Source organism: bacterium (assembly GCA_040755755.1).
Classification (GTDB): domain Bacteria; phylum SZUA-182; class SZUA-182; order DTGQ01; family DTGQ01; genus DTGQ01.
The window spans coordinates 57,672-115,342 of record JBFLZW010000013.1; the positions used below are offsets into that span (position 1 = coordinate 57,672).

Below are 57,671 nucleotides of genomic sequence, written 5' to 3' on the forward strand. Positions count from 1 at the left end.
CAGCCCGATCATGACCATTACTCCTCCCGCGCCGGGGACAACCGCACCGACAACTACACCCACCGTAAGTCCTTTCCTGATGCCGACTCTGCCTACCTTTGGTGGATTAGGCACATCAGCCGCTACCTTCATGCCGGTTGTACCCATTGGTTTCCCGACTGCTCCAAGCTGGTCAACTACAGGCACCACCCTGATGCCGACTGTGCCGACATTCGGCGGGTTCGGCTATTATGGCAAACCACCTGTTTCTCCCGTCGTTGGCGGAGGATTAGCTGGCTGGTTTGGGAAGGCTACTATCGGGCCTACCACAACACCAGGGCTCATGACCTTCGTTCCTCCCACTCCATCTACACCGGGAATTATGCCTTTCCTCCCAACAACTCCAATCGGCCTGATGACTGCTTTCTCCACCCCTGCGGTTATGCCCTTCAGCCTGACTGGTTTTGCCGCGGTTATGCCTATCGTTCCACCTCTTCCTGTTGTCCCGACCGCTGTTGCGCCTACTGCTGTTGTTCCGGTCCTTCCTCCACCGACCGTTGTTGCGCCTACTGCTGTTGTTCCGGTCCTTCCTCCACCGACCGCTGTTGCGCCTACTGCTGTTGCTCCGGTCCTTCCTCCACCGACCGTTGTTGCGCCTACTGCTGTTGCTCCGGTCCTTCCTCCACCGACCGTTGTTGCGCCTACTGCTGTTGCTCCGGTCCTTCCTCCACCGACCGTTGTTGCGCCGACCGTTATCGCTCCGACAGTAGCTGCTCCAACTGTTATCTAGTAATATGATGCCTTCCAAGGAGACAGGAAGGCCAAACGACCTTATAACGTGCCCTCAATTCGGGCTTCAGGGAAAAAGTGATTTCGCTAGAGCAGTGAAAAATAAAGCGATTGAATGGCCGAAAGGTATTTTTTTATTATATTTGTAAGTCAAGCTTACTCAATCCCCTCTCTATGACTTACCTGATATGCTCCTGGTCACCGGCTCAGGGAAACCAGGAGCATTTCTTGTATCTGCTCCGGTCAGTATCCCTATCCATTCAACTCTCCGTTTGCTGAGGTCTTAGGATCAACCTGTTTTTTTCGCCGGAACGATTTCAGGAGATTTTTTATTGTTATCGGGCTTGTTTTGATGTCGAAAAGAATCCTCTTGCGAAAGATGGAAACCGGACTGATGAATTTTATAAATTCCGAAAGATCCATATCCTCTTTAATGGTAAGTTTCCTCAGGTTAAATGGATTGTTACGCCGGTTGTTGGTACCAACATGGTTCCCAAGGACTGCCTTATAGCCTGCATTCTGAGCCAGTGTTTGTGTCCTTTTATCGAGAAAGTCATTGGCCGGGATGGCCAGGTATTCAACTTTTCCATCGATGATATCCTCAATCAACCTTTTCGATTCACAGATTTCCCTCATAAGTTCCTCTTCGGAGAGTTTTGAGAAAGGACGCACGGACAGCCCATGAGAGCCGATCAGGATGTTACCCTGAGACATTTCGCTTAACTGCCGGTTGGTGAGAGGCAGGTCAATTCCCCTGAGCGGTGCAAAGACTTCCGATTTGGGGTCTGGAGTAACCAGCATGGCGGCTGGGAAATCATACTTTCTGATAATTGGATAGAGGTGAAGATAATTACTCAGATATGCATTGTCCAGAATAATCAGGAGCGGTTTGGAGGGCAATTTTTGCTTTTTCTCCTGGCAGGCAAGCAGATCATGGATGGAGATAGCCTGGTAGCCGTGATTGAAGAGGTAGCCTATCTGTTCCTCGAAACGGATACTGAAGCTCAGGTAGATTACTCCGGACTTTGATATCCCCCGGGTCAGGAGCGAAGAAGGGCGCTGATAACACAAAGTAAGGATTCGATCTTTCCTGAATTCCTCCCGAAATGTGTCCAGGAGGTAGAGAAAGATAAGAAGCACAGAGATAGAACCCACTATCAGAAGTATTTTGCTGCAGATCTCCGACATAGAACTTTTCCTTTTCAGCTTTCACCTGGACTTTTCAAAACAGTCGAGAACGAATTCTACCCTAAAAATCGAAAACTGACAATGATGATCCTTGAAAAAAATTCCGTGCACAACTGCCTGATAAAAAAATAACCGGAAGGAGAGGGATAAATCAACCGAAAACAGTAAAAGAGGGCACGGCATTTTTATCTTAACTCGGGTCTGAAGAAAAATTTCAATAACTAAGGGGGATATGGCCTCCGTGAAAAGGATAGGGATAGCTTTCCATGAGGAGAAAGCGATTCGTGATGCTCCTCTTTTTCCTCCATTTCCTTTCATTTCCGTTGCACTCTCCGGGAGAGAAGGGGGCAATGGCTCAAGAGCCCTTCAATCAGCAGGACGCCGGTTTGCGCCCCCAAAGTGAAGAGACCATTCGCAAGGCTTTTGATTTGGCCGGACAGATTCACTATAGTCATTTCCTCTCGGGTAAGAACGAAGATGCCGGGATATCCCTATTGGAGCACCATTATCCGGAAGATAGAAGTGATCCGACTGACCAGATACAAATGTGGATTTGGGGAAGCCGGGAATTGGGGAAATCTCACTTATCCTGGAAGATCAAGAGCTTTGCTCAAACAAATAGTTCAGAGACGGAGAAGAAAAGCGAGGTTGAGGAAGCCTGCATCACCTGGCCATTGCATTCCGAGCTTCGCTTGTCTGCGGGTCAAAAGGTTTTCTCCTGGGGAAAAGCCCGTGCATGGAATCCTCAGGCTTTTATCGATTCTCCTCACGACCCTCTCGATTCCGACCCCTCTCATGACGGACTGGTCTTTGGCGGCTTCGAGTATGGACAAAAATACCCTCCGGGGCCTGATCCTCTCCAGGAATTAACCTTTACTACCCTGATTTTTCCTGTCCAGGAAAGGGTCAACGAAGAATTCGGCCAGCCGAAGAACTGGAACCTGGCAGGAAAGCTTTCCCTCCTGTTCTGGAATACGGAGATTGATTTTGTAACCCTGAAAGGGAAAAGCCGTCCGGAGCGTTATGGCTTCAGTTTTTCCCGGCAACTCCGTCCCCGTTGGGAATTCTATGGGGATTTTGGCATGATCCCGAACAATGAGAAAATCTTTCTCGACCAGTCCGGAGATCTGTGGGAAATCAGCTTTCCGGCCATCTACTCTCTGTGGGGGCTTCAGTATGAGGGGGGAACTGTCCGCTGGACTGGAGAATACTACCGCAACAAAGCAGGATTTACCCCGGAGGAGATGCGCAGCTACTATCAGTACCTGCACAGGATAACCGACAGCCAAACGAAGGGAGGTAATAACGAGGCTCTGGCAAGGCGACTGATGACCCTGACCCGGAAATACTACCATCGCCCTGACCTGATGCAGGTATATGCCTATACCGAGATACTGAAAAGAGGGTTCTTGTGGATTAAGCATCTCACCTCTTCCCTGGCCGGAGTCTGGAACCTTCAGGACCAAAGCTATTGCCTTTGCCCGCAGTTCCGGTACGATTCACCGCTCAACCTGAGTGTCGGATTGCAAGGTACATTCGCGGGAGGAAAGCCGTTTACCGAATTTGGGGAGAAGGCCATCCGCTGGTCTGTTGAGGCATCACTGACATACTCTTTTGACCTTCTCATCTATTATCGCTCCAGTCCGAACAGCCCCGGTCGATATCTCAGGGAGCGGGACCGATACCCAAGGGAAGCGGGCCAGTCATTACGAAAGCCGGACCACTATCCGGATGAGCCGGGCGCATCATCAAATGCACCGGCGGATCATAATCCGAGGGAGCACGACTACGGCTCCCCCGGACCCTTGGAACCGGACCAAAACTCTGCCGGTTCTCTGAGATAAGGAAGGAGGCTTGATTAGATGGTTCTCAACACCGCCAGATAAGCATTGACCAATCCGTAGCCATAGTACTGGTCCCAGCCCACAGTTCCCAGGTCAGTGGCGCTCGTTTCCAGGGTATTGACCACCTGGAGAGGAGTGAGAGGAAGCGTGCTTTTACTGATGATCAGGGCAGCAACTCCGGAGACCAGGGCAGCGGCAGGAGATGTCCCCTCCATAAAATAATAATAAAAGGTCGTATAGTTAGGAGAGGCAAAGGTCTGCTGCAGGATGCCATCGCCAAAGCCATCGAGGTTCTGATCAACGGACAGGTCCCCGCCGGGAGAACAGACATCGACATAGATGCCGTAATTGGAATACAGAGGTCTGGTGTAGTCATAGCGGATGGAGCTTACCGACACACACTCCGCGTAGGAGGCAGGATATTCCGGGACACTGGAGCCTGCATTACCTGCTGAGCAGATAATGGTCACACCGGCGTTATAGGCATATGTTACCGCGGCGTGTTCGGTTGCGCTTGTACCCGGTCCTCCGAGGCTCATATTGATGATTCGTGCTCCATTGTTGGCGGCAAAATAGATGCCGTCCGCTTCGGCGCTGATTGCCGTAGAGCCAAGGTTATCCATAACTTTAACCGGCATGATGGTCGAATTGAAGGCCACCCCGGCCACTCCCAGAAGATTATTGGTAGTCTGAGCAATGCATCCGGCCATGTGAGTTCCATGTCCATAGTCGTCATCTGGAAAAGCATCGAGATTGACAAAATCATAGCCGGGAGCAAAAAGTGTTCCGGCAAGATCGGGTGCCTTGGCATAGACTCCCGCCGTTTGATAAGCCACGCCGGAGTCGAGGAGTGCCACCATCGCCCCGATACCGGTGCTGAAATCCCAGGCAAAGCTGCAATTCAGCCTGGGCAGATGCCACTGATAGGTATAGTAAGGGTCATTGGGAATAAGGTGAGCATAGCGATAGAAGTTGGGACTGCAATAGAGGACCGAAGGCTCCAGGGAAAGCTGCAGAGCCATCTCCAGTACGGGAACAAAACTTGGTATAGCCAGGAGCTTGAAGCCTGCATAGGGGCTGGTGTATATCTCCTGGCACTGATGGACAGCATAGACCCTGCCCATTTCAGCCGCAGGAGTGCCGGGCCGGAAAGTGACCAAAATCTGTCCGGGTACATAGCTTGGCTGTCCGGGAATATACGAGTTAAGTGATGCTAGAATGGCCGGGGGTCCCATCCGAAGCTGACCGGTATCCACCCCCGTAGGCCCCCCGATCGGGAGAGCCGGAAGCGGAGTAAAAGCGACCGAAGCCGCACTACGCCCCGCAGCAGCCGTAGGGGCAGGCCAGAAGGGATCGACAATGCTCTCCAGGGTCCAGGGTGAGGATGGAAGATAAAATGGCACAGTTGAGCTTCCAGGCAAAGGTGACTGAGCAGGGGACAGAGGGAATCGCGAGTAAGCGGGCAGGGGAGGTGCCATAAGTGTAGATATCCAGGGCAAACTATACTCCTGGAGAAGGAGCCCTGATGAATCAGGCCATACCGAAACAGAATAGGCAATATCGGCCAATAAAAGAAAACTTATTGTTAAAAAAATACCTGCTACCATAACCCTCAACAAAAGACATCGCTTAAAAAGTTTCATTTTTCTCATCTCACACCTCTTATGGAATAAACTGATCTTATGCATTAGCTCTGAAATTCGGTACTGTTTCTCAATCGTAATCACTCACTCCTCCTCCCACCCTTTTCCCCCGCCGGAGAGAGAGGGGAAGTGTGAAGGAGCTATGAATGACTACCCCAATCAGGTAAACAAACTCGGTTGATATTTTATTGTCAGGGAAGATATAAAATGTAAATATACTTGAATTACAACCAGTTACAACCGATACAGGATGTGCATTGAATATGAGTATAGTACTGCTTCTTCAGCTACGGCGGCTTTTCACCCGCCGGGTTGCCCGGTGATCCTTATAAAGTTTAACATGGTAGGGGTAAAAAAAGCAAATTCTTGAAAACTAAATTTTAGGGATCGGTGGAAAGGTTTTATTGGCCCTGCCCGGCTCAGGCTTCGTCGGAGGGCTAATCCTGTGCCTGCCCTCTCAGTCGTGCCCAGGTAATGCCCAGATATTCGTAAAATACCCGTTCCGCTTTCCGAAGGTTTCCGGCCTTTGGAAAAAACGTCCCGACACTGAGCATTTGCGCATCCTTTGCCAGGTGTCCTGCAGGTGCCGGAACAGGATTCATTCCAAGCCTTTTAAACATCGCCATCGACCGTGGCATATGCGAGGCCGAGGTCACGAGAATAAACCGGTCCTGGCGGACAATCGGCTTTATCAGCATGGCCTCATCCCAGGTATCTTTCGATTGAGATTCAAGGATAATATCCCGCTCAGATACCCCAAGCTCCTGAGCTACATCTGCCAAAACCTGAGCGTGGGAAACCGGATCAAATAACTGTCCGCCGGATAGAATAAGCTTGCTGCCAGCATGCTTTCGATATATCCGGATCCCCTCGACCAGACGAACCAGAGCATCTTCGTCAAGCTGGCTGGTTATGGGGATATTCGGGTCCGAGTAGTGCCCAGAACCAAGAACAACGATAAACTTTATCGGCTGTCCGCTTCCCGATGGGGATGAGGATCCAAGCTTGTACGGCTCGTACTTCCTTTCGAGGGGCTTGAGCAAACGGTTTGATACTCCACCGAAGCTTAAGACCAGCATAAGGAGCAGGCCGATAGTTACCAATATCTTCCCGGCCCGCTGTCTTCTGGTAAACCAGAGGAGAAACAAGCCGATGAGGGAAAGCTCAAGAATCAGGAACACCGGGAATAATAACTGGGAGATGATTTTTTTGAGGATGAAGAGTATGTGCATGGTTTTTAATTTTTAATCAGACCTTGAGGAGAATTTCTTGGATTATCTGGATATTCAGCTTCGAAATCATAAAAATATCAGTATACCAGAGATAACAAATATTTTTCAAGTGATATCGGCGGGGAGCAGAGACCGACATTCTCATAATGTAATCTGGTAAAAAGGAAAAGCCTGTGCAGGCTTATATTCCCTGCACAGGCTTTCCAGGGTAATCAGAAGAGAGTTCCTATCTTTGTCCGATAGGAGCAAATTACCAAAATCGCTTATAATGCAGCAGCGGTAGCAGCGGGGGCTGTTGTTGCCGTACTTGCAGGCGGAGTAACAGTTGTTGTTGTCCCGCCGAGTAAGCTGTTCAGTCCGGATAAGCCAGCGAGGCTGCCCATCATCGAATAGGGATTCATCATCATGCCGCCAAGACCAAGCCCACCGTAACCCAGGCCGCCTAAACCGCTCAAACCACTCAGACCGCTTAAACTACCAAGTCCAGACAGACCGCTGAGGCCGCCGTACAGGCCACCATACAGGCCGTACACACCACCCAGGCCGCCTAAGCCGCCGTACATACCACCCATCATCATATAGGGGCTGACCAGGCCAGATCCAAGCCCGCTCAAGCCGCCGTACAGACCAGCGGTACCAGTCAACCCACCGAGGCCGCCTAAGCCAGCCAGTCCGCTCAACATATAAGAGTTTGTCAGTCCGGTTCCAAGACCGCCTAAACCACCGTACATTCCACCATACAGGCCATACATACCGCCCAGGCCGCCTAATCCGCCATACAGGCCGCTCAAGCTGCTCAAGCCGCTGAGGCTGCCTAATAATCCACCGTACAGGCCTCCATACATCCCGCCATACATACTCCCCAAGCCGCCATATAGACCTGCATAGCCTCCCAGGCCTGAATAACCACCCAGGCCGGCATAACCTCCGTATGAATACCCAGGATATCCGCTCATTAATGTGCTGTACTGTGCATAGCCAGGACCGGAAGAAATCAGGATAAGTCCAAAAGCGATAACTGCTGACAAAACCATAGATTTTACACTACCTTTACAAACCATGTTCTTTAACCTCACCTGTTACTGTAACATTAGCATTCGAAATAGTAAAATAGAGAGAAATACCATTACCGCAAAGCCTGTTTGTCCCCATTCGCCAACTCAGCACTCTCCACAAGTCGAGTCTTCATTGGCTTACGTAAAACACCACCTTCCGTCTTCCCTTTAGCATTTCGCCAGGGATAATCTACCTTTGTAAGGCTTACTGCAAGGACTGTCTACTGCATCTTGGAAAAGAAATAATAAATAAATAAATAAGAGTACAGGCAACCTTAATCGACAACTTTTCTGGAATAACAAGGCTCCTTATATTGAGGATATGTATATATGGACGGATACTTTGATTGGCGATAAGAATGGAACCCCAAAGCGGCCCCCCACGTTCCCGGAGCAATTATTTTACTCAAGTTTTAATACAAGACGAAGGATCATCCGTTCGACTTACGGAAAAAAATTAATTTCCCGGCGACTAATCCCTGCTTCCGGGGAAATTATCTTCGGCCCGTGACCGACGGACCCCGGCGAGGTCTCCGATAATGAAAGAGAGGGATATCGAAAATGGAGGAAGCACCCCTGCATTGAAAAAGGAGCTTTGACCGACACATGAACGATCGTTCCCTTCAGTACTATCTGGTAGTACGGCCCCTGTCCGAAGATCCTGCTCAGGTGGAACCGCACCTTGATTCCCTGACTGCTGCGACCGGGCTGGATCGGATGACTTTACGGCAGAAGCTGATCGGGGCTGCGCTGCGGGTCCTGAAGGTTCATCATGAGCAGGCTGCTTTGGAGGAAATGTCCCTGAAGCTGAAATCGTGCGGTCTTTCCTCCGCCGTGATCGGCAAGCACGAGATGGGTGAGGTAAAAAAATATCTTCGCGCCTCGAGCCTCGAAATCAAACAAAAATCCATCACCTTTCTCTCACCCCGCTCTGAAGAGATTCTCTCTCTTGACAGCTCCCGGAATTGCCTCATTGTTCTGGCCACCATGAATTTCAAGCGGCTTCAGGGGAAACGCCTGGTCAGACTGGCCATGAACGCAGGAGGCCCGATTCCTGTGCCGGAGATACTGTCCTATATCTTCCGCAATAACCCTGTCATGGACATCTATGTTGACGGGTTCGATGCACCGATACGAATTGACAGCACGAAATTTAATTTCAGTTGCCTGGGCGAGAACAACAAGTACGCAACCGTTCATAACTTTCCCTCAATCATCAAGGAGATCGGACGGATTTCGCCTTCGGTGATTCTTGATTCCGGTTTTGGAGAAAGCGAGCTGCCCATCCTGAACTGGCTGGAGCAGGCTGACGAGGCACAGTTCAGGGAGAAATTTGCCCTGTATTCCAGCTTTGTCTATCTGGCCTACCAGCGGGGGCTTTTCACCTTACCGGAGACCGTGAAGGGAACCCGGCAAGATGCTGATTCCATAATCAGGGAGATGAACGGGGTCATCTGGGCGGGACCTTTGATGCTGCTCAAAAGCCTTGATCAGCAGCAGCCTGCAACCAGTGAAGAGCCTTCCAGCCGGAAAGAAACCGGCATTCTTCCTGCTCCCCCGGATGGAATCAGGGTTTCTCGCCCCGCGCTGAGTCTGGTTTCCCTGCCCGGTCTGCTCAATTTCCTCCGGATTGACTGGCGATGGGTCAAAACTCTTGGTCCACCCGTTCTGATCTACCCCTTGAGCATGGCTATAATACTCTCCTTCGGCCTGGCTTATGCACTGAAAAGACCGGAACCTGTCTCTCTGGGACTGCTTTCTCTGGGACTTATCCTGTTTATCCATTCCTTTGTCCTTTTGCAGCGAAAGAAAATCATAGAAAACTGCCCAACCAGCAAGATACGCTCAATGCCCATGGGGCAGGTTGAAATCAAGGGGCATGCCCGGCAAAAATATTATCTGAAATCTCCTCATACCCTGACTGACTGCGTTTATTACTCGTATAAAGTCTATGAGAAGGTGCGAAGGAAGGACGAATACCGGTGTGTATTGAAAGAGAGCGCCGACAGCGGTCTTGTTCCCTTTTATCTGGAGGACGAGACGGGAAAGGCTCTTGTCCTTCCCGGTGAGGCCATTATCCATGCCGGGACTTCCCAGACCATGCTGGGGGACCCCCTGGTGAAGATCTTCGGGGCAAGTCCTTCTTGTTCCGGCACCGAGCGGGAAATCGTTGAGACCGTTATTCCTGTCGGTCAGCCTCTCTACGTGATCGGCTTTGCCCGGCGACTGAAGGTAAGCAGTCAGGAAAAGAAAAAGATGCTGATCGAAAAAATCCGCTCTCTGAAGGCGGACCAGGGCCGCCTGAAGCAGTACGACCTTGACCGTGATGGCACGCTGAGTCAGGAAGAGTGGGATGCGGCCAGAAAGAAGATGGAAGAGGACGTGCTGCTGGAAGGACTGAGCGATCAGGAAAGCACGAATGATACCGTAGCTGTCGGCGAAAATCCCCTCGGCGGTCTTTTCTATATTTCGGACAGGGGGGAAGAGCGGATCATCAGATCCATGGCCTGGAAGATACCCCTTGCCTTTTCCCTGGGTATGGCAGGCACGGTCGGCGGGGTCCTTTACCTGATGAAGTTTGTCCAGAATAAAGCTCTGCTGCTGGTCCTGAAAGGGTTCTTCCGCCTGTGAGCAGTGAGGGGAGTAAAGTGGTCAGTGGCCAGTGGTCAGTGGTCAGTTATTAATAAAGACAGTCTGCTGGATTCTACCTCATTTTCCATCCATTAAGGGGGGCTGGATATGGTCAGTACGATAGTCATTGTTGTCTCTCTGCTTCTCATTGCAGCCTTGGTTTTTTACTTTGTGAGCGTATATAACGGCCTGGTTATCGTTAAAAACAACGTTGACAAATCCTGGAGCAATATCGATGTCCTCCTGAAACAAAGGCATGATGAGCTTCCCAAACTGGTCTCGGTCTGCGAGCGGTACATGAAGCATGAGGCAGATACCCTGGAAAAGGTTATTCAGGCCCGTTCGATGATGGCCAGCGCCCGGACCATGGATGATCGGGGGAAAGCCGAGAGCATGCTCACCGGAGCGCTCAAATCGCTCTTTGCCGTCTCCGAAAGTTACCCTGAGCTTAAGGCTGACAAGAGATTCGGCCAGCTCCAGAGCAGGATAACGGAGCTTGAAAACGAAATCGCCGACCGAAGGGAATTCTTCAATGATAGCGTCAATGTCTATAACATCTGCCTGGAGAAGATCCCTGATGTCTTTGTGGCCAGACTTCTGAACTACCAGCCCAGAGACCTGTGGCAGATAAACCCGCAGGACCGGGAGGACGTGAAGGTTGTCTTTTCGTATTGAGGGGAGAGGCAGATTACCCCTCTCTTCGAGTAACAGTTATTTGGTCCATAATCTTAGCTCCAGAAGGAAGTTCACTAAGCCCCGGCCAGTCCCCAGCTCTTGCAGATGCGCTCAAATAATCACTAAACGCTTCACTGGCTTGTCTGTCAGCAATGACTGCATAAATATGGCTCTTCCGTTACTCCTTTGTGCCTCCCTAATACTTGGAGTTCACCTATGGGGAAACCGCTATATATGTGATAGACATCACACCATGGTGACAGGGTAGAGCAACAGTATGGTGGGGCTAAAATGCCTCATCACTGCCATGGGGGAAAAATCAACCAGTCTATCTACTTGGGTAGTTACGGTTTTTCTTTTTGCTTTTGCCTCTCTTGCGTTCTTTTTACAGTGTATGCTATAATAATTACAGGCATATTTTATATTTTATTGATAGAGAATCAAGGCGAAAAGCTGAAATTGGGTATGGTAGAATTCTTAACAAATCCTGTTTTTAAATATGGCATCCTTCCCATAGGGAGTGCGATGTTGGGTATAGCTGTTAAATATGCCAGTAGAAACGACCAATACGCCAAGTTCAGGAAAGAGGATATCGCAGTAGGACTTGACCTGACCCTTACTGCTTGTCTTATGTTTGTCGTTCTTACCACAGATCGTGCAGCGAAATTACTCATTGCAAATCGCGGTTTAGCCGATTTATTAAACAGGCACCCTCTCGATACTGTGGTTGCTGCTGAATTACAGGCAAAATCTCAGTTATTATCCAGTCAGATTGCCAGTTCAGGTTGGGTGATAGCTCTTATGTTTTTAGGTCTTGGCGGATTATCTACAACAGTCAGGAAATGGGGCTGGAATTCGGAAACAGAAATGAATCCCATCATGGGAATTGCCATCCCTTTAATTTTTGGAATAGCAGCAATAATTGGAGTAATGGCTGGGGCAGCTCAATGAAGATTAAATTTAATTCGATGCTGGATTTAATATCGATTGGAGGGGGGGTAGTTTCTTTTGTAGGGTTATTAACGACAATTATCATACGGTTTAAGATGTCAGATAAGGCATTAATTTCAGCAGTCTCTGCTGGAGTATCTGTCTTATTGGCTTTTTTGAGTGGCCTCTATAGTCAACAGTTAAGTAGGGGATTATCTAAATTATCACATATCAAGCGGGTATTCTTATCCTACCCCAGTGATTTTGAAGTATACGCCACGAGAGTTGCTCAAGCTCTGCGTCACAATGGGGCAAAGGTTTGGATTGCCGAGGAGCGTATAAAGCCCGGAGAAAAAATAGAAGAAAAGATTTCTCAAGCTATTGATGATGCAGACAATGTTGTCGTTTTCCTGAGTAAGGGAATATCTCCCAATATGCTCCATGAAATCAATATTGCAAGGGCAAAAAGAAAAAGGATTATTCCTGTACTGCTTGAATCAGTTGAAATTCCGGCTGATATACAAGGTTTGCGATACATAGATCTGCGTGAAAATAAAGAAGATAACCTTCAAGAGCTCGTAAGGGCAGCTAGTTAATAATTCTCGTCGCTCTCATTTATTAGACACCATCCCTATGGTAAGATAGGGCTGATCAAATATGTTAGCCATTATGTCAGCCATCGGATTCATGCTCTGTCATTCCCGCCTACGCTGGAATGACGGGATTGGAGCTTTTGAGAAGTATTTGGTGGGGCAAGAGCCTGGAAGTACCTAAGAGATTTGGTGGACACAAGCCCCACCCTACGTTCAGGGTCACGAAGAGCAATAGCTCAACACCTCTGGGTTTGTATCCCACCGAACACCCTGAATGTAGGGTAGGGCTTGTACCTGCCTGACACCATACACTACCATACCCTGTAGCCCCACCAGATACCTCGAAGTGTCTTACGTCTTTTCCCTGTTTTCCTGGTGCCAGAAAGTATGGTGACTGATAAATGGGAGCGATTCTTGTCAATCATTTTTATTGTACCTTACTCCCGCCCTTCCCCTCCTCACACCCCCAATTGCTGCTGGATCACAGCGGTCAGTTGGCTGGCGAGTCTTTCGGTGGTCTGGGTATCCGGGCCTTCGACCATGACCCGGACCATGAGTTGTGTTCCGGAATAGCGGACTAGAATCCTGCCCTGGTTTCCCAATTCCTCCTTGGCCCTGGTGATTACCTGCTGGATTTGCGGGACCTGGCTTAAATCCACCCTGGCCCGCACCGGTACACCGGTCAGAACCTGGGGGTAGCGCCGCATGATTTTCCCCAGTGCCGACAGCGGCCCTGGCTGTTCGCGGAGCACCTGGAGGAGCCGTAAGGCGACAAAAATTCCATCACCGGTAGTATGCTCACCATCCAGAAAGATAATATGCCCGGAGTCCTCTCCGCCGATGATTGCCCCGCAATTTTGCATCTCCTCCAGCACATACCGGTCTCCGACCTGGGTTTGACGGACCTGAAGGCCCAATTGTTCAGCCGCCCTGAAAAATCCCAGGTTGCTCATGACCGTAGTTACCACCATATTAGAGGGGAGGATTCCTTTTTCTTTGAGATACCGGCCCAGAATCAGGAGCAGATTGTCTCCGCTGAGAATCGATCCCTGCTCATCCACACAGATCAGCCGGTCACCGTCACCGTCGAAGGAAAAGCCTGCATCGGACCGCTGCTCCCTGACCTGTTGAGCCAGCACCGCAGGGTGCATGGCTCCGCACTCGTGATTGATATTTATTCCATCGGGCTGAAAATGACTGGGATTCACCTCAGCTCCAAGTTCCTGGAAGAGGAAGGGAGCGATGAGGCTTGTGGCCCCATTGGCGCAATCCAGGGAAATCCGCATTCCGGACAGGTCGAGGTCGATGAATGAGCACTTCAAAAAATCGAGGTATTGCTGAGCAGCATCTCCCACTTCCAGAATGCGCCCGATCTCCCGTCCGGTCGGATGGGGAAATTCCTCATCCTCATTGTGGATTCTTTGTTCCATCTCCAGTTCCTGCTGATCAGTCAATTTGAAACCATCCGGACCGAATATCTTGATGCCATTGTCTTCCATGGGATTGTGGGAGGCGGAAATGACCACTCCGGCAGCAGCCTTGAGTTTTCTGGTCAGGTAGGCGATACCGGGTGTTGGCAATATTCCGACGCGATAGCAGGATCGTCCGCATGAGCTGATTCCGGCCATAAGGGCAGCCTCCAGCATATCGCCGGAACGGCGGGAATCTTTTCCCACGACGATCCCCTTTCGTTCCGGGTCCAGAGTGACCGCAATTGCCTGACCAACCCGTAAAACAGTCGAGGGGATCATGGGAGAGATATTAGCCACTCCCCGAATTCCATCAGTGCCAAATAGTTTCCTCATCTCGCATTTTCCTCACTCAGGTTCCAGGTAATCAAAGATCAGACATCCGCCCTCCCCAGCCGGGAGCGGATAGCTTCGATGAGGGCATCATCGGACTTGAGAAAAAGCTCGGCCGTGGAAAAGGGGGCCAGGAATTCATCCTGCCAGGGAATATCGAGCTCTGCCAGGGCGTCAACCAGGTCTTCATATTTGGCTCCCAGGGCGGAAACTTTAACTTTCAGGGGAACATCCTCATCAAAGCCGATATGGAAGAGAAGCACCACCTTCTGATGGACACTCTCCCCCTGGGCGGGGATAATCAGCAATTGGGCATTGTCGGATTTACCCAGGCCGATGAAAATCGAATTATTGGTGACAATATTTCGTTTATTACCCCGCAGCCGGGAATCTTTCTCGATCCGGGAGGTAATATTCCGGGAGATTCCACCCCGGTCAATGATCCTGATAGTCGAGTTATCGGTGGGCCTTCCCAGGTAATCCAATTGATTGACTTCATAGAGGGTATAGCCGTTAACACTCCGGATAACAGGTTGCAGCCGTTTCAAGGCAGCCACATTAGAGGGGGCAAACTTTTCGATCGGCAGCCCGATTTGCCGGATAGTTTCAAAAATATGGCCGGTGAACAGCTCCGGCAGGCGGCTGGTTCCGACAGTGACGGTCTTGGCCTGGTGCTTTATGGCATCGATCGGACGGGAAAGCTCGTTAATGGCCTGATCCAGGGCCTTTCGCAGCAATTGCAGGCAGCAGCTGATACCTCCCCCAAACTGGAAATCCCGGTCAAGATCAGTAATCGGCAATTTCCCGCCGGCATATTTGAGCAGCAGGATCAGATTGGCCACAGTGTTCGGCTGAACGGCGGCATTGAATACTCCGCAGCAGTTTTTCTGATGCAGGAGAAAGGCGGACTCACTGACCAGATTCTGGAAATTCAAATCAAAAACGATTTCCAGCGGATTTCGGCCTGCACTTTCAAGCTCGACTATTTTCTGGTTAATCGCCTGCCGCGAGTTTCGGAGGAAATTCGCTTCCTCATCGATGTGCAGGGCCGCAAAATACCCCCACAGATGCCCGACCAGGGTGTTGAGAATCGGAGACAGCCGCTCGCTCGTCCGGGGGACTTCTATCAGCGAGTCAGCACAGGACTGAAACCGCTGCTCGCCCTCATTGGCAATGATAATAGTCGTGGCCTTATGCGCCTTGAAAATGGCTACATCTTTAATAATGTCTCCCAGGACAACTTCACGGCTTCCTGCGGCACAGACTAAAACCAGCGGCTCGGCTGAAAGGTCGATATGCTTGCGGTCCTCGACCACATCCGCAGGCAGGGTCTTGTAGCACAGCTCGCTGAGCTTGATGCGGATTTCATCAGCCGCAACCTTATTCGGTCCGCTTCCCACGACAGCCCAGTGCCGTTTTGATAAGGCCCACTTTTTGGCCGAGGCGGCGATCATCTCCTGCCGCTCCTGGAGGACCTGAGTCATCAGCCGGGGAAGCCGCTTCAACTGTTTGACTTCCTGAATCAGATATTCATCGGGCCGCAGTCCCATGAGTTGCGCAAAGCGAATGCCCAGGAGATACCCGGCCACAATCTGGGAGTAAAATGCCTTGGTGGAGGCCACCGACATCTCGATATCCCGTCCGTCACTGGTGTAGAAGACCCCATCGACCTTGTAGGTGATGTCGGAATCCCGCCGGTTGACAATGGCCAGGGTGTAAGCTCCGGCCCCTTTGGCCATATCGACCGCTTTATTGGTGTCCGTTGTAGTGCCGGACTGGGTAACCGCGATTACCAGGGTATCGGTCATACTGCCGTCAAGACAGAATCCGCTCAACTCGGAGGCCTTCTGCTCGGCGATGTGAATCCCGGAATTGCTCAGATATTCCCGCAGCAGCATGGCGATGCCACTGGCCGCAATGCCTGCCGTACCCTGTCCAACCAGATAAATATGTTTGATGTGCCGGTCTTGCAAAGCCTGTTCGATCCGGGCGGGAATAATCTCTTCACCCAGATTGAAAACGAGCTGCTTTGATTCGGCAGCACAGTCTTGCTCCGACACCAGGTCAACCTTTCCCCGGATCGTCTTTTGTACCGACTGGGGGGACTCGGAGATTTCCTTGAGAAAATAGTGAAAGAACCCCCGGCGATCGATGTCCCTGGTCGTGATTTCGGTGGACTGGATGTTTTTCTCCGAAAGATCGAGAGGAACGCCATCGTAGCTCATGGCCATGATTCCATTTAAACTTCCCGAAGCATTGGCATTGAGAATGAAAATCTGACCCTGGGTTTTGGCATTTCCCGGAATCCGTTCTTTTTCACCATCCATCTTGATGAACCGCGGGGTCTCTTCAACAAACCCGTAGATTTCGGAGGCCGGGAAATATCCCTCCTCACCGAGGCCGACAAATATGGACTGGCCGCTTCCGCGTAATGCCAGAAACAGCCGGTCAGGCTCAAGATCACTCTGCAGGGCAATGGCATGCGAGCCTTCAAAATCATTGACCGCCCTCCGGAAAGATTCGGCCAGGTCATACCCCTCACGCAGATAGCTTTCCACCTGGAGGGGAATGATCTTGGTGTCGGTAGTGATCCGTTCGCTGATGCAGCAGCCCGCATTTTTTTGCTCCCAGCAGGTTTTCAGCTCCGCATAATTATCGATATCCCCATTGAGAACTGCCTGGAGACTGCCGATTGGCCGCTGATAATGCGGGGAGATGAAGTCAGAAATCACTTCATCCCTCAGGATGTCCTCACCCGACGAGCGGCTTTTCCTATGATAGGCACTATTAACCGGATGGCAATTCTCTTCGCTGATCATCCCGACGGATGCCCAGCGGGTATGGGCAATGGTGTTGGTGAAAATTCCTTTCTCCTGCAGAGCAAGGTGAAAGATGGGGTCCTGGGTGATTGTCCGGCGCAGGAAGGCTACGTTATCTCCCAATTTGCCGATCTCGGCTGCGACCTTGAAGGTAAAGGTCAGGGTTTGGGAAGAGCAGGAAATGTGGCCGTTCAAAAGATCGCTGATCCTGGTGCGCTCCTTCATCTGTTTTTCCAGACCCTGGTGCTTGATTTTACCCTGAAAATCGGAAAGAGCCGCTGAATCGGGGAAGGTGATCATGACCGAAATACCGGCTGAATCACGGCCTCGGATTTCGAGCCGGTCGAGGTTATTCAGGATGAAGTTAACCTTGCGAAGCTCCTGAACGAGCTGAGGTGAAGGCTGGACATCTTCCTTCTGGCCAAGTAAATCTTTCACCCGCTCGATATTAGCCGCGATTTCACTCTCGATGCTCCAGATGATATCTTTCAGGGTAACCAGATTATTATTGATCAGCTCGAGCAGACTTGAGGGAATTCGGACTCCCTCTTTTTCCATCACCCGCTCTTCTCTCTCAACAATGGCTTTCAGGTTTTGACTTTGCTGAAGGAAATTTTCCCGGATGGGTGTGTGGGTGAAAAGGCTGAAAAAGATCGATGACTGCTTGGCTTGCTGGAGCAGGTGGTCAAGTTCCTTGACCAGGTTACTGTGCAGATGCACCCATGGGGGAGAAAACCCATCTGACTGAAGGCTCTGCCCCTCCAGATTTTCAACCAATACCCGGATTTGATCGACCAGCCGCTCGGCCTGGGGAGGCTCACTTTTTTTCCGAAATTCCAGAATACCCACCAATCCGCAGCCCAGCAGGTTCGGATTACAGGGAAAGAGGACAATGGCCGGGTGGGAGAGATGCTTTGGACATCTAACCCAATAAACCCTTGGTACATACTTTGCAATGAATTTTCTGGCGAACTTAAGCATTCGTCGTATCCCGCCTTTCGATCAGATGTTGATCCTGTTTGACTTTTACGATGACAGAAGGAGGGTAATAACCCCGCAGGGTACTGTTTGGATATGCTAAAACGTTTTGGCCTACGATAGTGCCTGGCGCCGTTACCGTATTGCATCCGGTCTCAACGCCATCCCCTAAAATTGCGCCCATCTTGCGAAGTCCCGTCTGATACTGTTTACCCTCTACGGTCACCGTGACCGGAGAGGAAAAAACCTTCAGGTTTGCCAGCTTTGTCCCGGCACCGAGGTTAACTTTGCCTAAAATGCTGTCCCCGATGTAGGAAAAATGTCCGGCTTTGGAATCTCCCAGGAGGATGGAATGCTTTACTTCCGTCGTATGCCCGACCACACATCGGGAGCCAACCAGGACATGCCCACGGATGTAAGCTCCCTGGCGGACCTCGGTGAAATCGCCAATAATGGTCGGCCCCATGATAAGAGCACCGGGCTCGACAACTGTTCCCTGGCCGATCGAGATACTCGAGTCCAGAAAGATCGATCCGGCATACAGGATGCTTGCTTCAGGGCAAGGCATGTTGTCAAGAAAGACCTTTGGAAGGTTCCCTGCCGATCTCTCAACCTGAAAGCCCTGATCGAATACTTTCCCCTGGTATACAATATACGTTTTCGGCAGTACGCCCAGGGGAAGATCGCCCAGATTGGGCTGAAGATAATCAGAAATGAAAGATTTCAGTTTTTTCAATGGATTCCAGACCTCTTCCTCTGGCGGGAAGAGGTCGGGAAATGGGAAATTTGCTATATTAAAAAAATTTTTTACTTCCACCATAGATTAAAGAGAGTAATATTGCCGATAAGATAATGGAGGCCGTTTCCATTCCTCTCAGCATAGGGAAAAGTTTTTGCCAAAATACTGCCTAAGTAGGTGACTGTCCTGCAAGAATAAACAGTTACATAAAGATATCTTCTGGTTTGCACGATTTATGTAGAACACACATAAACCCTGCTTCCATTACCGCGAATGATATAACTTTTTTCCAGGTCTGTCAAAAAAAACTTGGTGGAGGGAGAGCGCAAGGACTATTTTTCAGCCGAAATTAAGACTAGACTTTAATCTTTTCTCATTCAAAAAAATTTTAAAACTAATCTATTGACTTTTGAGGTATCGATCACTATGATGAATAAGTTTACAGGTAATTATAAACAACTGTACACCTTAGGGGGATGGACTCTATGAAAATTGCCTTGTTTTCCTGGGAGTCCCTGCACTCGATCAGTGTCGGAGGTGTAGGGAACCATGTGACGGAGTTGGGAGCGGCTTTAGAAAGAAAAAAGCATGAAGTCCACATTTTTACCAGGATGGGTAACAACCAGCCTCACTATGAGAACATCCATGGAGTTCACTATCACCGGTGTCCTTTCTCCCTCAATCCAAACTTTATTGAGGAAGTCAAAGAAATGTGCCGGTCTTTTGTCCATCATTTTCTGCAAACCGAAGATCACATCGGGCATTTCGATATTATTCACGCCCATGACTGGCTGGCTTCAAACAGCATGATCTGGCTGAAAGCCGGCAAGGGGGTGGGGAAAAAGATGGTCTTCACCCTGCATTCAACCGAATATGGACGATGCGGAAATCATTTCTGGGGAGGGAATTCAGCCCTCATCCGGGAGCAGGAGCGTCAAGCGGTTCATCATGCCGACCGGGTGATCACGGTTTCCAACCAGTTGAAAAACGAAGTCATGTGGATGTACAATGTTCCGGACTGGAAAATTTCCGTTATCTACAACGGGATTAATGTTCATAACTTCGATGGCTGGGTTGATCCGGGCGAGATCAAGAGGCAGTATGGAATCGGGCCTCTTGATCCCACTGTCCTTTTTGTCGGACGAATGACTTATCAAAAGGCCCCTGACCTCCTGATCGAATCCATCCCCTATGTTTTACGCTACTATCCTGCAGCCAAGTTTGTCTTTGTTGGAGATGGCGACATGAAAATGCATCTTGAGCGCCGTGCCCACCAGATTGGAGTGGCTCACGCTACCCGGTTCCTGGGATACCGCTCCGGAAACGATCTCTATAACCTGTATAAAGCCTGTGATTGCGTCTGCATTCCCAGCAGAAACGAGCCTTTTGGGATCGTAATCCTTGAGGCCTGGGGTGCAGGAAAGCCAGTGATCACGACAGTCAACGGCGGCCCATCCGAATTCATCTGGCATGATGTGACAGGATTGAAAATCTATGATAATCCAGACTCTATCGCCTGGGGCATTGGAACGTTATTCGCAGATTTTGAACACGCCCGCTGGATGGGGAAAAACGGAAGAATTGCAGCCGAAAAGGGATTTTCCTGGGACAGCATCGCCGATAAAGTGATCGATGTTTATAGTAGCTGATTTTCAGGTCAAACTGCTGCTAAAAAATTTATCACCTCCTGGAATCAAACATCTACTTTGACTTCTCTCCTTGACCCAAGGGCTCCCTCTTCCGCACGATGAGGGTTCAAAGAGCCAGCCGGGTCTCAGGGTGAATTCTTGCCCGGGTCAAGGGGGGAACCATAATCGGTACGTTTCATTGTCCTTTTTCAGATCTTTTCTCCGAAGGGACCTTGATGTTATTGCAAATATAGACGCAGACAAAGCTCATTAAAGCAGGCAGGAGAAAATAGACAAAATCCAGACGGTCAAGGTAATGCATGTGGGCTACCTCCCTAGAATGAATGAAGCAAGTTGTTAAACACTCCCCTGAATGTGGAAAACCCTCTGCCATTCCAGAAAATGCATTTTCTGTACCTCCTCTGGAAAGATTGCTCAAACCTCGTGAGAACCCTTTTGGGTACAAAGCGATCCAGTTTTCGGATATGCCCCTGGTCAATGAGATTTTCGGTGAAGAGTCTATTCCAATATGAAACAGTTTCTGGTGGTCTGAGATGGTAAGGCCTTATATCTCAAGTAATTAACCAGCGTGGATCTATCTTGAAATGCCCCGCCGGTATGGAGGGGCATTCAGGACATCCATAGAATTCCGGTAATTTTTCCCCATACACGGGAGAAATACCTGGATGGAGTTCCCTGGCTTGTCATCTCATTTTGAGATCAGAGCCCAGAACTGCTCCTGGTTCAGGAGATTTGGCATGAGGTAATCAGGCTCACAGCAGGCCAGATCACCCAATGGGGTGGACCCTGTGGCTACTGCTATCACCCTGACTCCGGCTGTCCGGGCACAGCGGATATCATGAGGAGTATCGCCGATAACAAAAATCCTCTCGGGGGGAACACACTCCCCCGCATATTCACGCCCCCTGTCTACTGCCAGTTTGGCAATCTCGCCCCGGTCTTCAGCATCTGAGCCAAACCCGCCAAAGGGGAAGAATTGTTTCAGGTTGGAACGGGTGAGCTTGATGCTGGCTCCCTCCTCCCAATTTCCAGTCAATAGCCCCAGAAACAGGCCGGATATCCGCCTGCCATGTTCGAGCAGGGGAAGGATACCAGGAAGAAGACGGTAGCTGGGAGATGTCTCGACCTCAGTCACCAGATACCGCAGGTAGATATCTTTTAATTCCTCGATTTCCGCAGCCTCCGGTTCCCGGTGCAGCTTTTCCCGGAAAACTTCCCGGACAATGGCCGGATCGGTCTTGCCGTCCGGTCTGATCGATTCCATGACCTTCTTGATCCCGTATTTTTCCTGAAAAGCCCGGTTTAAAGCCCGATTCCCCGCACCTCCGGAAATGAGCAGAGTACCGTCAATATCAAAAAGGAGAATAGTTTTTGAACTGTTCATCTACTTATCCATCGTTGTCTCAAATTTGATCCATTTATTTGTTCAGTTAGTAACCATATACTGTTCACTTTATGGGCCACTGTTGCCAAAATTTGAACCTTACCATCCGCCAGCGCCAAGAAAAAATTATTTCCCCTGACTGATCATCTCCTTGGCTCTCGAATACACCTGGTAAAATTTGGCATAGTTCGAAATTTCCTGCTGCACTACTGCTCCCAGTCCCTTATCCTCCCGTATCTTCCCCTGGTCAACCAGAAGATTGGCGCTCAGGGAGAAAGCCTCAAGGGGGTCAAGGTGTTTCACTCCCCTGCCCAGTAAGACCACAAAGGTATGCCGTCTCAGGGTCATGGACATCTGGGCCAGTTCCCGGCATACCGGGCTCTCGCTCAAGCGTGCTCCCTGAAAGCCATCCTCCAGGACGATCACCCGGTAGGGTGTGCCCTTGATCTGCTCCAGGGCCTTGTCGGCCAGGGTACAAAGGTTCACCTGGTAGCCGAGATCCTCCAGCATTCTCACCATCTCCTGCTGACTGCCTCGATCATCCACACATACTAAAGCCTGTCCATTCGGTGTTTCGCTCATGGTTATCGTAACCTCTTCTCATAATCCCTGTCAAGGGAAAGTCCTTCGATATCGGTTGTCTTTTCTCCCCGTGCCCCCTTGATTGAATCAATTCCCCGCGAAACAACACTGCGGTGGGAAGCATACGCCAGGGCCGTCTCTTCGGTCACTACTCCCTGGCCGTAGAGGGAGGCGATGTGGTTGTCAAAGGTTTGCATTCCGAATGCCTTGCCGTCATTGATAATATCCTGAAAGGTTTTCCCTTCGGATTCACCGTTTAAAATTACTTCCTTGATACGCAAATTACTGCCCATAATCTCCAGTGCCGCCACCCGGCCTCCCCCGACCTTGGGCAGGAGCCGTTGACACACGATCCACCGTATGGTTTCGGCCAGCCGGATGCGGATTTGTTTTTCTTCCTCCTGCTCGAACATGCCGACAATACGGCTGATGGTCTGGCCTGCATCGACCGTATGCAGGGTGCTCAGCACCAGGTGCCCGGTTTCGGCAGCTCCGAGGCCGATTTCCACCGTCTCCCGGTCCCGCATCTCGCCAACCAGAATGACCTTGGGAGCCTGCCGGAGGGCAGCCCGCAATCCGCTGGCAAAGCGGTCAAAGTCCATCCCCAGCTCCCGCTGGTTGAAGGTTGCTTTCTGGTGGCTGTGGACAAACTCGACCGGGTCTTCCAGGGTAATGATATGCACGGATTTCTGCCTGTTGATGATGTTGAGCAGGGCAGCCAGAGAGGTCGATTTTCCAGACCCCGTAGCACCGGTAACCAGAATAAGCCCGTTTTTTTCCTCAGCCATTTTATGGAATACGGGGGGAAGGTTGAGGTCTTCCACCGTAGGTATCCTGGTTTCGAGCTTTCGCAGGACGATGGAATAGGATCCTCGCTGGGAAAAAATGTTGACCCGGAACCGGGCCATTCCTTCCAGGGAATAGGAAAGGTCGCAGGACCCTTCCCGCAGCAGGGTTTCGGTAAGCCGCCAGTCTCCCTTGACCAGCATCAGGGCCAGCGTCTCGGTCTGGTACGGGGTAAGTTGCGGCAGGGGAGGATCAAACTCTACCGGCACAAGCTGCCCCGATGATTCCACCTGTGGCGGCTTGCCAACCGTCAGGTTAAGGTCAGAGACATTCTTATGAGACGTCAGCATGGTAGTCAGGATCCGGTCCAATTCCCGTTTGGTCAATTTTCGTCCCTCCTCTTTCTTACACCATGTCATCCGGCGGGGTTTTCAGGAAAGGTTCGAATTTGGCTTTCTGGACACATTTCATGTAAGCCTCCTCCGGACTGATCATCCGTTTTTGCAGAAAGTTCATAATGGCATCATCCAGGGTCTGCATGCCAGCCTGCTTCCCGGTCTGGATAACCGAGGCCAATTGAAAGGTTTTCCCCTCCCTGATCAGGTTCCCTACTGCATAGGAGCAGATTAAAATCTCAAGGGCAGCGCAGCGGCCTTTGATATCGATCCGTTTGAACAGGGTTTGGGCTACCACGGCTCTCAGGCTTTCGGACAGGGTGGTCCGGATCTGAGACTGCTGGTTGGCCGGGAATACGTCGATAATACGGTCTACAGTTTTTGTCGCGCTCTGAGTATGCAGGGTGCCAAATACCAGGTGGCCGGTGGAAGCAGCTTCCAGGGCCAGGGAGATGGTTTCAAGATCCCGCATTTCACCCACCAGAATAATGTCCGGGTCCTCGCGCAGGGCACCCCGCAAGGCAGTGGCAAAAGAGCGGGTATGGGTCCCGACTTCCCGGTGATTGACGATGCACCCTTGACTCTGATGAACAAATTCAATGGGATCTTCGATCGTGATGATATGGTCCCTGCGATTCCGGTTGGCATGATCGATGATAGCGGCCAGAGTGGTTGATTTTCCACTCCCCGTAGGGCCGGTGACCAGGACCAGCCCTTTATTGAGCATGGCCAGTTTTTTGACTACCGCAGGCAGGCCCAGTTGCTCGGCGGTTAAAACCTTGGAGGGAATCTCTCTGAAAACCGCCCCGACTCCATTTTTCTGCATGAAAAAATTGACCCGATATCTGGCCAGGCCGGGAATCTCATAAGCGAAATCGATATCCCCCGTCTCTTCGAAGAGCTTGACCTTCTCCTCAGGGGCAATCTCGTACAGCATGGAACGCAGGTTGTCATTATCCAGAACATCGAACTTGACCCGTTCCATGTCACCCCGAATACGCAGGATAGGCTGGGAACCAGCGACCATGTGCAAATCCGAAGCTCCCTGCTCATGCATCAGTTTAAAAAAAGCATCGATTCTGGCCATGATTTCTCCTTAGCAGACAGAATTCAGAATTCAGGAGACAGGAGTCAGGAGTTAAGAGTTAAGATAAGCCGATTTTTCATTCTGAATTCTGAATTCTGGATTCTGGATTCTGACTCCTTACTATAGCTTTTCGCCGAATCCCTGCCGACATTCGAGGATTTCGGTAAATTTTCACATTATCAGTTTTTGAACGAAGATTCGACAGCCCGCGCCGATCATAATGTAGAGAGATGCAAATTTGGGGACTTACAGTTTATCTTCACTCCCTGCTGGTTTTTCAGTGCCTTAAAGAGCCCTGCATACCCCAAATCCAATCAGTTGCCATCTGACCTGATGTTTCACAGAGGAGCTTATTTTTTATGGACGTAAGCAACACTCAAACATCCTATCTGGCCACTACCCGCAGGGTCTTTCTCAATATTTTCACGGGTGGAATCATCGGAGGGCTGCTCAGCCTGTTTCTTTATCCAATCGTTCGGTTTCTGATTCCACCTCAGGGGAACTCCCAGGACCCGGATGTGGTTCAAATCAATGGAGCCGAGATCCCCGTGGGAAGATCCAAAGTCATCAATTATAAAAATACCCCGACTATTATCATCCGCAACGGGCAGGATATCGTTGCCCTCACGGCTGTCTGTACCCATCTGGGATGCATCGTTCAATGGGATGAAGTCAGCCAGGAAATCGTCTGCCCCTGCCATGCCGCCAAATATGATCTTAACGGAAACGTGAAATCCGGTCCCGCCCCAAAGCCGTTGACGCTTGTCAAGGCCAGAATAGTTGACGATAAAATTCTTGTAGGGGAGGCTTAAGTCATGGCAACCCTGATATCAGAGCCCAGACAGAAGAATATGACAGAAGAACCCAGGAAGAATAAGAAGTTAAATCATCCGGCAGGACTGAAAGAGATACTTCACTGGTTTACCCCGGCAGGGTTCAGAGAAGATGTGCTGAAAAGAAGACTGGGAATGGGTGATGAGCTGCTTTTGAGCATCGAGCGGAACCTGCACCCCAAGAAAAAGATCCACTTCGGTGCCTATACGGGGTGGATCGTGGCTTTTCTCTTTATGATGGAATGCATCAGCGGCGTCTTTCTGATGATTTATTATCATCCTACGGTAGCCGAAGCATTTGAAAACGTCCGCTATATTACCAATATCGTACCCTACGGCTGGCTGATCCGGGGGGTCCATTTCTGGGGCTCGCATCTGATGATCGGCCTGACCTTCCTGCATCTTCTTCAAACTTTCATCAGAGGGGGATATAAGCCTCCGCGGGAAATTGTCTGGATATCCGGGGTGGTATTACTTCTCCTCGCCCTGGCCTTTGGGCTCACCGGCTACCTCCTGCCCTGGAATCAGATCTCATACTGGGCTTCGACGGTTGTTACCGAAGTGCCGATGGCCTTCCCGTACATCGGGCATTGTCTCAAGATTATTGCCCGTGGCGGGGAAAATGTCTCGCAGGTGACCCTGACCCGGTTTTTCACGCTGCATGTGACGGTTTTACCTGCTCTAACCACCCTCTTTCTTGTCGTTCACTTTCTGCCGATCCGAAAGTACCTTATTCCCAAGGACCTTATTACCCATGCCATTGCCATCCTTCTCTGCTTTGCCCTGCTGATTTCTCTGGCTACGCTTTCGCCCGCTCCCATCCATGAGAAGGCCGATCCGTATCACACTCCGAAGCGGGTTAAAGCCGAGTGGTATTTTCTGGCCGGGCAGGAAGTTCTGGAACTGGCGGGAAGCCTGGAATTTATCGGCAGTTGGGCGCCAAAGCTCCTTGGCGTACTCTTTCAGATCGGAGTTATCGCCATTCTCTTTCTCATTCCCTTTCTTGATCGAAATCCAGCTCATAACCCCAAGAAGAGGCCGCTGGCCATGGCCTTTATCAGCCTAAGCTTTGTATGTTTCATCTTTCTCACTCTTTTTGCCAAGTTCAGGTGATCTCTATGAGAAAATATCCCCTCAAAGCAGCCATTGCTCTTGTTCTCCTTTTCATGCTCCTCATCCTTTCCCAGAGTCTGGGGAGGGTGAGGGCGAGCATGGCCCAGGACACACAACAGAATGAAGCAAGCACAGCCACCCCGAATGGGCAAAGTGTGCCCAGGAAGCGAAAACGCAGGAGCAGGCAGATCACCTGCATTGTCTGTCATACGCAACTGGGGCAGGACAAGGCCGAATGGGTCAAACAATGGCAGGACAGTGTTCATGGAAAAAATAATGTCACCTGCCCGGCCTGCCACGGAGGAGACCCCAGTTCCTTCAATAAACCCAAGGTCGAGGGAACAGGGTTTATCGGAAAACCCACTCGGTTTGATATCCCGGAATTTTGCGGCCGATGCCATTCAAACCCTGCCTGGATGCGGCAATATAATAAGCGTGTGGATCAGTTGTCACAGTACAGGACCAGTAAGCATGGCAAGACGCTGTATGAAAAAAACGATCTCAAGGTGGCAGTTTGCGTGGATTGTCATGGACGGCATGATATTGCAAAAGTAACCGAGCACAATGCCCTGGCTAATCATAAAAATATTGCCGGAACCTGTGCCAAATGTCATGGCAATGCAGACTATATGCTGCCTTACGGCCTTCCAACCAATCAGCTCAAGGCCTATTACAACAGCTATCATGGCATGATTATCCAGGGCAAGGTGGATGGAAAGAACAGTTCCCTGGTCCCATCCTGCCCGGACTGCCACAGTGCTCACGGGGCCAAACCGGCAGAGGTTTCCGAAGTAGCCAACGTGTGTGGAAACTGTCACATGAATACCGCCAAGTTTTTCTCCGAAGGAGGCCATAAAATCGCCCTGGAAGAGCAGAATAAACCCCGGTGTATCGATTGTCACAGCCACCATGAAATCCGCTATCCCACAACCGAACTTTTCGCCGGTGAATCTCTTCACCATTGCGGATTTTGCCACTTGACCAATTCAAAGGAATATCTTAAGGGGATACGGCTGAAAGAAGCTATCGAGAACACGAACCTGGAAATCAATCGAGTGGAAGAAACCGTCCTGGCTCTTCAGGAAACGCCGGGACTCGACGTCATGGATCTGAAAGAAAGCCTCCTGGAAGCCCGGCGAAGCGTCCTGGAAGCCATACCAAGGACCCACTCTCTCAATGAAGACGAAGTAACCAAGTATACAGACAAAGGCATGGCTACTGTCAAAAAAATCAAACAGGACGTAGATAACATGAAAGAGGAGTTCATTACCCGGAAAAAAGGCCTCTTTGCAGCCTTGATGGTCATCTTCTTCCTGATTTGCTTTCTGCTCTATAAACGATGGCTCCTGGAACTGAAAGAGGAAGAGCCGGTTTAGTAATACCGGCTTATTCCCGCAAGGTCATGTATCGTAAGGTCCCTCTCCACCTGCTTATGTACCCGGATAACTATCGGTAGGATCGATGAAAAAAATACTTATCCTGGAAGACAGCTCATTAATAGCCAATGCTATCAGGGAAAAGGTCGGTAAAAATAATTTTCTCGAGTGTGATACCGCTTCAAGCCTGACTGAAGCCAAGTATAAAATTGAAGATAATCTGGAAAAATATTTCCTGGGTGTCATTGACCTGAATCTTCCCGATGCTCAAGGTGATAAAACCGTTGACTATTTCCTCTCCAAGGGCATTTCCCCCATTGTATTTACCGCAGAGTATAGTGATGAAATCCGTGACCGGATCATCTCAAAAAAGGTAATAGATTATATTATTAAAAGTGATGAACGGTCGATGGATTATCTTGTTTACATCATCGAAAGGATATATAAAAATCAGTTCATAAAAGTCATGGTCGTGGATGACTCGAGTTTATCCAGACAATATCTTACCGATATTCTCAAGGTACAGAAATTTATCGTGCTGGAAGCCAGAAACGGATTCGAAGCCCTCACCCTGCTGGTGCAGAATAAAGATATCAAGCTGATAATAACTGACTTCATGATGGATAAGATAAATGGCTTTGAGCTGACCCGGAAAATCAGGCGATATTATTCCTCAAAACAGCTTGCCATCATCGGAATCTCAGCATATGGTTCAGTTCCTCTCTCGGTAAAATTTTTAAAGAGCGGTGCAAACGATTTTATTACAAAACCATTTGTGGAAGAAGAATTTTGCCTCCGAATCAGGCAAAATATCGAAATTCTGGAGCAATTTGAGCAATTGGACGCTTATAAGAGATTATCTCATGTTGATTATCTTACTCAGGTATATAATCGCTGCTTTTTTTTTGAGATAGGGAATAAGATTTTTGAAAACGCCAAAAGAAAAAATGTGGATATTACTACGGTCATGCTGGATATCGACCATTTCAAATCAATCAACGATACTTATGGACACGATATTGGTGATCTGGTTCTTAAGCATGTGGCTCAAATTCTATCAAAAAACTTGAGAGCCACCGATATTCTTGCCCGATATGGAGGAGAAGAATTTTGTATTTTAGCAATTAATCTAAAAAAAGAGAATACTCTTGAAGTTTTTGAAAGACTTCGCTTGCGTATTGAACAGTCAAAACTCGAAGTAAAAAACAGCAAAATATCCGTATCCGTTTCTCTTGGTGTGACTACAAGGATTTTTGATTCCCTTGAAAGCAATATAAAACATGCTGACGACCTTCTGTATAAGGCCAAACAGCAGGGACGAAACTGCGTGGTTGTTGATTAGGCATTATCACAGTTTCTGGTGCTATCCCATAACTCCATGTAATCGTTAATAGATTAGGAGCGATTTTAAGGGCACAAGGTAAATCCAGCTCGCTCAAAATGCTGATCGAAAGAAAATACTCGCTTGAGCTTCCTTTTGTCCATAAGGACAAAGGACAGGCAGTCAGTAAAGCTGACTCCCTGGTCTGCATATTTTTCAAAAAGATCAATAGCCATGAGTTCTTCCTCTTGGCCGGAACGGAGGATGACCAGCAAAAGATAATGGTCATGATTTCGGGCGAGATCTTCAGGGCCCTGGTCATGGAAGACAGCATCATCAGCAAATAGGGGATCATCCTTAAAATACCCCTCCGGATTATTTAATATCACCTCCAAGGATTCACGGATAAGCTCACCAAGGGATATCCCCTTCTGATTAGCTTTTTGAATCGCTTTCGTCTTTAACTCCGAAGGCAACATAATAGTTGTCCTTTTCATATATTTGCTCCTTTCTGGAGTATTACTTAGGCATATACATAATAACACCGCCATAACAATTTGCCAAAGCAGGAAAAGGGTCGGATCAGGAGGGAAGAGAATAGTTACGATATTACCATAAAAACCACTTTCCGCTCATGCAGACGTATACGACCAAAACGGCATTGGAGATGCCATGAGCTATCATGCAGAGCCGTAAATCCTTTTTCATGACCAGAAAAGAGTTTAGAAGCAGGGCATAGATCAGGGCTACTATCCATTCGTTATGCGATAGTGCGAATAATATGGCTGATCCCCAAAAGGCAAAGGCCGTGTACATGCCTACAGTAACCCGCTCAATGTCAGGATTGATAATATAGCGCCAGAGAAACGAGCGGATGAATAGTTCCTCAAAAATGGGTACGATAACGACAGAACCAACAAAGCGGACGAGAAAAAAAAGTATCTTGCTGCTCTCTCCCAATGAGCTGAGATCAACCCCTTTTCTCGATCCTCCCACCAGACCAAATATGCCATCTGTTGCAGTAAATCCGGCAATATAATGGTAGGGTAAAATCCAGATGACAATTCCAACAAGACCTACCAGGAGTGCCAGGAGAAAATCGGGAAAAGTGATCCTCGCCCCTTTCACCTCCTGGTATTTATCCCGATAGACCCACAGGAGCACGGCGGTGACAGGGTAAGCGATAAAAGTACCATAATAAAGGCCATTGGAAAAATTACCGGCAAGAGTGATAATTCCCAGGAAAGCGAAATAAGGCAAAATATAAGGAGGGTAAATGGACAGCTTGTTATCCGGTTTAGTTGGCATGTGGTTTCCTGTTTCTTTCTGGCTTGGAAAATATTCCTGTGCTTAAAGGACTCTCTTGATTTTATTCACCCCCGCCTAACATCCCCCCTCAAGGGGAAGGAACTGAGGAGAATAACATTGTGGCTTATATGACTCATAAAAAAATAAAAGGGATCACCTGCTACTATGCTGAAGAAAGAGAATGGAGAGAAGGAAAATCTCGTCGTAAATGGCAAAAATACCTTGGTCCTTTATCAAAAATCATAGCCGCGATAGATGGTACCCAAGAGAAGCCACAGTATGCGGAAATATTTGAACTTGGTTGGCCTCCTGCTTACTTTAGCATAGCTCAGGAGTTGAAAACAATAGAAATTTTTAACCAGGTCTTGTCAAAACGTCGGCAAGGATTAAGCATTGGCTTTTATTTAATTCTGGCTGCGGTTAATCGGGGGGGTGAACCGGTAAGCAAACGTTCCATGTGGAACTGGTTTTCCAACTCTACGGCAGATCGACTATGCACTCTTTTGCACGAGGAAGGATCATATCCCCTTGTATTTCGATGTGTTTGAGGGTAATAGGCATGACTCAAAGGAGTTTGGAATAATTATCGAGAAATTTCAGAAGAGGCTCTTGGCTACAGCCAGGTTCAAGTGATGCAGAGAATTTTCTTTATCGGTGGCTATGGAAACCCGTTTACCACTGAGGCCTTGCATACACTGCCTAGTTTGTTCATCGGGGGATGGGGGGATTTCCATCTTTTATTCACGAGCAGCCTGTCGGGAGGAAAGTAGCGAAAAAAACCTCTTTCTGGCGATAAGATTCATGTCTTATATTGAGAGGGGGGCAAAAAGGTTTTTTGCCCTTTGAGGATAATGGAAGGAGGGTTAAAGAATGCGTTGGGAAAAGATTTTACCATTTCTTGTCGGACTGGGGATGATGGTTCTCCTGGTTTTCGGTTATATGCCCATCCATTCTCCTGTTCTGGGCCTGGTTGTGAATGATGTCAAAGGGCCTATTACCGTAGTCTCGACCAATCCCGGTCCTAAGACCGGCAAAGCCGTATCCACGACTATCCTGGGCCTTGTTGCCAGCGGAGATTCCGGCATAGAAGCAGCAGCGAGAAATGGCGGGATTACTAAAATTATGACCGTTGATTGTGACTCGTGCAATATCTTGGGGATTTATACACGCTTTACCACTACCGTTACGGGAGAATAAACCGGTTCCCAGGAGCCACGAAGTAATTCGGGTGCTCCCTGACCACGTTCTTTACAGTGAGGTTGCCCCGTGGATCACGGCCTTGATCTCCAGAAACATCTCTTTCTGCCGGAGGGAGAGGAGAAGCTCATGCATCTCCTCCTGGTAGGAGGCAGAGGCCAGCAGTTCCACGAGCCCCAGGGAGCCGTCCAGTGTCCGAAGGACAGCTATGTCACCATGACCTTCCATCAGGCCGTTTAAGAAGCAAATATCGGCAGGTTTGATGAGGGCTACAATACGCAGGCACCCCTCTTGCGGCTGAACTTTTTCAACCGTATCTGAGGGCTGGACAGGAACATCGGAAAAGAGGACAACTTGCTCCCCCCTGCCTGCCCGGTAGATTCTCTGTCCTTCTTCGCTCTCCATGCGGGTGATTATCATTTGCCGGGCTGCCTGCTGCTCTTCGGCCTGGTTCTCCCCTGAGAAGATAAACCGAACGGCCTCACCGACAGCCAGGTCCTCCTGAAGCTCAACCGCAATCCGGCTGCTGCCGCTGCCTGGATATACTCGAAGCACTCTACCAACGATGTGCATAAGCCTTTTTAGCTGTCTTACCACCTCCTGCCTACTTTTCGATGATTGTTTCCTTGATCTTCATCCCGAAATGGCGGCCTGCTTCCTCGATATAAACCAGGACCTCGGATCCGGGCCGAAGGTCAACGACCGATACCGGATGACCGTCAGGCTGGGTCAGCCGGATAGTTTCGGCGTTTTGCAGGATTGTGGTCAGGACCTCGCCCTCCAGCTCAGCCTGGATGAAAAGGAGGGGCCGGCGCTCGATTTTGGTCCTGCCGACAATGGCTGATTCGGTCTTTCCCTGATAGTCCACAATCAGGATCGAATCTCCCGCCTTCAGCTCAGAGAGGTATTTGGTCTTGTTATCAGCCAGAAAGACATAGGCATGAACCGGTCCGGCATTAACCCGAAAGGGCCGGGGCTCGACATAGGGATTGACGACGGTTTCCGAGTGGACCAGAAAGAGGGCCCGGCTGCTGTTTCCCACCAGCATGCCCTGCCCTTCCGTCATCATGGTGCAGGTATCGATGCACACCCGGTCTCCCATGCCGCAGGGGGAGACTTCCAGAATCCTGGCAATTTTCAGGGGCATGCTCTGCCGTGTTCTTTTGGCCACGGCAATGGCTTTTTTAACTTCACCAGGGTCCTGGGAATTGATCAGCACTCCATCCACTCCCTTTTCCAGTATTCCCAGCGCGGTTTCAGCTTCCTGACTGCCGGAAACTTCGGCGATCAGCCCTTCAGTCTGGGCAATGATGTTTTCCAGGGGGATGATGGTCCAGTCACTGGTCCGCACAATGACCATTTTATCCCTGGCCAGCCTGACAATTTCTTCCTCATCCTTCTTGCCCTTGATTTCCCACTCGACAACCTCTTCCCCCAGCCGCAGGTCACCGTTGGCACTGATAGTCTGAATCAGCCCCAATTGCCTGACCTTTTCCGTATATTCCTGATCCACCATGACAGCGTCCGCTCCGCTCTCAAGGGCAGTAGTGACAATCGACTTATTCCAGGGAATAGCCCGCACCCAGACCTTTTTCATTAACTTGCCTCCACCAGTTTCAGAGCTTCCTCCACCTTCCACCCCTCGTGGACCATGTTGCTGATGGCCCTGACAATCTGCTCCGGTTTCGGGTGCTGGAAGGCATTGCGGCCGATGGACACCCCGGCCCCCCCTGCTTCCAGAGACCCCTGAACCATTTCAAGAACCTGGCGGTCGGTTTCCATCTTCTCTCCGCCGGCAATAACCACCGGCACAAAGCACCCCCTGACCACATCGGCGAAGGACTCGGCGCTGCCGGTATAGGCCACCTTGATGATATCGGCTCCCAGTTCGGCACCAATCCTGGCGGCGTGCTTAACCACGGCGGGATCGTATTCATTTTTGATCTTCGGCCCCCGCGTATACATCATGGCTACCAGAGGCAATCCCCACTGCTGGGCCTTTTTGGCTGTATCTCCCAGGTCCTTGAGCATGGATTTTTCATCGTCCGAGCCGATATTGACATGGATGGAGACCGCATCAGCCCCAGAACGGATAGCCTCCTCCACGGTACAGACTAAAACCTTGGCATTGGGATCCGGAGAAAGAACGGTGCTGGCTGAAAGATGGACAATCAACCCGACATCTTTTCCTCCCCCGCGGTGCCCGGCAGCCACCAGCCCTTTGTGGATAATAATGGCATTGGCGCCTCCGGCAGCCACCGAATCTACAGCCTTTTTGGCGTCAATAAGACCGGGAATGGGACCCAGCGTGATCCCATGATCCATGGGCACAATGACCGTTCTTTTGGAATTCCGATTCATGATTCTTTCTAAACGAATTTGTTTACCAACCATACATTAACCCCCTTTTGAAAGTATTTGGCTGAAGTTATTCTATTGGAAAGAATATCCCTTGTCAATGGATATTCTCTTCTTGAGGAGCCAGAAGAGAGTGGTCAGTGACCACTAAAAAATCTCTCAGGCAGCATAAGGGAATTTACCTGAACATCGTCTGGTATGGTGATAAGAGAACTGATTATCTTCATGAAGGTAATTCAGAGTATTATTTTATATTCTATTATTATTAACTTTAACTTAATTCCTTTAGAAAGCTTAAACAGAAAAACCCATTCTCTCAGGAATGGGTTTTTTGTTTGATCCATGCCATCTGCCGGAGGCTTTATTTCAAAATCTTCGAGATGATACTTTTCAATATCTTCGGGTTAATAGGCTTGGTGATATACTCGAAGGCACCTATCCTCATAGCCTTGAGATAGGAATCCACCTCGCCCAAAGCAGTCATAATGATAATTTCGATTTTGGGATACTTGCCTTTAACGATTTGCAGCAATTCCAGACCGTCGATAATCGGCATTCTCATGTCAGTAATAATCAGGTGGGGCTCTTGTTGCTCGATCAAGGCCAGGGCCTCCTGTCCGTTGTCTGAAATCATCACATCATAGCCATCATCCAAGAGGATATCCTGCAACGTAATGCACATGTTTATGTTATCATCAACTACCAGTATCCGGTTCTTTTCCATCCTGTTCCACCTGCAAGTATCAATATTCTCTTATGCATACTGTGTGTTGAGCTCCTGGATAAAAAAGAGCTGCCCCGAGAATCAACTCATCAATAAATTCCTTACAGTTTCTCTTCGGAAATCTCACCATTGTTACTTGGGTGTAAAACCGTTCTCCCGAATATCTTATGGTCGAATCTCTTATGGAGGTATCAATTATCATGCTAAATTTTAATATTATCAACCTGAGTGAACCAAGTCAATAGACCGCCCTGCCGAATCCGAATATCAATCAAAAAAACATCCGATGGGCTAAAAACCAGGCTACCTTCAACTGATGTCGATGAGATCCCAGAGCCGGTCAGAGAGAAAGGCGCAAAGACTTTCACGGGTGATTTTCAGGGAGCCCCTTGGCGGATTGATCAATCCCTCGTAGAGAGACTCCAATACCAGAACAGGGTCTACATTCTCCTGTCCGGCGGAGAGAAACATCCGCAAGCTCTTTGGCTGTTCCTTGGGGGAATCTTTCCTGAAAGTAAGGTCAAAAATCAGCGGCCGGATATTGACCATTTTTTTTAAATCAGGATCTTCGTCATTTTCGAGGTTCTTTCTGTTCTTTTGTACCCAGATTTCATCCCTGGCTAAAAACCGGGCGATGTGCTCCTGGTGATCGATACCCCCGTTGCCATCCTTCCAGGTCCGATCAGGAACCTGGACCTGATAGATGGCCCGGTTGATCAGGGCGGAGAGGGAGCGGGCCTGCAATGGAATGCGCCGGGCGTGCAGCATTCTTATTCCTTCGGGCAACTGCTCATTGATCCTAATCAGGAACTCTTCCGGCTCTACCGGCTTATGGAAAACAAAATCGGTGTATTCGCCCAGGCCCTCTACCCCTACCGGCAAGGGGAGACCAAAGGAAATCTGCGGATGGGGATGAAACCCCTGGCTGAAGGTTATCGGAAGATCAGCCCGCCGGATGGCACGAAAAAATACCCGCATCAGATCTAAATGCGACATGTAAACAGCCGGACCAGTCTTGATGAATTTCCCTCGAATCTGGCAGGCCTTTTTCCCGGTACTATCTTTTCCCGGTGACATCGGCTCCGGACTGCGGGAAAGTCCTTCCGGATTTTCCCGGCTGGCCAGGGCCGTGGGGAGCGCGGGTATGGCAATTCCCCGGCTCTGGCAGGCTCCGCATCCGTGGCAGTGGCTGGCCCGGCAGTCGGCAGTCAATTCTTCCCGAAGGGCTTTATCTGCCTCGTGTGCCAAAAAGCGTGAGGCTGCCTTTGAGCCCAGGTGCTCCCAGGGCAGAAGCTCTTTTTCCCCTATGGACCGCTGAGCGTAGAAGGCCATGTCGAGGTGATTTTCGGCAAAGGCCTGCTCCCAGAGGGAGAAATTGAACTGCTCGGTCCACTGGTCGAAGCGGGAGCCAAGCTCCCATGCCCGGACGAGGACCCGGCTCAGGCGACGATCTGCGCGGGAAAGCGCCGCCTCGAGGCAGCTTACCTGCGGGTCCCGGCACTTCACCTTGAAGTTTCGGCTGTTCAACTGCTGAGAGATGGTTTTCTCTTTCTCCCGCAAAAGCTCCATGGGCTCCTGCGGCATTCGCTGAAAGGGTGTATGGGGCTTGGGCACAAAGGGCGAGATCGTCAGATTGATATTGATCCGCCGCTCTTTATTCCATTTTCTCCCCAGTTTCAGTATCTCCCGGCAGGTAGTCACGATTCCGTCAATGTCTTCAGGCCGCTCGGTTGGAAGGCCGATCATGAAATAAAGCTTTAAGAGGTCCCAGCCCTGCTCAAAGATCAGGCGGGCAGTCGAGAAGATATCCTGGTCGGTGATCCCCTTATTGATAACGTCACGCAGCCTCTGGGTGCCGGCTTCGGGAGCAATGGTAAAGCCGGTCTTTCGGACCTCCTTGATCGAGGAAATCAGGGAAGGGCTGATCGTTCCCGGCCTCAGCGAGGGAAGCGAAAAAGCCACCATATGGGCCTGGCAATCCGGGCGCAAAAGGCCCAGCAATGGTTCGAGAAGGCTGTAATCACTGGAGCTTAGGGACACCAGAGAAAGCTCTTCATACCCAGTCGAGCGGATGGATTCCCTGGCCAGGGCCAGCAGGTTTTCCGGTGAACGTTCGCGGACTGGACGGTAAATATATCCGGCCTGGCAAAAGCGGCACCCCCTGCTGCACCCTCTGGCAATTTCCAGGGCAAAACGGTCATGGACAGCCTCGATGAACGGGACCACCGGCCGTGCGGGATAAAAAACCCGGTCAAGATCAGAGACCACTCTCTTTTCGATCCGCCGGACGGGTACCGGCCCGTGTTCCAGAGGCTGCTCACCCTGGTGAGAAATCCTCCGAATAGTGCCATCGGCATGATACTCTACCCGGTAATGGGAGGGGACATATACCCCGGGGAGCCTGGCCATTCTGTCGAGCAGCATCGATCGCGGCCAGTCTTCCTCCCTGGCCTTGATGGAAAGGTCAGCGATCTCCAGGATCACCTCTTCACCATCCCCCAGGACGAACAGGTCGAAAAAGTCTGCCAGCGGCTCAGGGTTGAAAGCTCCCGGCCCGCCGCCGATAATCAGGGGGAAGGATGTATCACGCTCCGAAGCGAGGAAGGGAATTCCAGCCAGGCTGAGCATGTTCAGGATATTGGTGTAGCAGAGTTCATACGGCAGGGTGAAACCGAGCGCATCGAACTGCCGCACGGGTTTTCCGGATTCCAGGGCATAGAGGCTGATGCCGTTGTCCCGCATTTTGTGCTCTGCATCGGGCCAGGGGTTGAATACCCGCTCGGCGAGCGTATCGGGCCGGTTATTCAGGATGCCGTACAGGATCTTGATAGCCAGGTTGGACATGCCGACTTCGTAGAGATCGGGATAGGCCAGAGCCATGCGGAACCGGACCTGATTCCAGTCCTTGTGGATGGAGTTAACCTCGCTTCCCAGGTAACGGGCAGGCTTGGTAACCTGCAGCAGGAAGTTTGAAAAAGAGTTTATCCTATCCATCGGCTATGACTTCTCTTTCCGGGGCTGATAGATGCACATCGGCTCCTCGGCCAGATAATCATCCGAGGCCTGATAGGCACGCGCCCGGCAGCCACCGCATATCCAGCGGTACTCGCAGCGGCCGCACTTCCCGTGCAGCTTGTCGGGGTTTCTCAGGTCCAGAAAGAGGGGTGACTCGGCCCATATCCGGCTCAGGCGCTGATCGCGGATGTTTCCGGCCACGACAGGCAGATAGCCGCAGGGACAGACCTCTCCTTTATAGGAGACGAAGCAAAATCCCGTCCCTCCCAGACACCCCCGGCTGTAAGCGGAAAGCCCCCGCGCGGCATGAGATGCAGGCAGTTTGCCGGATAACTGATGGACAATCCGGTAATAATGGGGAGCGCAGGTCGCTTTGACCTGAATGGGATACTGCTGCCCGAATTCATAAAACCAGCGCAGCACCTTTTCATATTCCACGGCTGAAATTTCATCCCCCTCCAGGCTTTTCCCCCGGCCTGTCGGGACCAGAAGGAAGATATGCAGTGCCTGGGCCTTTAATTTTATCGCCAGATCCGCAATGGCCCCGATCTCTTCAAGGTTCCTCCGGGTAATGGTGGTGTTGATCTGGAAGGGAAGCTCTACCCTCCTCATCTCCTCGATCCCGTCCAGAGCCCCCCGATAGGCCCCCGGCAGCCCCCGGAAACTGTCGTGGCTCTCCTCGCTGGCCCCGTCAAGGCTGATACTGACCCTCTGGACGCCAATTTTTTTCAGCGTTCTGGCCCTGTCATGATCGACCAGGGTCGCGTTTGTAGCCAGAACCACCCGTAAGCCCCGGTAGGATGCGTATTCAATGACCTCGAATGAATCCTCCCGGCTGAGCGGTTCCCCGCCGCTGAAGATTAAAATCGGCGGCTCTTTGAAGTCCGCCATGCTGTCGATAAAGGAGCGGCTTTCCGATAAACTCAATTCTTCCGACGAGACATCATGAGTGGCCGACCCCCGGCAGTGGAGGCAGTTGAGGTTGCATTTCCGGGTAAACTCCCAGGCAATAAGCCGAAGCGTACTGTCAATCTTTTGATTCAACATATGTATTTCCCCGAATAAGGTGATGGTAATTTCCTGGCATTTCAGACGCTTTATAGTGAAATCTGAATCGCAGGAACTTATGATACCATTAAATTACCTTTCAGGCAACCCACTCCTGGTTTTCCTGCTCAGGCTTTTCAACTAACAACCTACAGCCTGAATGCCTCCAGTCTATCTACCTGCGTAGTTACCCCGACTTCTCCCTTTTCGACCGGAACGCAAACGTAAGGATGAGGGTACTTTTCCGTCTAAAGAGAGTAGCTATGACAGGCCTGATAAGGTCGCATTGGAAAAGATCGTGTTTGAGTCCAGTAGCTTTTACAGTACGTACATATTCTCTTCTATCTCTCAATATCTCCAAAGCCGTCTCCTGCAGGTAATGCTGCCAGTTTTCCCTCTAACCTTCTGTTTTCTCCCTGGCTGATACTCTCGACCGGACATTGAAAAGCCTTCGGGCTCTCACCCTCATAAAACCCGATCTTTTTGTTCTTTTCCATGCCAGACTGGAAAAATCACGGGACAGGCATAGATGCCCTTATCGGACTGGTTTACGAAAGGGGGGTGTGTCAATGGTCATAACTTTTTGATTTCATTCAGGAGTTCTCCCTGCATGAATACCGTTTTCACCTCAAATCAGGCAGCAAAACATTAATCATCAAACTAAGGTTCAGGAGGCAAGCACATGAAACACATGAACGGCAGCAAGTACACTTCAGAAAGATTGACAAAAGTCCTTTCTCTATCCCTGTCTCTGGCAGCGGTGATTTTTTTCACCCGCACGCTCCCCGCCCTTGCGGGAGGCGGTGGCGGTGGAATGGGCGGTATGGGTGGCGGGATGGTCATGAGCAGTATGGGCTATGGCGGCTTTGGTGCCAATTATGGAGCCGGCTATGGTGTTCCCGTCGTGACGACCGGCTATAATCCCGCCGGTTATGCCATGAGCTATGGCTATGGGGCGGCAGGCATTGGCCCAGGATACGGATCTGGCTACACCATTCCCACAACAACCTTTGTTCCCACCACCAACACGGCGGCTATGTTCAGCGGATTGGGTACGGGATTGGGAACATGGGGGGGCCAGTCTGGTACATCGGCAGTGCCTTCCTGGGGCCAGAACAATGTGTTCGGCAACGCCTATGGCACCACATTCAGCATGCCAGCCCTGACCCAGACAACGAGCGGCACGTACGGTATGAGTAATACCGGCATGAACAACTACGGCATGAGCGGAAGCGGCGACATATACCGCCAGGATCAGGGACACATGATGAGCGGGCATCATGCGATGAACTGGGGAATAAATCAGCCGGTGGTCACTACCCCTGACACCATTGTAACATCTCCCGCCGGGACAACCGTTATTACTACCTCTCAGCCAGTATCTTCCGGAGCTCCAGGAGGTAACCCGATGCCCTACGCCAATGCCATCAATGATCTGGGAGTTGCAGGCTATATGACCGGATTAGGCACCGCAAACCCGACCTTTACCCCAAGGGCAAGCGCTGCTGCCTCCACTTCCTGGGGCTCTTCCTTCGGCGCTCCGGGAACGTTTCTTCCTTACGGCTCGGTAAACCAATACGGTTATACGTACGGTAGTCCGTGGTTGTGATAATGGAAGGATTAAATTTTCAGCCTCCTTCCTGCTGATTTTATGAGCAGGGAGAAAGTGAGGAACCGTTTCTTATGTGGTGGGGCATGCGCCCCACCATAAAATCAGTAACAAATTAGTATCTTAATACTTTAATAGGCAAGTAGGTAAGACGAGGTTAATAAATTATGAAAAACAAGCAAAGAACACGCCTTCTCCTCTCTATCGGCGGGCTGGTAAGTATGGCCCTGATTTTTATGGTTGTTACCACTTCTGCACTGGCTGCAAACGGTGGACTGATGATCAGCGAACAGAATTGCCCCCTCACCGGAAATGAAATAACTTTTACGGTTTCCATCGTCAATGCCCCTCAGCCGGTAAACAGCATGGGCTTTAAGATCAGCTATGATGCAAGTGCCCTTGAATATGTGGGATATGCAAGAGGGACCCTGACGGCAGGATTTACTCTTTTAGAAGTCAGCAGACCCTCGAATGGCACGTTGCAGGTTGGCGGGTTGGATACCGCAACCGGCATAGCCCAGGGAGCCAGCGGGTCCGTCGTAGAATTGACTTTTAGAGTCCTCACCTGTAAAACCAGCCCCCTGCAACTCACCAATCTCATCGACGATCTGGCAGGCTGGGCCACCGCCAATGGACAGCTTATTCCCCAATCCTCCTCGAATCCAGGAGGACAAAGCAGCACAGGCAGCACAGGCAGCACAGGCGGTTCTGGTTCCACCGTGCCATATGGATATGGTTATGGCACACCGATGCCTGGTACTGGCTATGGCTACGGCAGTCCTGTTTATGGCACACCGACTGGCACTGGCTATGGGTATGGCACTCCTGTGTATGGCACACCGGCCAGTACCGGCTATGGCTACGGAGCCCCTGTATATGGCACACCGACTGGTTCCGGCTATGGCTACGGGGCTCAGGCTGGCTATAGTTTTGGCACTCCGGTCAGTTACGGATTCTCTTCTCCGGTAGGCTATGGGCTTACCTCATCTCCCTTTGGTGTTGGTTTCACTAACCCATTGAGTTCCGGTTTCTCAACTCCGTGGAGTTCGGGCTTTGCCTCTCCCTTTGGTTTTGGAGTGACTAATCCGATAGGTTTTGGTCTAACTTCAGGATACGGTTATACTTCTCCCATGAGCTATGGGATCCCCTCTTCCTTCAGCTATGGTTTTACTTCTCCCGTGACGGGCTCTTTCCCCTCGACGTTCGGTCTTAGCGGGTTCGGGGCCAGCGGATTCGGATCATATCCTTACCTGACTTCCTGGTCGTTCTAAGTACACAGCGCGTTAAATCCGCGGCCAGTTAAAGCCGCCCCTTCACTCCCTCGCCCCCCTTTGGGGGGAGAGGGCTGGGGTGAGGGGGGCGTCGTTGAACCAAACCGGCCGCGTAATTCCCGTGCCGTGTACTTAGGATACGCGGTCTTTCGTGCAGGCTAAGACGGCGGAAATACGCGTGCTGGTCAGGCAGACCGCGCAAGGGATTATCGAAATCGGGCAAAGACTGATTGAGGTGAAGGAAAGGTTGGGGCATGGGAATTTTATTCCGTGGCTAAAGAGTGAATTTAACTGGTCATTGCAAAGTGCAAAACGGTTTATGAATGTTGCTGAAACCTTTGGTCAAAATCAACAAATTGTTGATTTTTATCCATCCGCTCTTTATGCACTTGCAGCACCTTCCATCCCAGACGAAGCCCGCGAGGAAGCGCTTACCCTTGCCGAATCGGGCCTGATGCTCGGTCGGGACAGGGGCGGGTTGCGGGAGCTGGTTGAGAGGGAGATTGTTGCTGTATCACTGGTGGAAAATTTTCCACAAGTGATTTTGATTTTCCAGGAGCAGTCCTAGCATGCTCTTTCTGTCTTCTCTTCGCCCTCTCCGCTTCAATCCTCTTCAGTTGTTCGTATTCTCTGGCCTTTTGCTCTTCTTCTGGTGCTTTGGCAACGGAAGCTGCTCAATCCCGCGCGTGATCCTGCCTATTACTTCTTTGGCAAAAATTGGAGGGTGATTCGGGATGGTGAATTTTTTGCTTGACTGGTAAACGACTTTATGAGTAAAATAATAGAAAATTATAGAACACTATCGAACATGAGGTAATAAAATGGATAATCAAGAAATTTTAACTATGAAGGAAGCGGCGGCGTATCTGAAAATAACAGAAAAGACTTTGCTTAAATTGGTCAAAGAAAACAAAGTTAGGGCCTTACGAGTAGGAAACGTATACCGATTTATCAAAAAAGAACTCACCGAAGATGTCAGGGAGAAAGAAGCAAAGGTGGCTACAAGATGAGCATCGAGGCAATAGAGCTCTTTGATATTTTCTCAGGAACCTTCGGCAAGGAAAAAGCTCAAGCAGCGGTACGGGATATTGAAACCCTGATATCCGAGCACAAGCGGGAGTTGGCGACGAAAGAGGATATCAAGGAAGTAAAAGGTGATATCCGAGAAACCGAGCTTAAACTGACCAAGGAGATTGAATCGGTCAGGCTGGAAGTGGAAAAAGCAAAATCAGGTATTGTCAAATGGTTTGCCGGTCTTTTGATTGCCTACACAGGGGTAATTATCACCATACTTACACTTCTTAAGTAGTCGGTCCCGGAAGGTGATAGCGACACCTTGCCGAGACCTGGCCGGTACATGGCTTATTGAGGCGCTACCATGCCGGTTAAGTCATTATCTCATCAAAAAAACATTCCATCTCCCCTTTTCCCTTGCTTCAATCACCTTACAAAATTGCCTTATCCATGCATTTCGAGCGATTTCTGAGGCGCTGGTGAAGTGTGGCGGGGTGATCGTGGATTCATTCAAGGGCAGGAATCAGATTCGTACCCTATGAGGCTGACGGGATCTCGGCGGGGGATTTCGTACATTGCGGTCGGTCTTATGGTCGGTTCGTTTTCCTCTGGGAGGCCTCTGGTCGGTGCGGTTATTGTCTGGGGTTAAAAATGTACTCCGGACAAAAATCCATAATGGAGTCCTCCGGCTTCTACATCCTCCTCAAAAATCGTTACTTCAGCCTTGGAATAGCGGATCTGTAATCCAAGATTAAAGATTTTGCTAATAGTCCAGTAAATTCCTCCTCCGATCCAGAAACCGAGAGCAGAATCAGACTTAGTACATAGCGCGGGAATTACGCGGCCGGTTAAATAATGGCCCCCCTCACCTGCCACACAGGGATCCCCTGTGGCGGAGGCTCTCTGCCACTCCCTCTCCCCCCCCAAAGGGGGGTAAGGGAGTGGAGGAGGGCTATCCCTCAGAGAAAGGCAGCGAGCACCTGTATTCGATAGTCGCTAACGGAGAGCACATGGAGGGTGGGGCTGCTTTTTTGCCCCACCAAATACCGCACGCCATCTCTTTGTCGAGCCTAACTGGTCGCGGATTTTAATGCATGTTATGTACGCAGAAAACAAAAAAACCGCCAGTATTGTAGACTCTGTTTACCTGCCCCTTCAGGCAGGAATCTTACCAGAAAGTTTCCTCCCTGATAAGATTTTCACAAAGCCTATAACACTGACGGCCAATATCTTTCTTGCCCTATCTATCGGTAATGTGCCGCACGGAGAACTACTGGTATAATTTTTTCAGGCATCAATCAGAGATTTGACCAGTCCGAAGCCCACGTTCAGCATGCATGGTATATTCTTTGCCCCTTTGTGCCTGAGTTGTTACGAAATAAAGAGAATTTACTTGCCAATAGGGGGCGATTTTCGTAGAATCGTCAAGGGAATTCGCAATTATCAGCATACCCCGCAGATAGTCATTTTTCTTGCGGATGGCTCAATACATCCGCTTTTGAGAACAGCCGGGCTTAACTTAAGAGCGTTGTCCTTCAGGAGCGAGGAGAAAAAGAGGTTGCCCTGCGCTCAATGCCTGCCCTTGAATGTTAATGACATTGACCTCAGGGGGAGGGATTGAGTGGGTGCAACTCCCGCTGATTATTGGGAGTTCTCTGCGTTATGAAACCAGATTAAGCAAAAGGAGAACCATGGCATCGCAAATACCAGCAAATCCAAAACCGATTCCCCTCAACAAGCGTCTCATCTTTGCTCTGGATGTGGAATCTCCGCAGGAGGCACAGGAGTGGGTATCAAAATTGAAGGATCAGATTAAATTTTATAAAGTAGGATTGCAGCTCTTTCTGGCAGGATGGTTCAATATCGTTGACTGGATCGTGCAGCAGGATCTTGAAGTCATGGTGGATCTGAAATTTTTCGATGTTCCCCAGACCGTGGCTTCAGCTTTCAGGCAACTGAAAGGGCATGGTATTTCCTTTACTACGGTTCACGGTAACGATGCCATTTTACGGGCTGCGGTCGAGGCCAGGCACGACATTGCTCCGGCCAGCCATGAGCTGAATATCCTGGCGGTCACGGTTCTGACCAGTCTGGATCAGGCAGACTTGCAGGATCTTGGCTTCAACTGCTCTGTCGAGGAGCTTGTCCTGAGCCGGGCCAGACGTGCTCTCGCCCTTGGATGTGACGGCGTGGTCTCATCCGGCCTGGAGGCCCCGCGGCTGAGGAGCGATCTTGGCCAAAATTTTCTGATTGTTGTGCCGGGTGTGAGGCCGGTCCAAAACCGGGTGGATGACCAGAAAAGAACTGTTGACCTGACGGGGGCTTTTCTGGCCGGTGCAGATCATGTTGTCGTCGGAAGGCCTATTCGACAGGCGGACAATCCGGTGGCAGTGGTCGAAACAATGCAGGCCCAGATTGCGAAGGCTTTTGGATAAATCCTTCAATAGGAGGAAGTCGATCCGGGAACAATGAAAAAGACCAGGGGGCAGTTAGAAGCAGAAGTTAGTGAAGCGATAGTTAAATTTGAGAAGGAATATAAAGAAGGGAGAAAATAATTATGCTTGGATGTCATTTAGGAAAATTCTTTCAGGTTACTATAGCTGGTGGCTCTTATCAGGAGGGCCTGGTTGCCGTAGTACAGGGGACGCCACCGGGTCTACTGCTCACCGAGAAAGAAATTTACGCTGACCTTTTGCTCAGGAAACCGGGCAGCGATGAGCTTGCCTCACCGCGAAAAGAGCCTGATCTTCCAGTCCTCTACACCGGACTCAATGCTGCAGATACGGTCGAAAACGCCGGTAATCGGAACCATACGAACGGCACCCCCATAACTATCCTGATTCCCAATCTCGATCGACATTTTATTCATATCAAGCAATATCAGGATACCAACCGCACCCCAAGGCCGGGTCATGCCTCATATGCTTCGTTCATAAAATATGGACCTGATGATGACGCCATTGGTGCGGGCCTGTTCAGCGGTCGCTATACTGCACCTATTGTGGCCGCGGGTTCTATTGCCAAGAAGGTCCTGAGTAACTGCGGCATAGAGATATTTTCCTACATCAAAGAGCTGGCTGGTGTCCGCTGTAGCGAGGTCGAGTATACCCAGGCACTTAGCCGTAGCCGGGCATTCAAGAAAATGCGCCAGGATTTTGACCCCTTTTTTCAAGAGATTTATGTTAATAACCGGATAACGATGGAGATGCGCTTTCTTGAAAAGATGAGGATTATGGCTGAGATCGAGCGTGAAATCGATGATATCCGGGCCCGTGGTCCGGAATTTGTGCCGGACAAGGTCAAGGAGAAATACGGGGTGCATCCCGTCATCAATTGCCCTGACCTTGAGGCAGCAGAGGAAATGCTGGAGGCATGCCAGCGGATAACGGAAACTGGTGATTCATCGGGTGGTATCATCGAGACAGTGGCTACGGGCGTGCCGATTGGCCTTGGAGAGCCTGTTTTTAACAAACTGGATGCAGAGCTTGGCAGAATGCTCGGCCTCGGTGCAGTCAAGGGTGTGGAGGTCGGGGCCGGGTTCATGGTCAAGGATATGACCGGCAGCCAGTGTAACGATGCCATGCAGGTGGAAAATGGTCAGGTTGCCTTTATGACGAATAATGCCGGAGGTATTACCGGAGGGCTGGCTACCGGTCAGCCGATCGTGGTACGACTGGCGGTCAAACCTACGCCCACTATTGACAAGGCACAGCAAACGATTGATAAGTATACGATGGAGAATCGTACCCTGGCCGCGATTACGCGGCGCGATCCTACGGTAGTCGGACGACTCTGGCCGGTAGCGGAAAGCTATACGGCGCTCGTGCTTCTTGACCTTTTAATCGCCCACTACGGCTATCAAACCCTGATAGCCAAAAACCGGACATGAAGTTAAGTATTGAAGACCAATTTCAGTTAAGAGCGTTAAACGGCGATGGTTTTAACTAGAGTCGCTCATATTGGTAAGACAACACAGTAATATTTTTCCCCTCTCTAGGATTTTCACTTCGCTGAAGGCATCAGATCCAAACAGTGTGATGGCTACCATATATGAGCGTCCAATAGAGCGGGTTATTGTTAAAAAATGTCAAAGGGTGTAGGGCATTTGGACGTACTGTGCCGAAAAGTGTTCACTGCTGTATGGCGGGAGGTTAATTAAAGGTTGTAACACGATATGCAAGGTGATGTTATATCTTTCCAGCCCTCAGGTTTCCATCATGTTTTGGCAACCTTTGAAGAGAAAAAACTTGAGGGCTGGGAAAACAACTACTCAGGCCCTTTGTGCCTTTGTCTCTCTGTGCCTTTGTGCCTGAGCAGTTATCCAAGAAGTACCTTTTCAGCCACTCCATATAAAGTATGAGTCCCCCCATAGCGGCTATGATCACCCAACAGCTTCAAAATTCCTGTTCATCCAGGTATCTTCCTGATTACGGCATTGTCCGGTTCTCAAACTATCATTGTTTTTACGAGCTCGTATCACGAGCCGAATGTTCCAGTCAACTTCCCTGAACTAAAAATCAGTCCCTGACACGCCCGGTCATGTCTTAAAATTCATGACAACTCTGAGACCTGCAGAGACAGGCATCGGCATCAGGCATAAAAGTTGCCTATAAAGATAGTGATTCTGCTTTATCGATCAGGGTCCTTGCCCTTATGGAGAGAAGGACAAGAAGCCCCGGCAGAATGAGAGAGATTTGAGAGATGAGAGAGATTAAAGTTAAATAGCCGCAGGCAGTCAATTTTAACCGGGAGGAAAAACGACAGTCGCTGTAGAGTTCAAAAAGCATCTATCAGAATATCTTGCAGGTTCCATCCGCGACAAGTGGTCATTCTCGTATCCAGGTGTGCTTCATGGTCTGTCTCAAGGCGCTTGAATTCCTATCCCACCCCAGCAATTAAATAGGATAACAGGCGCTTGAAAGGGCAGGATTGCCCCAGGGATTCATGAGCCCACGGATAGGTGGATCGATAAGCTCAGCATGAATGTAATTCGGCAGCTCCTCTTCCTGCTTTGCAATACTTCCTGAGATAAAGAGCACATCGAACTGCGTTGAGGATTGACCGCAGAGATCCCTAAAAGGTAGTACCAAATAACATATTTACTTTCAAGGGCTTAAGCTCTGCTGTAGCCCAGAGAATGAAAGAAGTGTGTCTTAAGGAGTTGAATTCTATAAACGGCTCTTTGATGGACAGGAATGCTTTCAGGATCTATAAGTCTGGACATGAGGAATGTGGGGATGTTTATTGGGAAAGCGGCCTGTTCCAGTCTGAAGAGCAAAGGCTTCCAAAGAAAGGAGGTGAAATATTCACCGGAAGAGAAAGACTGAAAAGCAGTGGAGAAGGTTATTGCTCAAGTTACGGTTATTGCTCGGGGTTATCGTTTTTTCATCATTATGATTAGCATCTGAAACATCCATATTGAAAGTTTTATCGAAAGAGTACGGAGGAAGTTTTTACCATGATTATCGCGAAGAGATTCACTTACGCCCTTTTGGTCAGTTTAGTTGCCTTGCTTCTCGCTTATTCACCTATCGCTCAGGCTCAAAACTGGATGGCCCTGCCCCCATACAACACCCTGTGGCCATTGTGGTCTCCTACCCTGTCTCCCGTTGATCCTGCTACCGGCCTGCCAACTCCGGTCGTATCCTCGCTGGCTCCGAGTACGGTTTTACCTGTACAGCCCGGCCTGACCTGGGACCCGTCCGCAGCTAATCCCTGGTTGCTGTACAATACTCCGCTTGGCATGGCGTATTATGATCCAGTCAATGGCGTAAATCTCTGGCCAGCACCCTATCTGCAAGATGCAGCCGGACTTCCTTTGCCCCTGACTTTACCTGCGGGTTATGAGCTTCTGCCCCCGACGGCTTCTTCCTGGCTCACCAGCACCACGCCATTGGCGAATGCAGCCATTTTCGCTTACCTGATGACCGTCCCGTTCTTTGGAGCCGCTGTTGCGCCGGTTGCACCAGTAGTTGCTCCAACCTTTGCACCTACGTTTGCACCGACTTTTTCTCCACTTGCAACCACGATGATTATCGGACCGACCTTTACTCCGACCTTTGCCCCGACCTTTGTACCTCCGGTTACGCCAACAGCTACCCCAACAGTTGCCCCGACCTTTGCCCCGACTTTCACTCCGACAGTTTCTCCGCTCGCTACGACCATGATCATCGGCCCGACCTTTACTCCGACCTTTGCGCCTACTTTTACCCCAACCGTTTCTCCGCTCGCAACAACAATGATCATCGGCCCAACCGCTACTCCGACCTTCGTGCCTACTGTCGCTCCAACCGTTTCTCCGCTCGCTACGACCATGATTATCGGGCCAACCTTTGCTCCAGCTGTACCTGTACCACCTACGGTAGTCGGACCATTTGGAGTACCATTCCTTGCACCGAGTGCTATTATCTAAAAATAGAGACTATCGATTCACCTTTAACCCTCATCACGTACCAGAGGGAAGCTTGCTAACCTGAAAAGCCCTGGGGGACAGACCGAATCCGGTCTGCCCCCCAGGGCATTTTTAATGGAAGTTATCAGTTGGAAGTTTTGAATTTTTCTGATTTTTTACTGACCACTGACCACTGACCACTGACCACTAACAGGACATCTCCTGAACCACCTGCCGGATCACTTCATCCATTTTGCCTTTCAGACAGGAGGAAAGCTCATCACCGATATCCACCCGGTCCGGTTCTACCGCCACAATTTTAATTTCCGGGATGGGAAGGTTGAGCGTTTTGCCGAGATTGATCAAGTTGAGGATATCACCCTCATGAGTGCTTATTGGCTGGCAATTTCTTTGGGTTTGAAGCTGGTCCGGAGAAAACACCATCACCGTGCCAGGCTTTTGCCCCATGAAGGCGGAGTCGATAATTACAATTTTTTCTGTTTCATAATTAAAGTGCCTGAACAGCCGTAGACCATCGGTGGAAATATCCTCGGCCTCAAAGTCCTGGTCCAGTTCCCGCAGGCAGATCTGCTCGATTACTTTTGGTCCCACGCCGTCATCCTGCATCAGATAGTTGCCGATACCGATAGCGATTTTTTTACCCATATTTGTTTCTCCCTCTCTCTCCTCATGGCAGTGATGGTTGTTAAATCACCCCCCTCACACCCTGGCCCTCTCCCCCACGGGGGAGAGGGCAACGTGAGGAGGATATGAATGATACACTCCACCTACTTCACAAAGGTTACGTCCAGATAATGCGTTGAGCAGGAAATACAGGGGTCATAAGCCCGAACGAGCATCTCCAGGTGCAGTTCCATCTCCGGCTGGCTCTTATTGGCCCGCATCATCTCCGGCACCAGCTTGTCCATATCGCCCTGGATATTGGCATGGTTCTGGTTGGTCGGAATAATGCAGTTGGCCGAGGTGCACAGGCCTGCATCATCGTATTCATAGTCGTGGAAAAGAATACCCCTCGGTACATCCACAGCTCCCACTCCGCGGCCGGCTCTCGGCGTGATGACCGGTAACTCCTCATCCCGCATGCCGGCAGCCAGCAGGCTGTCAATAAGCTCCAGCCCGGTAAAGGCGGAATGGACAGCCTCGATGAACTGGGCTATAGTGTTCAGGTAGGGATTATAACAGGGGACGGAAAATCCCAGTTCCTGAGCCATTCTCTGAGCTTCCGGGTGCAATTGCTGAAAATTGAGATTGATCCTGGCCAGGGCCCCAACCATGTAGGAGTCCATGTGATGCCGGGTATATTTAGCTGTGGACAGCGGGCTGACCCATTCGTTGGTTACCGAGCGGTAGTCCTCCACATCGATCAGGGTCTTTTGACCATCAGGCATAAGGCATCCAATCTGTCCGTCGTACAGGCCATACTCTACCGTGTCCACCAGACCTACATACTCTGTTTTCCGCTCAAAATGCGGAACCTTATCGACCACTGCCTGAAGGGTCTTGACAGTCGCTTCCACGTCCGGAACGATATTCAAAATACTTTTTTTCAGCTCGATCAGCTCAGCCTCCGTGACCAGGGAAGAGAAGCCTCCGGGGACAATCCTGACCGGATGCGTGGATCTGCCGCATATGATGCTTGACCAGCGGCTTCCCAATCCCTTCATGGCCAGGGCCCGTTTGACTACTTCCGGATGGGATTCTGCCAGAGGCATGACCGAGGGAACCCCCAGAAGATCAGGAGCAACGAGAAAATAGACATGGAGAATGTGAGAATCGAAATTTTCACCATGCTTCAGGAGCCGCCGCAGTTTCTCGGTCTGCTCGGAGACAGTGATGCCGAGCGCCTTTTCCGTGGCTTTGATTGAAGCCAGTTGATGACCTACCGAGCAGATGCCGCAGATACGGGAAGTAATACGGGCGATCTCCGAAAAATGCCGTCCCCGGACCATGGATTCGAAGAATCTCGGAGCTTCGGGCACCTGCCATTCACACCGCTCAAGTTTGCCGTTGGTGGCATTGACGACGATGTTTCCATGGCCCTCGACCCGGGTGACATGCTGTAAATTGATATTGATTTTTTGTGCCATAGAAGTTACTCCTCCACCAGATTCGCGGTAAACATCCGGGCTTTGGCCGCGGCGTAAGCGGGCTGCATTCCCGTCTTGATCAGCAGCTCTACCAGGGAATCCACATTCGGGTTATCCACAAAGCCCCGGCAGGCCTCGCAGGGGATGCCGTTGGTTGGACAGAGAGCACCACAGCCTGCCCTGGCCACCACGCCAAGACAGGTATCCTGAAGCTCGTAGCGGCAGATGTTTTCCTTCTTTTTACATTCCACGCAGACCGGATAGTTCGGAATAGTCGGTGCCTTGCCATGCAGCAGGTCCGAAACCAGCCGGACGAATTCCGCCCGGTCGACCGGACAGCCGGGAATCGCCAGATCCACCGGAATGGCCGCTGAAATAGGCAGGGCTTTCTGGGTTTCGAGGTGAGGCAGGGTCGCATCCGCACCGTACACCTCCACCTTGTATTTATAATCGGGCTTATGATTCTTCAGGGCATTGATTCCGCCCGTGGCCGCGCAGGAACCATAGGCAACCACCAGATTGGCCCGCTGGCGGATCTTTTGCAGCCGGGCGCGGTCCTTTTCCCGGGAAAAGCTCCCCTCCACGAAGGCAATGTCCAAAGGTGCGGAGCAGGTTTCTTTCATGATCTCCCGAAACTCCACAACCTCCACCGCCTGAAGCAGCTTCAATAAATCCTGATCGAAATTGGCAATTTCCACCTGGCATCCTTCGCAACTGGTGAAGTCAAAAAAGGCGACCTTTGGTATACTCATTTAGAACGCCTCCTCCAGATTTTTAATCCTGGCATAGTTGAAAACCGGCCCATCGGTGCAGACATAGAGGCCATTGATCTGGCAATGACCACATTTTCCCACTCCGCATTTCATTCTCCGCTCCAGGTCAACATAGATATGAGAATCCGGAACAGCCAGTTTTTGCAGTTCCTTGATAACAAATTTGTACATGATCGGCGGACCGCAGATAATCACCCGGTAATCTTCGCTGATGCTGGTTTGAGCAAACAGGGTGGTGATTACTCCTACATTCCCTTTCCAGTCAGGGCTCCCCTGATCCACGGTCTCATGATACTCGATCCACTCGCTCCCATCCCTCCATCGGGCCAGATCATCCAGGAAAAGCTGGTCCTTCGGGGAGCGGGCACCGAAAAACAGGACAAATCGGCCAAACTCTTCCCTCCGGTCCTCGATGTATTCAATCATGCTTCTGGTAGGGCATAAACCGATTCCTCCGGCGACTATCAGCACATTATGGCCTTTGAATTCCTCCACCGGAAAGCCTGTTCCCAGGGGGCCTCGAATGTACATGGTATCGCCCTCGTTCAGGTTCCACAGGGCAGTGGAAACGCGTCCGGCTTTTCGAATCACCAGGTCAAAATACCCTTCCCGGGTGGGGGAAGAGGCGATTCCCAGCGGAATTTCGCCGAAACCGAACAGGGATGCCTCGACAATCTGGCCAGGCTGGTGGGCTATCGAAGTGCCATCCGTAAAGGCGAGGCGAAACTGTTTCTCGGTTCTGGCCATTGGCTGAACCTGAAGTATTCTGGCCGGTTTTGGCAAAAATATATTTTCCCCTTCCCGAACAGCTTCTTCGGTAATTAATTTATCTTCCTTATCATCAGTATAATAAGGGTGACTCATACTATCCCTCCATAATTTTATTGAGGACAGGCACCGGGTTGGCCAGATCTGCCGGACAGGCTGCAGCGCAGCGGCCGCATCCTACACAGGCAGGTCCCCCTAATTTTGAATTCAGATAAACAGCCTTGCGCATGATCCGGTGACGGTACCGGGAAGAACGGTCCTCCCGGAAGTTTTCCGTACCACCCTGCACGGTAACTTTGGCAAAATCCTCGGTCAGACAGCCATCCCAGGTCCGAAACCGGGTTCCCGATACCTGATCGAGATTCCAGACATCCTGGACATCAAAACAGTAGCAGGTTGGACAAACCAGATTACAGGCTCCGCAGGAGAAACAGCGGCCAGCCATCTCTTCCCAAATCGGGTGGTGAAAGGAATGGTTTACCTTTTCGGCAACTTCTTCCGACAGGTGAAGCAGCTTCTGGGAACATCGATCGGTTTGCCCGTACAGGATTTCCTTATGCATTTCCACCTGTTGAGGCGCAGCCTGAGAAAATTTCCCCTGAGTAAGCAGAGCTTCCCCTTTTTCGGTGGCTACCTCAACCACAAACCCTTCTTCCCCGATATCGGTCAGGAACAGATCATACCCCGTGGTAACGATGCTGGCTCCTATGCTTTCGAAGAAGGCGGTTTTGAAGACCTGATGGACATTGATGCCTACAATGGTGGTTGAATGACGGTTAGCCAGGTAATTCCAGTCCTTTTTCCCCTCGCTGAACAGATGGTCCAGCATGGAAATGGCCTTGATGTCATACGGATGCACACCGAAAAGGATCCTTGGCCTCGGTTCTATACACCCCTGAAACCCTTCGGGAGAGAATTTGACCAGGTCCTGCTGAGGCTGAAAAAAATACTTCTTGGGAGGGAGGATGGTCGTATCAAAATCCAACCGCAATTCAGCAGGGCTCTCGATCTTGTCGAACACAAACCGATTCTTTTTGGCCTTTGGACCCACCACTTCCTGCGAGGCAATGAGATTCTGAACAAATGGCCCCAGTTCGTCTCTTTGTAGAAAAAGCAGTCGCATATTCCCCTTTCTCCCTTCGGTGACCGGTGATAATGAATTTCGTTGCGGTACTTTCAATTCACCACCTATGGTTAATGATGTTTAAAGATGCTTCAAAGTTGTTCCCATCCATGCCCAGGAAACAACCTGGCTTGAAGAAAAAATGCCAAGATTGCCTGCTAACTACCTCTCCGCTGACTTCTATTTATCATATCGCGTTATATATACCGCGCTCCTCCCATCATCCTTTTTCTCATGAGCAGAAGGGATGACGGGCTATCCAAAAAACCTGTGGTAATATTGGTATATACCAAAACCAAGGAGGAGTGGTTTATTCTCTCCAGATGAAGAGACGATCAGAAGTGGTCGATATAAAGCATAGGGGCAAATCAATTTTGCCCTGCTCAGGTAATTATCCTTCTCAATAATTTATGCCTTCCTAAAAATTTATGCCTTCCTAAAAAAAATTTCCGAGAAACCATCGACCCTTACTCTTACACCACCTGGCAGGAATCATATATTTCTCGGAACACGCTTATAACTGTAAATCAAACTGTCCCTAATGTCAACCTAAAATACGTAAAAAGTACATAGTATTAACTCTATATTTGCGTATTAAAGCGGATTATTTCGAGCAACCTTTAAGTTTTTTTACCTTGTGGAGAGTGAGTGAACAGCCCCGGCTGCATCGGCATTGCATCCGGAACCGTTCACTCCCTGCTCCTTATGCTCTCCTATTCCAGCAGATAGAATTGCATCCCTTACCCTCATATGGATACGGACTGTACCTCTCTATGGGTACGACTGCCCTGGATGGTATTTCAGGGTTACCCGCAAATAACAGGGAGCGCCGGTATATCCCCAGTCGTCATCGGGATGAGCTGAGTTGACATAGTTAAAGTCACTGATGCTCAGGTAAAATTTACCTTTCCAGGCATCTCCAACCCAGAATTTTTGATTTGTCCCTTCTTTCGGTATCGTAACCTCGAAGGGGCTGACAGCAGTGTCAACATCTCCGGCACTGGCCATAAATCCGTCTGAATCCCGTGGGCGATCGACCAGTATCCTGTTCTGATTCCAGTCCCGGTAAAGTTTCCAGACGTATTCCACATCAGAACCCGGAGCACCGGTATGGAAATCGATGATGATGTCATAGTACCATTTGGTTGGAGCAGGCTGGTTCCCATCCTCCAGGGGGGTAAGGTCGATCTGGAACCAGTCCTGATCGCCCTGAAAATCGATATATCCCGCAATCCAGGGGAAAGAGATGGTCGCCTGGTCATTGCTGCGCGCAATGGTGATTTTCTTCGAACTCATTTCCTCTGGATGATTTGGATCATTCAGCCGGTTGGGATCATGGAAATCGAGAATTCTGGTATTGACCCGGTAATCTTTTTTTATCAGAGAAGTATGTTCGAGCTTAATCGAAGCGGCGGATTCATCCGCAAGCTCCATGATTTCGGTATAATAGACGACCGCATTCTGATCAATGGCAGGATCGGGCGGCAGAGCCTGCGGAATATCCCGGATATTGGCCTGAATCCGGTAGGGATTCAGCCCATCGCCATTATCCCCCTGGTAATCACAGACCCTGAAGAAATAGGAGAGCGGGCTCAAGGTTTCCTGTGCCGGAACAAGAACACTCATCTTGAGCTCACCGGGACCAGGCTCACCATTATTATCAAAGGCCCTCCTGATCACCTCGTCACGCATAAGGCTGAGGGAGTAGTCCACCGGGGAAGCCTGGGAATTGGTGTCCAGGAATACCTCAAGCACCCTGGGGCTGCTGGTATCTGTTATCCCCATCCGATACCAGTCCTCGTCTCCCCGAAAGGCGATTTTAGCCGGAGTGAGGCTGTCCGAAACGAGAATATCGGCGGTATCGATGGTATTGTTTCCGATAGCGGTCTCACCGGTATCGGGATCGATAACCTTCACTGCATCTTCGGCAGGATCGCTCACGTCCAGGACCTCGATCAGGACGCGGTACGGGGCCGATCGGGTGATGATCTTTCCCTGGGCAGCCTGAACCACAAGGTAATGGTCCCCTGCTCCGGCCTTGATCTGGTTTTGACAGGTTGTCGATCCGCCGGTATAGCTATGGGAAAGCAGGGCTGCTCCGCCTGCATCCTCCAGGGAGAGCTGATAGGTGAAGCTCAGGCCCTGCCCCTGATCATCGAAGCTTATTGCCAGAACTTTGCAGCCCGAAGCAATGATATCGTCAAGGCAGATGAGGTACCAGTCCTGATCCCCCAGGTAATCGAGGGAGCCTTCTGCAGTGAAGGTGCGGGTTGCGGCATCATATTCCATGGAGGAGGCGCTCGCTCTCGCATCGTTGGTATCCTGCTCATCAGCCTCACAGGAGGCCACGCAGATATCATAGGGTGAAGCCTGATCGAAGTCATCCCGTCCGTAATCTTCGATCAGCACATAATAATCTCCGGCAGCAAGATACGGGAGAAGATGGCAGCCATTCCCCTGTCCCTGAGCCGGCAGGGAGGAGAAGGATTCAGCCAGCACGCCCTGACTGTCGTAGAGCTCGAGTGCAAGCTGCACTTGTGTTCCGCCGGAGAAGGGGGTAAAGTCAACCAGGATGTCATAGACGCCGTCTGTTGGGGCTGTAAACCGGAAGCAGTCGATATCACCGATAGAGCTGATACTGTCACTCCGGCAGCTCTCCGGGTCATCGACAATGAGCACAAGGGCCTGGGCGAAATTTTCATTTCCTTCCGGACCCCTGGCAAAATCGAGGGTGAGGTAATAGGGATTATTCGATGATTCATCATCCATGAGGTCCCGCACGGAAATATAAATATCCTGCGGGGCATGGATAGCGATATTCAGGGAAATCCGGGCTGGCAGATAACTGCCCTCGGGTGCATGGTCAGCCATGAGCCTCACTCTGCTGCCATCTGCATCCTGCCGGTAAACGGTTACCAGAAGCTCTTCATCGGAGCGATAGGTGTTGGATGCACAATTAACCTGGAGGATGCTGTTGGCTTCAACCGCCCGGAAGTGATACCAGTCAACCTCTCCGGGCTTCGAGATGGTCCCGGACACCTGCTGCCGCAAAGCCAGTTCCCGGACCGTGTTTTCCTGTTTCGCGGGAGACTTGCTGCCGCAGGAGCAGAGCCATACTGCCGCTATGGGGATGAAAAGGGATAAGGCCATTGTTCGATCGGTGCATTTCATGATGAAGCCCCCCTTGTTACTGAAGCAGGACAAAATCCTGTGGGGTAAGGATAATATGTTTATTGGGTTCGTTGATATTTACGACCACCTCGGCCATCCGGAAGATCGGCGTGATGGATGGATTATCTTCCGGCACCTCGGCAATGTAGAAGCGGATAAGGTTATCTCCCGGACGCAAGGCAACGCCGTTCTCCGTGGTACACCCCAGGGTGTCCATGAGGTCGATATTCGAAATCGTGAAATGGTACTGCCGTACATAGGAGGGCAGGGATGATCCCTGCGACAGGGGCACTAACCCCTGGTCCCTGACATCGTACTGATAGCTGTATCGCTCCCGTATCCTGGGATCATTCGAGGTGACATTGGTATGC

50 protein-coding genes (2 of these 50 cut by a window edge) are annotated in these 57,671 nt (G+C 50.3%); 22 read left to right on the top strand and 28 right to left on the bottom strand.

Annotated features, from left to right (window positions below):
• Window positions 1–769 carry the 3' portion of a hypothetical protein gene (locus tag AB1611_04775; GenBank protein MEW6378902.1) on the top strand. 110 nt of this gene lie to the left of the window's left edge, so only the last 769 of its 879 coding nucleotides appear in the window; its start codon lies off the left edge, out of view; the stop codon is at window positions 767–769.
• A gap of 251 nt (window positions 770–1,020) precedes the next feature.
• Here the strand turns inward: AB1611_04775 and AB1611_04780 are convergent, their stop codons facing one another.
• Window positions 1,021–1,956 carry a polysaccharide deacetylase family protein gene (locus AB1611_04780; GenBank protein ID MEW6378903.1) on the bottom strand — a complete coding sequence of 312 codons (936 nt, stop codon included), beginning with the start codon at window positions 1,954–1,956 and terminating at the stop codon, window positions 1,021–1,023.
• 350 nt (window positions 1,957–2,306) lie between these two features.
• Between AB1611_04780 and AB1611_04785 the strand changes: the two genes are divergently transcribed.
• On the top strand, window positions 2,307–3,800 hold the full coding sequence (locus AB1611_04785; protein MEW6378904.1) for a hypothetical protein: 1,494 nt from the start codon (window positions 2,307–2,309) through the stop codon (window positions 3,798–3,800).
• Window positions 3,801–3,814: 14 nt separating this feature from the next.
• On the opposite strand, the gene AB1611_04790 is transcribed toward AB1611_04785, so the two are convergent.
• From AB1611_04790 to AB1611_04800, 3 genes are all read right to left on the bottom strand, one after another.
• Entirely contained in the window at window positions 3,815–5,203 is a 1,389-nt protein-coding gene (locus AB1611_04790) for a S8 family peptidase (protein ID MEW6378905.1), read from the bottom strand.
• 677 nt (window positions 5,204–5,880) lie between these two features.
• Window positions 5,881–6,675, bottom strand: coding sequence for an envelope biogenesis factor ElyC (gene elyC, locus AB1611_04795; GenBank protein ID MEW6378906.1), 795 nt, complete (start codon window positions 6,673–6,675; stop codon window positions 5,881–5,883).
• Between the two features lie 263 nt (window positions 6,676–6,938).
• Window positions 6,939–7,709, bottom strand: coding sequence for a hypothetical protein (locus AB1611_04800; protein MEW6378907.1), 771 nt, complete (start codon window positions 7,707–7,709; stop codon window positions 6,939–6,941).
• A gap of 627 nt (window positions 7,710–8,336) precedes the next feature.
• Between AB1611_04800 and AB1611_04805 the strand changes: the two genes are divergently transcribed.
• The 4 genes from AB1611_04805 (at window position 8,337) to AB1611_04820 (ending at window position 12,562) form a co-directional block, all read left to right on the top strand.
• Window positions 8,337–10,361, top strand: a complete 2,025-nt coding sequence (locus AB1611_04805; protein MEW6378908.1) for a hypothetical protein — start codon at window positions 8,337–8,339, stop codon at window positions 10,359–10,361.
• Window positions 10,362–10,469: 108 nt separating this feature from the next.
• Window positions 10,470–11,036 carry a LemA family protein gene (locus tag AB1611_04810; GenBank protein ID MEW6378909.1) on the top strand — a complete coding sequence of 189 codons (567 nt, stop codon included), beginning with the start codon at window positions 10,470–10,472 and terminating at the stop codon, window positions 11,034–11,036.
• Between the two features lie 336 nt (window positions 11,037–11,372).
• Window positions 11,373–11,987 carry a hypothetical protein gene (locus tag AB1611_04815; protein MEW6378910.1) on the top strand — a complete coding sequence of 205 codons (615 nt, stop codon included), beginning with the start codon at window positions 11,373–11,375 and terminating at the stop codon, window positions 11,985–11,987.
• On the top strand, window positions 11,984–12,562 hold the full coding sequence (locus AB1611_04820) for a toll/interleukin-1 receptor domain-containing protein (protein MEW6378911.1): 579 nt from the start codon (window positions 11,984–11,986) through the stop codon (window positions 12,560–12,562). Before AB1611_04815 ends, AB1611_04820 begins: the two co-directional genes overlap by 4 nt.
• Window positions 12,563–13,017: 455 nt before the next feature.
• Here the strand turns inward: AB1611_04820 and glmM are convergent, their stop codons facing one another.
• From glmM to AB1611_04835, 3 genes are read right to left on the bottom strand one after another with little or no spacing between them, the layout of a single operon-like run.
• Complete coding sequence (gene glmM / locus AB1611_04825) at window positions 13,018–14,364, bottom strand: phosphoglucosamine mutase (GenBank protein MEW6378912.1); 1,347 nt, start codon at window positions 14,362–14,364, stop codon at window positions 13,018–13,020.
• A 38-nt stretch (window positions 14,365–14,402) separates the two neighbouring features.
• Entirely contained in the window at window positions 14,403–18,161 is a 3,759-nt protein-coding gene (locus AB1611_04830) for an SIS domain-containing protein (protein ID MEW6378913.1), read from the bottom strand.
• Entirely contained in the window at window positions 18,154–18,894 is a 741-nt protein-coding gene (locus tag AB1611_04835; protein MEW6378914.1) for a glucose-1-phosphate thymidylyltransferase, read from the bottom strand. Before AB1611_04835 ends, AB1611_04830 begins: the two co-directional genes overlap by 8 nt.
• 488 nt (window positions 18,895–19,382) lie before the next feature.
• On the opposite strand from AB1611_04835, the gene AB1611_04840 reads away from it, so the two are divergent.
• The gene (locus tag AB1611_04840; protein ID MEW6378915.1) at window positions 19,383–20,546 is read left to right on the top strand and encodes a glycosyltransferase family 4 protein; all 1,164 of its coding nucleotides are present in this window, start codon (window positions 19,383–19,385) and stop codon (window positions 20,544–20,546) included.
• A 175-nt stretch (window positions 20,547–20,721) separates the two neighbouring features.
• Here the strand turns inward: AB1611_04840 and AB1611_04845 are convergent, their stop codons facing one another.
• The 5 genes from AB1611_04845 to AB1611_04865 all read right to left on the bottom strand — a co-directional run bounded on the left by AB1611_04845 (window position 20,722) and on the right by AB1611_04865 (window position 24,780).
• Window positions 20,722–20,847, bottom strand: a complete 126-nt coding sequence (locus tag AB1611_04845; protein MEW6378916.1) for a hypothetical protein — start codon at window positions 20,845–20,847, stop codon at window positions 20,722–20,724.
• Between the two features lie 387 nt (window positions 20,848–21,234).
• Window positions 21,235–21,930 carry an HAD hydrolase-like protein gene (locus AB1611_04850; protein MEW6378917.1) on the bottom strand — a complete coding sequence of 232 codons (696 nt, stop codon included), beginning with the start codon at window positions 21,928–21,930 and terminating at the stop codon, window positions 21,235–21,237.
• Window positions 21,931–22,056: 126 nt separating this feature from the next.
• Window positions 22,057–22,512: a hypothetical protein gene (locus AB1611_04855; GenBank protein MEW6378918.1), complete on the bottom strand. Its 456-nt coding sequence runs from the start codon at window positions 22,510–22,512 to the stop codon at window positions 22,057–22,059.
• A gap of 2 nt (window positions 22,513–22,514) precedes the next feature.
• Window positions 22,515–23,684 carry a PilT/PilU family type 4a pilus ATPase gene (locus tag AB1611_04860; protein ID MEW6378919.1) on the bottom strand — a complete coding sequence of 390 codons (1,170 nt, stop codon included), beginning with the start codon at window positions 23,682–23,684 and terminating at the stop codon, window positions 22,515–22,517.
• A gap of 19 nt (window positions 23,685–23,703) precedes the next feature.
• Entirely contained in the window at window positions 23,704–24,780 is a 1,077-nt protein-coding gene (locus tag AB1611_04865; protein MEW6378920.1) for a type IV pilus twitching motility protein PilT, read from the bottom strand.
• A gap of 359 nt (window positions 24,781–25,139) precedes the next feature.
• On the opposite strand from AB1611_04865, the gene AB1611_04870 reads away from it, so the two are divergent.
• From AB1611_04870 to AB1611_04890, 5 genes are all read left to right on the top strand, one after another.
• The gene (locus AB1611_04870) at window positions 25,140–25,592 is read left to right on the top strand and encodes a Rieske 2Fe-2S domain-containing protein (protein MEW6378921.1); all 453 of its coding nucleotides are present in this window, start codon (window positions 25,140–25,142) and stop codon (window positions 25,590–25,592) included.
• Between the two features lie 3 nt (window positions 25,593–25,595).
• Window positions 25,596–26,726, top strand: a complete 1,131-nt coding sequence (locus AB1611_04875) for a cytochrome b N-terminal domain-containing protein (protein ID MEW6378922.1) — start codon at window positions 25,596–25,598, stop codon at window positions 26,724–26,726.
• Window positions 26,727–26,731: 5 nt separating this feature from the next.
• Window positions 26,732–28,102 carry a multiheme c-type cytochrome gene (locus AB1611_04880; protein ID MEW6378923.1) on the top strand — a complete coding sequence of 457 codons (1,371 nt, stop codon included), beginning with the start codon at window positions 26,732–26,734 and terminating at the stop codon, window positions 28,100–28,102.
• Window positions 28,103–28,187: 85 nt separating this feature from the next.
• Window positions 28,188–29,444, top strand: coding sequence for a diguanylate cyclase (locus AB1611_04885; GenBank protein MEW6378924.1), 1,257 nt, complete (start codon window positions 28,188–28,190; stop codon window positions 29,442–29,444).
• Between the two features lie 98 nt (window positions 29,445–29,542).
• Window positions 29,543–29,770 carry a hypothetical protein gene (locus tag AB1611_04890; GenBank protein ID MEW6378925.1) on the top strand — a complete coding sequence of 76 codons (228 nt, stop codon included), beginning with the start codon at window positions 29,543–29,545 and terminating at the stop codon, window positions 29,768–29,770.
• Between the two features lie 262 nt (window positions 29,771–30,032).
• Here the strand turns inward: AB1611_04890 and AB1611_04895 are convergent, their stop codons facing one another.
• Window positions 30,033–30,731, bottom strand: coding sequence for a CAAX prenyl protease-related protein (locus tag AB1611_04895; GenBank protein ID MEW6378926.1), 699 nt, complete (start codon window positions 30,729–30,731; stop codon window positions 30,033–30,035).
• Window positions 30,732–30,850: 119 nt separating this feature from the next.
• Between AB1611_04895 and AB1611_04900 the strand changes: the two genes are divergently transcribed.
• Both AB1611_04900 and AB1611_04905 read left to right on the top strand, forming a co-directional pair.
• Window positions 30,851–31,279: a hypothetical protein gene (locus AB1611_04900; GenBank protein MEW6378927.1), complete on the top strand. Its 429-nt coding sequence runs from the start codon at window positions 30,851–30,853 to the stop codon at window positions 31,277–31,279.
• 322 nt (window positions 31,280–31,601) lie between these two features.
• The gene (locus AB1611_04905; protein MEW6378928.1) at window positions 31,602–31,928 is read left to right on the top strand and encodes a TRL-like family protein; all 327 of its coding nucleotides are present in this window, start codon (window positions 31,602–31,604) and stop codon (window positions 31,926–31,928) included.
• A 51-nt stretch (window positions 31,929–31,979) separates the two neighbouring features.
• Here AB1611_04905 and AB1611_04910 read toward each other — a convergent pair whose 3' ends face one another.
• The 7 genes from AB1611_04910 to AB1611_04940 form a co-directional block, all read right to left on the bottom strand.
• A complete protein-coding gene (locus tag AB1611_04910) occupies window positions 31,980–32,501 on the bottom strand; it encodes a DUF4911 domain-containing protein (protein MEW6378929.1) in 522 nt (173 codons plus the stop codon).
• Window positions 32,502–32,532: 31 nt separating this feature from the next.
• A complete protein-coding gene (locus AB1611_04915) occupies window positions 32,533–33,525 on the bottom strand; it encodes a 3-dehydroquinate synthase II (GenBank protein MEW6378930.1) in 993 nt (330 codons plus the stop codon).
• Window positions 33,525–34,322, bottom strand: a complete 798-nt coding sequence (locus AB1611_04920; GenBank protein ID MEW6378931.1) for a 2-amino-3,7-dideoxy-D-threo-hept-6-ulosonate synthase — start codon at window positions 34,320–34,322, stop codon at window positions 33,525–33,527. The genes AB1611_04915 and AB1611_04920 overlap by 1 nt, the downstream gene beginning before the upstream one ends.
• A gap of 325 nt (window positions 34,323–34,647) precedes the next feature.
• Complete coding sequence (locus tag AB1611_04925; GenBank protein MEW6378932.1) at window positions 34,648–35,010, bottom strand: response regulator; 363 nt, start codon at window positions 35,008–35,010, stop codon at window positions 34,648–34,650.
• 309 nt (window positions 35,011–35,319) lie between these two features.
• Entirely contained in the window at window positions 35,320–38,004 is a 2,685-nt protein-coding gene (locus AB1611_04930) for a TIGR03960 family B12-binding radical SAM protein (protein ID MEW6378933.1), read from the bottom strand.
• A 3-nt stretch (window positions 38,005–38,007) separates the two neighbouring features.
• On the bottom strand, window positions 38,008–39,072 hold the full coding sequence (locus tag AB1611_04935; GenBank protein ID MEW6378934.1) for a radical SAM protein: 1,065 nt from the start codon (window positions 39,070–39,072) through the stop codon (window positions 38,008–38,010).
• A 341-nt stretch (window positions 39,073–39,413) separates the two neighbouring features.
• Window positions 39,414–39,569 carry a hypothetical protein gene (locus tag AB1611_04940; GenBank protein MEW6378935.1) on the bottom strand — a complete coding sequence of 52 codons (156 nt, stop codon included), beginning with the start codon at window positions 39,567–39,569 and terminating at the stop codon, window positions 39,414–39,416.
• Window positions 39,570–39,754: 185 nt separating this feature from the next.
• Between AB1611_04940 and AB1611_04945 the strand changes: the two genes are divergently transcribed.
• The 5 genes from AB1611_04945 to AB1611_04965 all read left to right on the top strand — a co-directional run bounded on the left by AB1611_04945 (window position 39,755) and on the right by AB1611_04965 (window position 43,261).
• Window positions 39,755–40,681: a hypothetical protein gene (locus tag AB1611_04945; GenBank protein ID MEW6378936.1), complete on the top strand. Its 927-nt coding sequence runs from the start codon at window positions 39,755–39,757 to the stop codon at window positions 40,679–40,681.
• 167 nt (window positions 40,682–40,848) lie between these two features.
• Window positions 40,849–41,952 (top strand): cohesin domain-containing protein, encoded by a 1,104-nt coding sequence (locus AB1611_04950; GenBank protein MEW6378937.1) that lies wholly within the window; start codon window positions 40,849–40,851, stop codon window positions 41,950–41,952.
• Between the two features lie 151 nt (window positions 41,953–42,103).
• Window positions 42,104–42,520, top strand: coding sequence for a DUF3102 domain-containing protein (locus tag AB1611_04955; protein MEW6378938.1), 417 nt, complete (start codon window positions 42,104–42,106; stop codon window positions 42,518–42,520).
• A 253-nt stretch (window positions 42,521–42,773) separates the two neighbouring features.
• Window positions 42,774–42,962 (top strand): helix-turn-helix domain-containing protein, encoded by a 189-nt coding sequence (locus AB1611_04960; GenBank protein MEW6378939.1) that lies wholly within the window; start codon window positions 42,774–42,776, stop codon window positions 42,960–42,962.
• A complete protein-coding gene (locus tag AB1611_04965) occupies window positions 42,959–43,261 on the top strand; it encodes a hypothetical protein (protein ID MEW6378940.1) in 303 nt (100 codons plus the stop codon). Before AB1611_04960 ends, AB1611_04965 begins: the two co-directional genes overlap by 4 nt.
• Window positions 43,262–43,611: 350 nt before the next feature.
• Here AB1611_04965 and AB1611_04970 read toward each other — a convergent pair whose 3' ends face one another.
• A complete protein-coding gene (locus AB1611_04970; protein MEW6378941.1) occupies window positions 43,612–43,842 on the bottom strand; it encodes a hypothetical protein in 231 nt (76 codons plus the stop codon).
• Window positions 43,843–44,657: 815 nt separating this feature from the next.
• Here AB1611_04970 and pyrF point away from each other — a divergent pair.
• The 3 genes from pyrF to AB1611_04985 all read left to right on the top strand — a co-directional run bounded on the left by pyrF (window position 44,658) and on the right by AB1611_04985 (window position 49,378).
• Window positions 44,658–45,401, top strand: a complete 744-nt coding sequence (pyrF, locus tag AB1611_04975) for an orotidine-5'-phosphate decarboxylase (GenBank protein ID MEW6378942.1) — start codon at window positions 44,658–44,660, stop codon at window positions 45,399–45,401.
• Between the two features lie 122 nt (window positions 45,402–45,523).
• Window positions 45,524–46,855 carry a chorismate synthase gene (locus AB1611_04980; GenBank protein ID MEW6378943.1) on the top strand — a complete coding sequence of 444 codons (1,332 nt, stop codon included), beginning with the start codon at window positions 45,524–45,526 and terminating at the stop codon, window positions 46,853–46,855.
• Window positions 46,856–48,424: 1,569 nt separating this feature from the next.
• The gene (locus tag AB1611_04985) at window positions 48,425–49,378 is read left to right on the top strand and encodes a hypothetical protein (GenBank protein ID MEW6378944.1); all 954 of its coding nucleotides are present in this window, start codon (window positions 48,425–48,427) and stop codon (window positions 49,376–49,378) included.
• Between the two features lie 186 nt (window positions 49,379–49,564).
• Here AB1611_04985 and AB1611_04990 read toward each other — a convergent pair whose 3' ends face one another.
• From AB1611_04990 to AB1611_05020, 7 genes are all read right to left on the bottom strand, one after another.
• A complete protein-coding gene (locus AB1611_04990; protein ID MEW6378945.1) occupies window positions 49,565–50,023 on the bottom strand; it encodes a hydrogenase maturation protease in 459 nt (152 codons plus the stop codon).
• Between the two features lie 122 nt (window positions 50,024–50,145).
• Window positions 50,146–51,465: a Ni/Fe hydrogenase subunit alpha gene (locus tag AB1611_04995; GenBank protein ID MEW6378946.1), complete on the bottom strand. Its 1,320-nt coding sequence runs from the start codon at window positions 51,463–51,465 to the stop codon at window positions 50,146–50,148.
• 5 nt (window positions 51,466–51,470) lie between these two features.
• Window positions 51,471–52,217, bottom strand: coding sequence for an NADH:ubiquinone oxidoreductase (locus AB1611_05000; GenBank protein ID MEW6378947.1), 747 nt, complete (start codon window positions 52,215–52,217; stop codon window positions 51,471–51,473).
• Window positions 52,218–53,102: an FAD/NAD(P)-binding protein gene (locus AB1611_05005; protein MEW6378948.1), complete on the bottom strand. Its 885-nt coding sequence runs from the start codon at window positions 53,100–53,102 to the stop codon at window positions 52,218–52,220.
• Window position 53,103: 1 nt separating this feature from the next.
• On the bottom strand, window positions 53,104–54,129 hold the full coding sequence (locus tag AB1611_05010; GenBank protein ID MEW6378949.1) for a 4Fe-4S dicluster domain-containing protein: 1,026 nt from the start codon (window positions 54,127–54,129) through the stop codon (window positions 53,104–53,106).
• A 771-nt stretch (window positions 54,130–54,900) separates the two neighbouring features.
• Window positions 54,901–57,300: a hypothetical protein gene (locus AB1611_05015; protein MEW6378950.1), complete on the bottom strand. Its 2,400-nt coding sequence runs from the start codon at window positions 57,298–57,300 to the stop codon at window positions 54,901–54,903.
• 16 nt (window positions 57,301–57,316) lie between these two features.
• Window positions 57,317–57,671 carry the 3' end of a hypothetical protein gene (locus AB1611_05020; GenBank protein ID MEW6378951.1) on the bottom strand. 1,379 nt of this gene lie beyond the right edge of the window, so 355 of the gene's 1,734 nt are visible here — the last part of the coding sequence; the start codon falls outside the window, past its right edge; its stop codon occupies window positions 57,317–57,319.

What these genes read in the sequence shown, in the direction of transcription:
- AB1611_04875 (MEW6378922.1), top strand. Translation starts at nt 25,596, where the DNA reads ATGGCAACCCTGATATCAGAGCCCAGACAGAAGAATATGACAGAAGAA.
- AB1611_04870 (MEW6378921.1), top strand. Translation starts at nt 25,140, where the DNA reads ATGGACGTAAGCAACACTCAAACATCCTATCTGGCCACTACCCGCAGG.
- AB1611_04840 (MEW6378915.1), top strand. Translation starts at nt 19,383, where the DNA reads ATGAAAATTGCCTTGTTTTCCTGGGAGTCCCTGCACTCGATCAGTGTC.
- AB1611_04850 (MEW6378917.1), bottom strand. Translation starts at nt 21,930, where the DNA reads ATGAACAGTTCAAAAACTATTCTCCTTTTTGATATTGACGGTACTCTG.
- AB1611_04940 (MEW6378935.1), bottom strand. Translation starts at nt 39,569, where the DNA reads ATGGAAAAGAACAAAAAGATCGGGTTTTATGAGGGTGAGAGCCCGAAG.
- AB1611_04845 (MEW6378916.1), bottom strand. Translation starts at nt 20,847, where the DNA reads ATGCATTACCTTGACCGTCTGGATTTTGTCTATTTTCTCCTGCCTGCT.
- AB1611_05010 (MEW6378949.1), bottom strand. Translation starts at nt 54,129, where the DNA reads ATGCGACTGCTTTTTCTACAAAGAGACGAACTGGGGCCATTTGTTCAG.
- AB1611_04965 (MEW6378940.1), top strand. Translation starts at nt 42,959, where the DNA reads ATGAGCATCGAGGCAATAGAGCTCTTTGATATTTTCTCAGGAACCTTC.
- pyrF (MEW6378942.1), top strand. Translation starts at nt 44,658, where the DNA reads ATGGCATCGCAAATACCAGCAAATCCAAAACCGATTCCCCTCAACAAG.
- AB1611_04920 (MEW6378931.1), bottom strand. Translation starts at nt 34,322, where the DNA reads ATGGTTGGTAAACAAATTCGTTTAGAAAGAATCATGAATCGGAATTCC.
- AB1611_04905 (MEW6378928.1), top strand. Translation starts at nt 31,602, where the DNA reads ATGCGTTGGGAAAAGATTTTACCATTTCTTGTCGGACTGGGGATGATG.
- AB1611_05015 (MEW6378950.1), bottom strand. Translation starts at nt 57,300, where the DNA reads ATGAAATGCACCGATCGAACAATGGCCTTATCCCTTTTCATCCCCATA.
- AB1611_04880 (MEW6378923.1), top strand. Translation starts at nt 26,732, where the DNA reads ATGAGAAAATATCCCCTCAAAGCAGCCATTGCTCTTGTTCTCCTTTTC.
- AB1611_04935 (MEW6378934.1), bottom strand. Translation starts at nt 39,072, where the DNA reads ATGTTGAATCAAAAGATTGACAGTACGCTTCGGCTTATTGCCTGGGAG.
- AB1611_04945 (MEW6378936.1), top strand. Translation starts at nt 39,755, where the DNA reads ATGAAACACATGAACGGCAGCAAGTACACTTCAGAAAGATTGACAAAA.
- AB1611_04805 (MEW6378908.1), top strand. Translation starts at nt 8,337, where the DNA reads ATGAACGATCGTTCCCTTCAGTACTATCTGGTAGTACGGCCCCTGTCC.
- AB1611_05000 (MEW6378947.1), bottom strand. Translation starts at nt 52,217, where the DNA reads ATGAGTATACCAAAGGTCGCCTTTTTTGACTTCACCAGTTGCGAAGGA.
- AB1611_04785 (MEW6378904.1), top strand. Translation starts at nt 2,307, where the DNA reads ATGGCTCAAGAGCCCTTCAATCAGCAGGACGCCGGTTTGCGCCCCCAA.
- AB1611_04780 (MEW6378903.1), bottom strand. Translation starts at nt 1,956, where the DNA reads ATGTCGGAGATCTGCAGCAAAATACTTCTGATAGTGGGTTCTATCTCT.
- AB1611_04980 (MEW6378943.1), top strand. Translation starts at nt 45,524, where the DNA reads ATGCTTGGATGTCATTTAGGAAAATTCTTTCAGGTTACTATAGCTGGT.
- AB1611_04830 (MEW6378913.1), bottom strand. Translation starts at nt 18,161, where the DNA reads ATGCTTAAGTTCGCCAGAAAATTCATTGCAAAGTATGTACCAAGGGTT.
- AB1611_04885 (MEW6378924.1), top strand. Translation starts at nt 28,188, where the DNA reads ATGAAAAAAATACTTATCCTGGAAGACAGCTCATTAATAGCCAATGCT.
- AB1611_04855 (MEW6378918.1), bottom strand. Translation starts at nt 22,512, where the DNA reads ATGAGCGAAACACCGAATGGACAGGCTTTAGTATGTGTGGATGATCGA.
- AB1611_04925 (MEW6378932.1), bottom strand. Translation starts at nt 35,010, where the DNA reads ATGGAAAAGAACCGGATACTGGTAGTTGATGATAACATAAACATGTGC.
- AB1611_04915 (MEW6378930.1), bottom strand. Translation starts at nt 33,525, where the DNA reads ATGAAAAAGGTCTGGGTGCGGGCTATTCCCTGGAATAAGTCGATTGTC.
- AB1611_04930 (MEW6378933.1), bottom strand. Translation starts at nt 38,004, where the DNA reads ATGGATAGGATAAACTCTTTTTCAAACTTCCTGCTGCAGGTTACCAAG.
- AB1611_04800 (MEW6378907.1), bottom strand. Translation starts at nt 7,709, where the DNA reads ATGGTTTTGTCAGCAGTTATCGCTTTTGGACTTATCCTGATTTCTTCC.
- AB1611_04895 (MEW6378926.1), bottom strand. Translation starts at nt 30,731, where the DNA reads ATGCCAACTAAACCGGATAACAAGCTGTCCATTTACCCTCCTTATATT.
- AB1611_04890 (MEW6378925.1), top strand. Translation starts at nt 29,543, where the DNA reads ATGCTGATCGAAAGAAAATACTCGCTTGAGCTTCCTTTTGTCCATAAG.
- AB1611_04910 (MEW6378929.1), bottom strand. Translation starts at nt 32,501, where the DNA reads ATGCACATCGTTGGTAGAGTGCTTCGAGTATATCCAGGCAGCGGCAGC.
- AB1611_04960 (MEW6378939.1), top strand. Translation starts at nt 42,774, where the DNA reads ATGGATAATCAAGAAATTTTAACTATGAAGGAAGCGGCGGCGTATCTG.
- AB1611_04820 (MEW6378911.1), top strand. Translation starts at nt 11,984, where the DNA reads ATGAAGATTAAATTTAATTCGATGCTGGATTTAATATCGATTGGAGGG.
- AB1611_04865 (MEW6378920.1), bottom strand. Translation starts at nt 24,780, where the DNA reads ATGGCCAGAATCGATGCTTTTTTTAAACTGATGCATGAGCAGGGAGCT.
- AB1611_04810 (MEW6378909.1), top strand. Translation starts at nt 10,470, where the DNA reads ATGGTCAGTACGATAGTCATTGTTGTCTCTCTGCTTCTCATTGCAGCC.
- AB1611_04985 (MEW6378944.1), top strand. Translation starts at nt 48,425, where the DNA reads ATGATTATCGCGAAGAGATTCACTTACGCCCTTTTGGTCAGTTTAGTT.
- AB1611_04950 (MEW6378937.1), top strand. Translation starts at nt 40,849, where the DNA reads ATGAAAAACAAGCAAAGAACACGCCTTCTCCTCTCTATCGGCGGGCTG.
- AB1611_04995 (MEW6378946.1), bottom strand. Translation starts at nt 51,465, where the DNA reads ATGGCACAAAAAATCAATATCAATTTACAGCATGTCACCCGGGTCGAG.
- glmM (MEW6378912.1), bottom strand. Translation starts at nt 14,364, where the DNA reads ATGAGGAAACTATTTGGCACTGATGGAATTCGGGGAGTGGCTAATATC.
- elyC (MEW6378906.1), bottom strand. Translation starts at nt 6,675, where the DNA reads ATGCACATACTCTTCATCCTCAAAAAAATCATCTCCCAGTTATTATTC.
- AB1611_04990 (MEW6378945.1), bottom strand. Translation starts at nt 50,023, where the DNA reads ATGGGTAAAAAAATCGCTATCGGTATCGGCAACTATCTGATGCAGGAT.
- AB1611_05005 (MEW6378948.1), bottom strand. Translation starts at nt 53,102, where the DNA reads ATGAGTCACCCTTATTATACTGATGATAAGGAAGATAAATTAATTACC.